This window comes from Burkholderia sp. Bp8963 (assembly GCF_003854275.1).
Classification (GTDB): Bacteria; Pseudomonadota; Gammaproteobacteria; order Burkholderiales; family Burkholderiaceae; genus Burkholderia.
This window is the reverse complement of the sequence record NZ_QTQP01000026.1, coordinates 1-57,671: the sequence shown is the minus strand read 5'-3', so window position 1 is coordinate 57,671 and position 57,671 is coordinate 1. Positions and strand designations below refer to the sequence as shown.

General features: G+C 67.7%; 46 protein-coding genes, 1 tRNA gene and 2 pseudogenes (1 of these 49 running past the window's edge). 32 read left to right on the top strand and 17 right to left on the bottom strand.

All coding sequences use genetic code 11. The features are described 5' to 3' along the window. The 3 genes in view from DID96_RS21725 to DID96_RS21715 are tightly spaced (at most 60 nt apart) and all read left to right on the top strand, a layout consistent with a single transcriptional unit that may run on beyond the window. Positions 1-118, top strand: the 3' end of a protein-coding gene (locus tag DID96_RS21725) for a porin (RefSeq protein WP_124601325.1). 941 nt of this gene lie to the left of the window's left edge; 118 of the gene's 1,059 nt are visible here — the last part of the coding sequence; its start codon lies off the left edge, out of view; it ends in the stop codon at positions 116-118. A 60-nt stretch (positions 119-178) separates the two neighbouring features. Then, on the top strand, positions 179-538 hold the full coding sequence (locus DID96_RS21720; RefSeq protein WP_260463970.1) for a BON domain-containing protein: 360 nt from the start codon (positions 179-181) through the stop codon (positions 536-538). A gap of 49 nt (positions 539-587) precedes the next feature. Then, a complete protein-coding gene (locus DID96_RS21715; RefSeq protein ID WP_124601323.1) occupies positions 588-1,922 on the top strand; it encodes a serine hydrolase in 1,335 nt (444 codons plus the stop codon). A 125-nt stretch (positions 1,923-2,047) separates the two neighbouring features. Here DID96_RS21715 and DID96_RS21710 read toward each other — a convergent pair whose 3' ends face one another. Next, positions 2,048-3,427, bottom strand: coding sequence for an FAD-containing oxidoreductase (locus DID96_RS21710; RefSeq protein WP_124601322.1), 1,380 nt, complete (start codon positions 3,425-3,427; stop codon positions 2,048-2,050). Positions 3,428-3,812: 385 nt separating this feature from the next. Here DID96_RS21710 and DID96_RS21705 point away from each other — a divergent pair, with 385 nt between their 5' ends. The 5 genes from DID96_RS21705 (at position 3,813) to DID96_RS21685 (ending at position 9,975) form a co-directional block, all read left to right on the top strand. Continuing rightward, positions 3,813-4,451: a LysE family translocator gene (locus tag DID96_RS21705; RefSeq protein WP_124601321.1), complete on the top strand. Its 639-nt coding sequence runs from the start codon at positions 3,813-3,815 to the stop codon at positions 4,449-4,451. 305 nt (positions 4,452-4,756) lie between these two features. Further along, the gene (locus DID96_RS21700; protein ID WP_124601320.1) at positions 4,757-5,635 is read left to right on the top strand and encodes a DUF3348 domain-containing protein; all 879 of its coding nucleotides are present in this window, start codon (positions 4,757-4,759) and stop codon (positions 5,633-5,635) included. Between the two features lie 10 nt (positions 5,636-5,645). After that, positions 5,646-8,693, top strand: coding sequence for a DUF802 domain-containing protein (locus tag DID96_RS21695; protein WP_124601319.1), 3,048 nt, complete (start codon positions 5,646-5,648; stop codon positions 8,691-8,693). Positions 8,694-8,696: 3 nt separating this feature from the next. Then, a complete protein-coding gene (locus tag DID96_RS21690) occupies positions 8,697-9,347 on the top strand; it encodes an OmpA family protein (protein WP_124601318.1) in 651 nt (216 codons plus the stop codon). Continuing rightward, positions 9,337-9,975, top strand: a complete 639-nt coding sequence (locus tag DID96_RS21685; RefSeq protein WP_409333798.1) for a DUF2894 domain-containing protein — start codon at positions 9,337-9,339, stop codon at positions 9,973-9,975. The genes DID96_RS21690 and DID96_RS21685 overlap by 11 nt, the downstream gene beginning before the upstream one ends. Before the next feature lie 64 nt (positions 9,976-10,039). Here DID96_RS21685 and DID96_RS21680 read toward each other — a convergent pair whose 3' ends face one another. The 3 genes from DID96_RS21680 to DID96_RS21670 all read right to left on the bottom strand — a co-directional run bounded on the left by DID96_RS21680 (position 10,040) and on the right by DID96_RS21670 (position 12,575). Further along, positions 10,040-10,612, bottom strand: coding sequence for an NADPH-dependent FMN reductase (locus tag DID96_RS21680; protein WP_124601316.1), 573 nt, complete (start codon positions 10,610-10,612; stop codon positions 10,040-10,042). A 95-nt stretch (positions 10,613-10,707) separates the two neighbouring features. Beyond that, positions 10,708-11,313, bottom strand: coding sequence for a histone acetyltransferase (locus DID96_RS21675; protein ID WP_124601315.1), 606 nt, complete (start codon positions 11,311-11,313; stop codon positions 10,708-10,710). 653 nt (positions 11,314-11,966) lie between these two features. Then, positions 11,967-12,575 (bottom strand): hypothetical protein, encoded by a 609-nt coding sequence (locus DID96_RS21670; RefSeq protein WP_185732324.1) that lies wholly within the window; start codon positions 12,573-12,575, stop codon positions 11,967-11,969. A gap of 519 nt (positions 12,576-13,094) precedes the next feature. On the opposite strand from DID96_RS21670, the pseudogene DID96_RS21665 reads away from it, so the two are divergent. Continuing rightward, a pseudogene (locus DID96_RS21665) lies at positions 13,095-13,382 on the top strand (phospholipid methyltransferase); the annotation flags it as partial. Position 13,383: 1 nt separating this feature from the next. On the opposite strand, the gene DID96_RS21660 reads toward DID96_RS21665, so the two are convergent. Continuing rightward, entirely contained in the window at positions 13,384-14,667 is a 1,284-nt protein-coding gene (locus DID96_RS21660; RefSeq protein ID WP_124601313.1) for an isoprenylcysteine carboxylmethyltransferase family protein, read from the bottom strand. Between the two features lie 102 nt (positions 14,668-14,769). After that, the gene (locus DID96_RS39570; protein ID WP_409333797.1) at positions 14,770-15,945 is read right to left on the bottom strand and encodes a collagen-like triple helix repeat-containing protein; all 1,176 of its coding nucleotides are present in this window, start codon (positions 15,943-15,945) and stop codon (positions 14,770-14,772) included. Between DID96_RS39570 and DID96_RS39565 the strand changes: the two genes are divergently transcribed. Together DID96_RS39565 and DID96_RS21650 are read left to right on the top strand one after the other, a co-directional pair. Then, positions 15,929-16,963 carry a highly repetitive protein gene (locus tag DID96_RS39565; protein ID WP_409333796.1) on the top strand — a complete coding sequence of 345 codons (1,035 nt, stop codon included), beginning with the start codon at positions 15,929-15,931 and terminating at the stop codon, positions 16,961-16,963. The genes DID96_RS39570 and DID96_RS39565 overlap by 17 nt on opposite strands. A gap of 247 nt (positions 16,964-17,210) precedes the next feature. Continuing rightward, the gene (locus tag DID96_RS21650) at positions 17,211-17,609 is read left to right on the top strand and encodes a carboxymuconolactone decarboxylase family protein (protein WP_124601311.1); all 399 of its coding nucleotides are present in this window, start codon (positions 17,211-17,213) and stop codon (positions 17,607-17,609) included. A 146-nt stretch (positions 17,610-17,755) separates the two neighbouring features. Here the strand turns inward: DID96_RS21650 and DID96_RS21645 are convergent, their stop codons facing one another. Beyond that, a complete protein-coding gene (locus DID96_RS21645) occupies positions 17,756-18,787 on the bottom strand; it encodes an alpha/beta fold hydrolase (RefSeq protein WP_124601310.1) in 1,032 nt (343 codons plus the stop codon). 30 nt (positions 18,788-18,817) lie between these two features. Then, positions 18,818-20,392 carry an NAD(P)/FAD-dependent oxidoreductase gene (locus DID96_RS21640; protein WP_124601309.1) on the bottom strand — a complete coding sequence of 525 codons (1,575 nt, stop codon included), beginning with the start codon at positions 20,390-20,392 and terminating at the stop codon, positions 18,818-18,820. 105 nt (positions 20,393-20,497) lie between these two features. Here DID96_RS21640 and DID96_RS21635 point away from each other — a divergent pair, with 105 nt between their 5' ends. From DID96_RS21635 to DID96_RS21610, 6 genes are all read left to right on the top strand, one after another. Continuing rightward, positions 20,498-21,139 (top strand): TetR/AcrR family transcriptional regulator, encoded by a 642-nt coding sequence (locus DID96_RS21635; RefSeq protein WP_185732323.1) that lies wholly within the window; start codon positions 20,498-20,500, stop codon positions 21,137-21,139. Positions 21,140-21,568: 429 nt separating this feature from the next. Then, positions 21,569-22,024 (top strand): hypothetical protein, encoded by a 456-nt coding sequence (locus DID96_RS21630; protein WP_124601307.1) that lies wholly within the window; start codon positions 21,569-21,571, stop codon positions 22,022-22,024. A 103-nt stretch (positions 22,025-22,127) separates the two neighbouring features. After that, positions 22,128-23,975, top strand: a complete 1,848-nt coding sequence (locus DID96_RS21625; protein WP_124601306.1) for a GMC family oxidoreductase — start codon at positions 22,128-22,130, stop codon at positions 23,973-23,975. Beyond that, positions 23,972-25,201 carry a ferritin-like protein gene (locus DID96_RS21620; RefSeq protein ID WP_124601305.1) on the top strand — a complete coding sequence of 410 codons (1,230 nt, stop codon included), beginning with the start codon at positions 23,972-23,974 and terminating at the stop codon, positions 25,199-25,201. The genes DID96_RS21625 and DID96_RS21620 overlap by 4 nt, the downstream gene beginning before the upstream one ends. A gap of 31 nt (positions 25,202-25,232) precedes the next feature. Beyond that, a complete protein-coding gene (locus DID96_RS21615) occupies positions 25,233-26,105 on the top strand; it encodes a hypothetical protein (protein WP_124601304.1) in 873 nt (290 codons plus the stop codon). A gap of 34 nt (positions 26,106-26,139) precedes the next feature. Beyond that, positions 26,140-27,741, top strand: coding sequence for a GMC oxidoreductase (locus tag DID96_RS21610; protein ID WP_124601303.1), 1,602 nt, complete (start codon positions 26,140-26,142; stop codon positions 27,739-27,741). Positions 27,742-27,794: 53 nt separating this feature from the next. On the opposite strand, the gene DID96_RS21605 is transcribed toward DID96_RS21610, so the two are convergent. Further along, positions 27,795-28,757 (bottom strand): LysR family transcriptional regulator, encoded by a 963-nt coding sequence (locus DID96_RS21605; RefSeq protein WP_124601302.1) that lies wholly within the window; start codon positions 28,755-28,757, stop codon positions 27,795-27,797. Between the two features lie 126 nt (positions 28,758-28,883). Between DID96_RS21605 and DID96_RS21600 the strand changes: the two genes are divergently transcribed. Both DID96_RS21600 and DID96_RS21595 read left to right on the top strand, forming a co-directional pair. Further along, positions 28,884-29,528, top strand: a complete 645-nt coding sequence (locus DID96_RS21600) for a glutathione S-transferase family protein (RefSeq protein WP_124601301.1) — start codon at positions 28,884-28,886, stop codon at positions 29,526-29,528. Positions 29,529-29,565: 37 nt separating this feature from the next. Then, positions 29,566-30,555, top strand: a complete 990-nt coding sequence (locus tag DID96_RS21595) for a pyridoxamine 5'-phosphate oxidase family protein (RefSeq protein ID WP_124601300.1) — start codon at positions 29,566-29,568, stop codon at positions 30,553-30,555. A 6-nt stretch (positions 30,556-30,561) separates the two neighbouring features. Here the strand turns inward: DID96_RS21595 and DID96_RS21590 are convergent, their stop codons facing one another. After that, the gene (locus tag DID96_RS21590; protein ID WP_124601299.1) at positions 30,562-31,431 is read right to left on the bottom strand and encodes a LysR family transcriptional regulator; all 870 of its coding nucleotides are present in this window, start codon (positions 31,429-31,431) and stop codon (positions 30,562-30,564) included. Positions 31,432-31,600: 169 nt separating this feature from the next. Here DID96_RS21590 and DID96_RS21585 point away from each other — a divergent pair, with 169 nt between their 5' ends. Beyond that, positions 31,601-32,779 carry a Bcr/CflA family efflux MFS transporter gene (locus tag DID96_RS21585; protein WP_124601366.1) on the top strand — a complete coding sequence of 393 codons (1,179 nt, stop codon included), beginning with the start codon at positions 31,601-31,603 and terminating at the stop codon, positions 32,777-32,779. Positions 32,780-32,902: 123 nt separating this feature from the next. After that, a complete protein-coding gene (locus DID96_RS21580) occupies positions 32,903-33,106 on the top strand; it encodes a DUF2970 domain-containing protein (protein ID WP_059905263.1) in 204 nt (67 codons plus the stop codon). A 30-nt stretch (positions 33,107-33,136) separates the two neighbouring features. Here DID96_RS21580 and DID96_RS21575 read toward each other — a convergent pair whose 3' ends face one another. Further along, positions 33,137-35,074: a sigma-54-dependent Fis family transcriptional regulator gene (locus DID96_RS21575; protein WP_185732322.1), complete on the bottom strand. Its 1,938-nt coding sequence runs from the start codon at positions 35,072-35,074 to the stop codon at positions 33,137-33,139. A 280-nt stretch (positions 35,075-35,354) separates the two neighbouring features. Here DID96_RS21575 and DID96_RS21570 point away from each other — a divergent pair, with 280 nt between their 5' ends. The 7 genes from DID96_RS21570 (at position 35,355) to DID96_RS21540 (ending at position 46,400) form a co-directional block, all read left to right on the top strand. Next, positions 35,355-36,761 carry an aldehyde dehydrogenase family protein gene (locus tag DID96_RS21570; RefSeq protein WP_124601297.1) on the top strand — a complete coding sequence of 469 codons (1,407 nt, stop codon included), beginning with the start codon at positions 35,355-35,357 and terminating at the stop codon, positions 36,759-36,761. A 70-nt stretch (positions 36,762-36,831) separates the two neighbouring features. Next, positions 36,832-37,731 (top strand): transporter, encoded by a 900-nt coding sequence (locus DID96_RS21565; RefSeq protein WP_124601296.1) that lies wholly within the window; start codon positions 36,832-36,834, stop codon positions 37,729-37,731. 73 nt (positions 37,732-37,804) lie between these two features. Then, the gene (locus DID96_RS21560) at positions 37,805-39,988 is read left to right on the top strand and encodes a PQQ-dependent dehydrogenase, methanol/ethanol family (protein ID WP_409333795.1); all 2,184 of its coding nucleotides are present in this window, start codon (positions 37,805-37,807) and stop codon (positions 39,986-39,988) included. A 222-nt stretch (positions 39,989-40,210) separates the two neighbouring features. Then, a complete protein-coding gene (locus DID96_RS21555; RefSeq protein ID WP_185732320.1) occupies positions 40,211-41,941 on the top strand; it encodes an AMP-binding protein in 1,731 nt (576 codons plus the stop codon). A gap of 255 nt (positions 41,942-42,196) precedes the next feature. Beyond that, a complete protein-coding gene (locus DID96_RS21550) occupies positions 42,197-44,449 on the top strand; it encodes a TonB-dependent siderophore receptor (RefSeq protein WP_124601295.1) in 2,253 nt (750 codons plus the stop codon). Between the two features lie 91 nt (positions 44,450-44,540). After that, complete coding sequence (pnuC, locus tag DID96_RS21545) at positions 44,541-45,164, top strand: nicotinamide riboside transporter PnuC (protein ID WP_124601294.1); 624 nt, start codon at positions 44,541-44,543, stop codon at positions 45,162-45,164. Between the two features lie 24 nt (positions 45,165-45,188). Next, positions 45,189-46,400: a phosphotransferase enzyme family protein gene (locus DID96_RS21540; RefSeq protein ID WP_124601293.1), complete on the top strand. Its 1,212-nt coding sequence runs from the start codon at positions 45,189-45,191 to the stop codon at positions 46,398-46,400. 2 nt (positions 46,401-46,402) lie between these two features. Here DID96_RS21540 and DID96_RS21535 read toward each other — a convergent pair whose 3' ends face one another. Next, positions 46,403-47,698 (bottom strand): O-acetylhomoserine aminocarboxypropyltransferase/cysteine synthase family protein, encoded by a 1,296-nt coding sequence (locus DID96_RS21535; RefSeq protein ID WP_124601292.1) that lies wholly within the window; start codon positions 47,696-47,698, stop codon positions 46,403-46,405. Between the two features lie 149 nt (positions 47,699-47,847). Between DID96_RS21535 and DID96_RS21530 the strand changes: the two are divergent. After that, a pseudogene (locus DID96_RS21530) lies at positions 47,848-48,368 on the top strand (O-methyltransferase). A gap of 70 nt (positions 48,369-48,438) precedes the next feature. Here DID96_RS21530 and DID96_RS21525 read toward each other — a convergent pair. The 3 genes from DID96_RS21525 to DID96_RS21515 form a co-directional block, all read right to left on the bottom strand. Then, complete coding sequence (locus tag DID96_RS21525) at positions 48,439-49,662, bottom strand: RtcB family protein (RefSeq protein WP_124601291.1); 1,224 nt, start codon at positions 49,660-49,662, stop codon at positions 48,439-48,441. Between the two features lie 56 nt (positions 49,663-49,718). After that, complete coding sequence (locus tag DID96_RS21520) at positions 49,719-50,861, bottom strand: slipin family protein (protein WP_124601290.1); 1,143 nt, start codon at positions 50,859-50,861, stop codon at positions 49,719-49,721. A gap of 259 nt (positions 50,862-51,120) precedes the next feature. Continuing rightward, positions 51,121-51,194 (bottom strand) — tRNA-Cys (locus DID96_RS21515). A 337-nt stretch (positions 51,195-51,531) separates the two neighbouring features. Here DID96_RS21515 and rtcR point away from each other — a divergent pair. Further along, complete coding sequence (gene rtcR, locus DID96_RS21510; protein ID WP_124601289.1) at positions 51,532-53,151, top strand: RNA repair transcriptional activator RtcR; 1,620 nt, start codon at positions 51,532-51,534, stop codon at positions 53,149-53,151. 105 nt (positions 53,152-53,256) lie between these two features. On the opposite strand, the gene DID96_RS21505 is transcribed toward rtcR, so the two are convergent. Then, on the bottom strand, positions 53,257-53,883 hold the full coding sequence (locus DID96_RS21505; RefSeq protein ID WP_124601288.1) for a LysE family translocator: 627 nt from the start codon (positions 53,881-53,883) through the stop codon (positions 53,257-53,259). A 106-nt stretch (positions 53,884-53,989) separates the two neighbouring features. Further along, entirely contained in the window at positions 53,990-54,910 is a 921-nt protein-coding gene (locus DID96_RS21500; RefSeq protein WP_124601287.1) for a LysR substrate-binding domain-containing protein, read from the bottom strand. 108 nt (positions 54,911-55,018) lie between these two features. Here DID96_RS21500 and DID96_RS21495 point away from each other — a divergent pair, with 108 nt between their 5' ends. After that, positions 55,019-56,101 (top strand): tartrate dehydrogenase, encoded by a 1,083-nt coding sequence (locus DID96_RS21495; RefSeq protein ID WP_124601286.1) that lies wholly within the window; start codon positions 55,019-55,021, stop codon positions 56,099-56,101. Between the two features lie 94 nt (positions 56,102-56,195). Further along, positions 56,196-57,506, top strand: a complete 1,311-nt coding sequence (locus DID96_RS21490; RefSeq protein ID WP_124601285.1) for an MFS transporter — start codon at positions 56,196-56,198, stop codon at positions 57,504-57,506. Positions 57,507-57,671: the final 165 nt, after the last annotated feature.

Genomic DNA, 57,671 nt, shown 5'->3' with positions numbered 1-57,671 from the left:
TCGCAACGCGGTCGCAGGCGCGTACATGCGCGACCCGGCGACGCTTGCCGCACTCGGGATGCGGCCCGGCGCAAGCGCGACGACGGGCGTGTCGCTCGGCCTGATGACGCGCTTCTGAGCGGCGCCGTTTCCATCATTCATCGATCTGGAGTCCGATTCGATCATGCGTAGGCGATTCATGCTTCTTTCCTTTGCGCTGGCCGGCGTGCTGGCCGGCCTGGGCGCACCCGCGCTCGCGCAGCCTGGCGAGCCCGGCCTGTCGGCGGCGTCGATAACACAGGCGGCGCCGCCGAACGTCACGCCGAAGCAGCGCAAGGCGGCCGACCGCAAGCTGATGCGTCGCGTCAGTGCGGCGCTCGCTCGTACCCGCGACCTGAACGCAACACGCATCCTCGTGCGCGTGCGAGACGGCAACGTGACGCTTGCCGGCTCGGTTGCCGACACGAGCCAGGCGACGCTCGCCGCTACGGTGGCGGGCCGCGTCGACGGTGTCGTCGCGGTGACGAACCAGTTGCGTGTCGACGATCAGCCCTTGTGACCGAGGGCCGCGCACGGCGCGGCCCGTTTTCTTGCGAGACAACACCTTCATGCAGATCCAACCCACGATGCATCGGGCGACGGCCGGACGCCGGTTCGCCGTTTGCCTGCTGTTTGCCTGCGGGCTTGCGCTCGGTGCGGCCCCGGCCCGCGCGGCGGCCGATTCCGCCGGCGCCGATGTGATGCAGGGCTTTCCGCCGCCTGCCGAGCGCATCGTCAGCAAGGCGAATGCGTTCACGGCGGCGAACCTGCGCTGGGCGCTGCGCAACACGCGGCGACTCGCGCCCACGGACGGCATCCGGCATGCGGCGGCGCCGCTGCCGCTGCCCACCGAGCCGATGCCGAACCTCGATACGCTGCCGGTCACGATCGGCGGCGCGACGCTGACGCTCGACGATTATCTGCGCCGCACCGCCACCGACGGGTTCATCGTCGTGCATCGCGGCCGGGTCGTCTACGAGCGGTATTTCGACGGCCTGCGGCCCGACCAGCCGCATGCGTGGGCATCGATGACGAAGTCCGTGACGGGCCTCGTCGCCGCGCGGCTGATCGAAGCGGGCGCGGTGGACGCCGACGCGCCACTGTCGCACGCGTTGCCGGAGCTGGCCGGTACGCCGTTCGGCACGGCCACGCTGCAGCAGAATCTCGACATGGAAGTGCCGATGACCTATGCGCCGGGCCTGCCGCCGGACCTCGGGTTGTTCGGCGCGATCGGCCTGCTGCCGCGCCGCGCCGACGCGCCGGACAGCATCGTCGCGTTCCTGAAGACGGTGCAGCCGGCACGTGACGCCGCACCGGGCGACGTGTGGTTCTACCAGAACGGTTCGCCCGAGGCCGTCGCATGGGCGATGCAGCGTGCGACCGGGCAGTCGTGGAGCGAACTCGTCGAGAAGTGGCTATGGCGGGATTTCGCGGAGGACGATGCGTACGTCGCGGTCGACCGCAACGGGATGGCGATGGCGAGCGGCGGGCTGTACACGACGCTGCGCGACGCAGCGCGATTTGCGGAACGGGTCCGCACGGGCCTCGGCGGCGCGCCGGGCGCGCTCCCCGCGTCGGCGATCCGCGCGGCGCTGCGTCCCGCGCACAACGCGGCGCTGTTTGCGAAGGGCAATGTCGTACCGGGGAAGGACGGTTACGCGTATCGCGACTACTGGTATCAGCTCAACGACGGCGACGGCTCGTTTGCCGCGGCGGGGCGCTTCGGGCAATCGATTCTCGTCGATCCGAAGCGCGCGCTGACGATCGTCAAGTTCTCATCGTCGCCCGATTTCGTGCCGCGCGCACGTGACGGGCAAAGCGAGGCGGCGCGCCCGCGCGCCGCGCTCGAACGCGGCGATGCGCTGAGCGAGGTGGCACGGGCGCTGGTCGCGCAGCTGCGCTGATACGCTGATACGCGGTGCGTGCGGCGTGCCGGAGCGCATGCGGCCATTTCCCGATGCGGGAACGGCCGGCAGCAAGCATGACGCGCGCGCGAATGGCTGAGCGACGAGGTGCCCGGTCGCCGCGTTCAGGCAACCGGATGCATCTCCTGAAGCATCGTCGGCACCAGTTCCGACACGGTGGGATGAATATGCATCGCGCGGCTGATCGTCGTATACGGCGCCTTTGCATACATCACGTCGAGCAGCGAATGCACGACCTCATCGCCGGTCACACCCAGAATCGACGCGCCGAGAATCTCCTTCGTATCCGCATCGACGATCACCTTCATGAACCCCTGGCTCTCGCCTTTCTCCACCGCGCGTCCGACGCGCGTCATCGGGCGCGTGCCGACCATCAGCCTGCGCCCCGACTGCATCGCCTCGGTTTGCGTCATGCCGCAGCGGCCGAGCGGCGGGTCGGTAAATAGCGCATACGCGACGATGCGATCGGACACCTTGCGCGGATCGTTGTCGAGCAGGTTGGCCGCGACGATCTCGTAGTCGTTGTATGACGTATGCGTGAACGCGCCGCGGCCGTTGCAGTCGCCCAGCGCCCAGATGCCGGGGACGTTCGTGCGCAACTGCTCGTCCACCGGGATGTAGCCATGCGCATCGATCGCAACGCCGGTCTTGTCGAGTCCGAGATCGTCGGTATTCGGCACGCGCCCGACCGCGAGCAGCAGGTGGGAGCCCGCGACTTCACGCGCGCCGGTCGTGCAATCGAGCCCGACGACGATGCGCTCGCCGTCGCGCCGCGCGCTCAGGCAGTTCGCATCGAGCTGCACATCGATCCCTTCGTTCTCCAGGATTTCGCGCACGGCCTGCGACACGTCCTCGTCCTCGCGCCGGATCAGGCGCGGGCCCTTCTCGACGATCGTCACGCGCGACCCGAAGCGCCGGTACATCTGGCCGAACTCGAGCCCGATGTAGCTGCCGCCGACGACGATCAGATGCTCGGGCAGGAAGTCCACGTCCATCATCGTCGAGTTGGTGAGGAAGGGCATCTCGTCGATGCCGGGCATCGGCGGTACCAGCGCGCGTCCGCCGACGTTGATGAAGATCCGGTTCGCCTCCAGCAGTTCGTCGCCGACGCGCACGCTGCGCGCACTCTCGAAGCGCGCATGGCCCTGGAAGATCGTGCCGTTCGCGAGCCCGCGCATCCATTGTTCGACGCCGCGGCTGGAGCGGCCGGAGATCTGGTCCATGCGCGCCTTCACCTGCTTCATGTCGACCGTGACCGGCCCGCCGATCGTCACGCCGTACTCGCCGGCGCGTCGCGCCAGATGAGCCGCATACGCGCTGGCAACCAGCGTCTTGGTCGGAATGCAGCCGGTGTTCACGCAGGTGCCGCCGAAGCGGCCCCGTTCGATGACGGCGACCGTCATGCCGGCGCCGGACAGCCGCGCGGCGAGCGCCGGGCCGGCTTGCCCGGTGCCGATGATGATCGCGTCGAAGCGTTGGGTCATGGCCATCTCCTTCGCGGCGGGCGCGTCGCGAGCAACGCGCGGCGCCACGCGGCGTGCCCGCCTGCCGGGCCGCGTTCGCGGTGCGCCAACTGGCTATGGTAGACCTGTTGGCCGCCGATCACGGCCGCTTCGTGCACGGCGCGCGTTCGGCCTGTCCGGACGCGTCAGTCCTTGCGCCGCCACGGGCCGGATCGAAGCGGCACGCGGGTGTGCGCAGCCGGCCAGCGGCAGCCCAAACCCGTTATCAGCGTGAACCGGCACCGGCATGCCGCCGCGGCCGGCGGCTTTCGGTCCGCCTCGAAGCGTGCCAGAATCGCCGTTCGGATCGTTCAGACAACACGCACTGGCTCCGGCGGAACGGGGCCGCTATCTGGAGGAGATTCCAATGACCGCTTCCGCTGCCGTGTTCGGCATCCTGGTCGCGCTGTGGCTCGGCGCGATGATTCCCGGGCCGAGCTTCGTGCTCGTCGCGCGCAATTCGATCGGCCTGTCGCGCCGCGACGGTCTCGCGACCGCGCTCGGCATGGGCGCGGGCGGGATCTTCTTCGGCGGCATCGCGCTGGCTGGCCTCTATACGCTGCTGCAGGCGGTCGAGTGGCTGTACATCGGCCTGAAAGTCGCGGGCGGTGCGTACCTGATCTACATGGCGTCGAAGATCTGGCGCGGCGCGAACCACCCGATCGCGGTCGACGATCCGCTGGCCGCGCGCGGCGGCAGCGCGCGCAAATCGTTCTGGACGGGGCTCACGACCCAGCTGAGCAACCCGAAGACGGCGATCTGGTACGGCAGCATCTTCGCCGCGCTGCTGCCGCAGCATCCGCCGCTCTGGTGCTATCTCGTGCTGCCGCCGCTCGTGTTCGCCGTCGAGTTCGGCTGGTACACGATCGTCGCGCTGTGCTTTTCCAGCCGCCGGCCGCGCGAGCTGTACCTGCGCGCGAAGAAGTGGGTCGACCGGATCGCGGCCGGCGCGATCACGGCGCTCGGCGTGCGGTTGATCCTGACCGCCCCGAAAGTCGGGATCTGACCCCTTCGTCCCCTGACCGCCGTTCGCCGCGCAGGCGGCGGCCGTGGCCGTGGCCGTGGGCGTTGAACCCGGCAGGCAGTCCGGCGACGCCCGCCGGGCTGCCTTCTACTCCGTCCGCACGGCGGCTGCCGCCTGCGTGTCCGGTATCCCCGGTGCCTCGTCGGCCGCATGCGATCGCGCTGCCGGCCTTGTGCGGCGGGCGTTCGCGCCGCCGCCGCCCGTTTCGCAACCCGTTCGCCGACCGTAAACTGACGGCCGACCGCTCGCCGACGTGTAAACTGCTGCCTTTTTTGACGGTAGCAGTCATGGTGCAAGCTCCCCCGCGCACGGCATTGAGCGGCCCGACGCTCGTTCGCCTGCTCGCGCGCCTGGCGGATGCCGACGTGCCCGAATCCCGGCAGACGCTCGCGGACCGGCTGAGCCAGTGGCTCGGCTGGACGGACGCGATCACGCTGTCGTCGGCGCTGAACGCGAGCCCGCCCGCCGTCACCGGCAGCGCGCGCGCGTCCGGCGGCGACGCGGAGCGCGAGTGTGCCCGCGTGCGCCACGAACTCGCGCAGGCGATCGTCGGCGGCAGCCGGCCCCCCGCCGGCCGGCGCACGGGCGCGCTGCCCGTGCCGCCGGCCGCCGCCACCGCGGCGAGTGCCGCGACTGCTGATTACGCGGATTTCCGTCAGCGCTACCTGGCCCGGCAGCAGGAGATGGAAACCGCAATCGGGCAGCTGCGCGGCCGCGTGCGCGTCGCGCTCGCCGCGCGCACGCCCGGGATGGCGCGGCTCGCAACGCTCGACGCGATCATGGAGCGGGTGCTCGGCGCGCGCGAACGCAGCCTGCTGGCGACCGTGCCCGCGCTGCTCGGCGCGCACTTCGAGCGTCTGCGCGACGCGGAGCGGCGGGCGCTCGCCGAAGCCAAAGCGGGAGTCGAAGCCGAAGCAGGCACCAAAGCCGAAGCGAGGATGTGGGCCGAAGCGCGAGCCGCGGGAAATGCAGGAAGCGCGGGTAGCGCAGGAAGCGCAGGAAGCGCAGAAAACGCGGGACGCGCAAAAGACGCAGGAATCGCGGCCGTCACGCCCGGCGCGTGGCTGGACGTGTTCCGCAAGGATATGCAAAGCGTCCTGCTCGCCGAACTGGAAATCCGGTTTCAAACGGTCGAAGGGCTGCTCGCGGCGCTTCGCACCAGCTAATCAATACGTTATGTCCAGAATTCGTTTTGATCTCGTTGTATTCGTGGCCGGTCTGATCGCGGTGTGCTGGATCGGCGCCGGCTATGTCGTGTCGAATCCGCTCGCGTCGGCCGTCACGCTGTTGATCGGCGCCTGCTATCTCGGCGGCGCGTTCGAACTGTGGCGCTACCGGCAGGCGACCGCGACGCTCGCGCGTGCGGTCGACGGCCTGTCCGAGCCGCCGCCGAAGCTCGATGCGTGGCTCGACACGCTCCATCCGGGCCTGCGCAGCGCGGTGCGCGCGCGCATCGAGGGCGCGCGCGCGGCGCTGCCGGGCCCGGCGCTCACGCCGTACCTGGTCGGCCTGCTCGTGCTGCTCGGCATGCTCGGCACGCTGCTCGGGATGGTCGTGACGCTGAAGGGCACCGGCGCGGCGCTGGAGAGCGCGACCGACCTCGACGCGATCCGCGCATCGCTGGTTACGCCGGTCAAGGGGCTCGGGTTCGCGTTCGGCACGTCGATCGCCGGCGTCGCGACGTCCGCGATGCTCGGGCTGCTGTCAGCGCTGATCCGCCGCGAGCGGGCCGACACAGTGCAGCAGCTCGACGCGAAGATTGCGACGACGCTGCGTGTCCATTCGTCCGCGCATCAGCGCGACGAATCGTTCCGGCTGCTGCAGCAGCAGGCCGACGCGATGCCGGTGCTGGTCGACCGGCTGCAGACGATGATGACGACGCTCGAAGCGCGCAGCGTCGCACTGCACGCGCAGCAGCTCGAAAACCAGCAGGCGTTCTTCGAGCGGACCGAGCACGCGTATGCACGGCTCGCGTCGAGCGTCGGGCAGTCGCTGCAGGACAGTGCCGCCGCAAGCGCGCGGGTGGCCGGCGCGGCGCTGCAGCCGGTGATGGAGGCGACGATGGCAGGGCTCGAACGCGAAATGGCCGTGATGCGCGACACCGTCACGCATGCGGTCGAGCGGCAGCTCGACGGCCTGTCGAGCGGCTTCGAGGCGACCACCGCGAACGTGACGGGCATCTGGAACCGCGCGCTGGCCGATCACCAGCGCACGAGCGACGCGTCGGCCGAGCATCTGCGCGGCGCGCTCGGACAATTCACGGACACGTTCGCGCAGCGTTCGACCGACCTGCTGGATCGTGTCGCGACGCGCTTCGAAGCGACCGAGCAGCGTGTGGCGGAAGCATGGAATCACGCGCTTGCGCGGCAGGAGCAGGTCGGCGAGGCGCTGGCCGGCCACAATGCGCGCGCGCTGGAGGCGGCTGTCGCGACGTTCGAGCGGCATTCGGCATCGCTGCTGAATACGGTGAGCGAGTCGCAATCGGGTCTGCAGACGGAACTGGCGTCGCGCGACGAAGCGCGGCTGGCCGCATGGACCGCATCGCTCGCCGCGATGTCGGCCGCACTGCGCGACGAGTGGGCGCAGACGAGTGCAAGCAATACGAGCCGTCAACAGGCGATTTGCGACGCGCTTGCGCAAACCACGCGCGACATCACCGCGCAGGCCGCGACGTTCGAACAGCATTCGGCATCGCTGCTGCGCACGATGAGCGAATCGCATGCGGGGTTGCAGACGGAACTCGCGTCGCGCGACGAGCAGCGTCTGGCCGCGTGGACTGCATCGCTTGCTGCGATGTCGGCTGCGCTGCGCGACGAGTGGGCGCAGACGAGCGCAAGCAATACGAGCCGCCAGCAGGACATCTGCGACGCGCTCGCGCAAACCACGCGCGACATCACCGCGCAGGCTGCGACATTCGAACAGCGTTCGGCCGCGCTGCTGAGCACGATGAGCGAATCGCATGCGGGGCTGCAGACTGAACTCGCGTCGCGCGACGAACAGCGTCTGGCCGCGTGGACTGCATCGCTTGCTGCGATGTCGGCCGCGCTGCGCGACGAGTGGGCGCAGACGAGCGCAAGCAACACGAGCCGCCAGCAGGACATCTGCGACGCGCTCGCGCAAACCACGCGCGACCTCACCGCGCAGGCCGCGACGTTCGAACAGCGTTCGGCCGCGCTGCTGAGCACGATGAGCGAATCGCATGCGGGGCTGCAGACGGAACTCGCGTCGCGCGACGAACAGCGTCTGGCCGCATGGACCGCATCGCTCGCGTCGATCGCGGCGAAGCTTGACGAGCAATGGGCGCAGGCGAGCGTGCATGCGGCGAGCCGCCAGCAGGACATCTGCGACGCGCTCGCGCAGACCACGCGCGACCTGACCGCGCAGGCCGCGACGTTCGAACAGCATTCGGCCGCGCTGCTGCACACGATCGGCGAATCGCACGCGAACCTGCAGACGGAACTGACCGCGCGCGACGAACAGCGGCTCTCCGCATGGACCGACGCGCTCGCATCGATGGCGGCCGCGCTGCGCGACGAATGGGCACAGACGAGCGCGCACGCGGCGACCCGCCAGCAGCACATCTGCGACACGCTGGCGCGCACCGCGAACGACATCACGGCCCAGGCGCAGGCGCACGCGAGCGACACGATCAACGAAATCTCGCGGCTCGTGCAGGCCGCGTCGGAGGCGCCGAAGGCCGCGGCCGAGGTCGTCGCCGAACTGCGTCAGCGCCTGTCGGACAGCATGGTCCGCGACACCGCGATGCTCGAGGAGCGCAGCCGCCTGCTCGCGACGCTCGAAACGCTGCTCGACGCCGTCAACCACGCATCGACCGAGCAGCGCAGCGCGGTCGATGCGCTGGTCGGCACGTCGGCCGAGCTGCTGGAGCGCGTCGGTGCGCGCTTCAACGACACGGTCGATGCGGAAACCCGCAAGCTCGATACCGTGGCCGCGCAGGTGACGGCGGGCGCGGTCGAGGTCGCGAGCCTCGGCGACGCGTTCGGGATGGCCGTGCACGCGTTCGGCGAGTCGAACGACAAGCTGCTGAGCCACCTGCAGCGGATCGAAGCCGCGCTCGAGAAATCGCTCGTGCGCAGCGACGAGCAGCTCGAGTACTACGTCGCGCAGGCGCGCGAAGTGATCGACCTGAGCATGATGTCGCAGAAGCAGATCGTCGAAGACCTGCAGCAGCTCGCCGGCCGGCGCGCGTCCGTCGGAGCGTAACGCATGCACGACGAAATCGACGGCGGCGCGGAATCGTCCGCGGCGGTCTGGCCCGCGTTTGCCGACCTGATGTCGGTGCTGCTCGGTGCGTTCGTGCTGATCCTGGTCGGCGTGATCGGCATGCAGCTACAGGTGACGTCGAAGCTCGAGGAAGCGATCCGGCAGCGCCAGCAGGAAGCGCAGCAGCGCAAGCTGCTCGAACAGGCGCTCGCGGGGCCGCTCGCGGCCGGGCGCGTGACGCTCGTGAACGGACGCATCGGCATCGCCGGCAACGTGCTGTTCGCGCTGAACTCGGATCAGCTTCAGCCTGAAGGCGACGCGCTGCTGAAGACGCTGGCCGGCCCGCTGGCCGCGTATCTGAAGACCCGCGACGAGATCCTGATGATCAGCGGGTTTTCCGACGATCAGCAGGTGCGCGCGGGCAACCGTCTGTTCGCGGATAACTGGGAGCTGTCGGCCAAGCGCGCGCTGACGGTGACACGCGCGTTGATCGACGCCGGCGTGCCCGCGTCGTCGGTGTTCGCGGCCGCGTTCGGTTCGCAGCAGCCGGTCAGTTCGAACACCGACGAAGCCGGCCGTGCGAAGAACCGGCGCGTCGAGATCGCGCCGGTGCCGCGCCAGTCCGCATCGAATGGTGGCCACCGTGTGCAGTGAAGCGGCATCGGCGCGTGCGCTGCTCGACGCGTGGCGCGCGCGCGGCGACGATCGGCTCGATCCCGTGCGTTTTCATCTGATGGACGCGCTGGCGCGGCGCGCGGCCGGCCACGACGGCGACGCGCGCCGCCTGCTGGACGCGCGGCTCGCGACACTGCTGGCCGGCTACGCGGACGACGTCGCGCGGGCGGTGTTGAACGACGGCGAGGCTTCGACTGACGCAGCGACCGACAAAGCGACCGACAAAGCGCCGGCCAAGCCGGCGCGCGGTGCGCTGGCGGGGCTCGCCGAGCGCCTTGCGCGCGACGCGCAGGCGGACCGCGCCGGGATCGATCCGGGCATGATCGAGTATTTCAGGGCGACGTGGTCGAAGGTCCGCACCGAGAAGCAGTACCGGCAGGCGCTCGATCAGGTGCCGCGCAATGCGGGCCCGCTCAATTCGAACAGCCTCGTGCACCGGTCGCTGTCGCTGATGCGCGACCTGTCGCCCGGGTATCTGCAGCAATTCCTGTCGTACGTGGACGCGCTCGCGTGGCTCGAAGACCTCACCGGCAGCGGTGCGCAGCCGGAGAAGGAAGCGCCGCGCGCGAAGGGCGCGAAGAAGCCGGCGAGGGGCAAGGCGCGATAGCGCGCGCGGCGCGGGTGCGATCGCGTACATCGACCGCATACATCGACCGCGGCGCGTCTCGACGTCAATCCTGCTCGCGTGTCGGGGCAATCGCGCAGCGCAATGCATCCAGTGCAGCGGCCAGCGCGCGGGCGAACGGCGGATGCGCGGCGATGCCTTTGGAATCGAACTGGCTGCCGAGGATCGGGATCGCGATCGACGCGGCTTCGACGATGCGCGCGGACATCACCGACAGCGTTTCCTTCAGCGCCGCGTCGGCGTGCATCGCGCGCGGCGATGCGTTGAGCACCGCAACCGGCTTGTGCACGAACGCCTCGCAGCCGACGACCCAGTCGAGCGCATTCTTCATCACGCCCGTCACGCCGTGCGCATACTCGGGACTCGCGATCAGCACGCCGTCAGCGGCGTTCAGTTGGTCGATGAAATCGCGCACGGGTTCGGGCGTTGGGTGTTCGGCATCGGGGTTGAACAGCGGGAATTGCCCGAGACGCTGAAAGCGCGCGATGCGCATGCCGGCCGGCGCGATCGAAACGGCCGCGTCCAGCAGCGCGGCGTTGGTCGAGCGGGATCGCAGGCTGCCGCAGAGCGCAAGGATGTTGAGGTGCGAATGCGTGTCGGTGCGGGGTTCGGTCGGCATTGACGGGCGCCCGGGGCGATGGCGGGCACGGATGAGCAGTGTACGGTGCGATGGATTATCGCATCGGTAGCCGTGGGGCCGCCTGTCGTTCTGCTTCAAGGCGCGCAACCCCGATCGCCGGTCGTCGACGGCCCGCCCATCATCCCCGCGACCGCGGCGAAATCCGCGAGCGTCCACCCGCGGCCGAGCAGCAGGCGCCGCGTATGCAGCGCATCGTGCACGTCGGCCGGGACCTGCACGCCGAGATAGCGCAGCGTGCGGTCTTCGACGTCGACGAACCCGTGCCGGTAGTCCTGCGCGAGCCTCGTCCACAGCCGCGCGGCGCCGGCCGACTGGCGCGCGCCGCTGATCAGGCACAGGCCCGCGTCGAGGCCCCAGCGATACAGCGTGGTCGCGAGCCCTCTGCGTTGATGGGACGAACGGCATTTGGAATGCGGCGCGCGCTGGTAGCGATCGGCGCGGCGCGGGAGTTCGGGCAGCCGGTTGAACACCGTGTAGCCGGCGAGCTGCCGCGTCGCCGGATCTTCGACATACAGGAAGTATTCGCCGTCCGCTTCGCGATGGCGGACGATCAGGCCCGACGCGCCGAGCGAAACGGAAGGCAGGCCATGCAGGCGATGGCCCGGTTGATGGAGACGAGCGTGGAGCGTGTCCAGCTCATCGTCGATGCCGGTCTGGCAATGCTTTACGTCGATGCGCATGGCAAAAGGAGATCGTGTCGAGCGAGTCGAATGAATGGGTCATGGGGAATGCAATGGATGACGCGGCCCCCTGGCTCGGCAAGCGAGCCGGGGCCGCGTATCAGCTGGGGATGTGCTGGAAACCGGCGGCGATCGCGGCTAAGCCCGCGATGCAGAGCGCAAACGGGATCAGGGCTTTACCCTTCACGTCTCTAACCTCATGAAAGCGCCACGCCGGCAGACGGCGCAGCTCAGACGATGAAATGCGGGCGGGCGCCCGCGCGTGCGGCCGTCCTTGCGTGTGACGGCACCAGCATCGGCGTCGCGTGGCATGGCTTCCGCAATGTGCGGGCCGCTGTGCATGCGGACGGCCCAGACCATAGCAAGGCCGTCGCCCCGGATGCAATCGGACTAGTCCGAAAAAGGCCGCATATCGTTCATTTCGCCAGGGCTTTCACGTGAAAAGCCGTTAACAATCAACGAGTTAGCTATCCGGTTTGTTTCGGGATGAGATTTCGGGCTTACTGGGGGCTTTGGGTGAAACCTGACATGTTGGAAGTTCTGAGCATAGAAGAAGCCTTCGGCTCGACCATGACAACAAAGCCCTGAAGTCAATTCAGGGCTTGAGCGGCGACAAGATCCAGAAATCGACTGGGGGCGTCTGCCTATTCAATTTACGGTTTTGCCTTGATGACGGCCAAGGCCGTCTGTGATTGGCTGACCCACATCGCAGTCAGGTTGCAGCGGTGGTGAACCAACGACATGATCGTCGAGTAGTCCTGCAAGAGATTGCGATTAAAGATCGGTTCGTGATGAGCGATGCGGTTGCGCAACTTCCGAATGTCCTCGAGCTGACCATAGATCAGCTGCCGATGTGTGGCCACCGAAACGCTCGGATCGAGATTAGGAAATACGCGGCGCAAGTGCGGATCCCACAGACGAGTATCGTTACGCACCGTGAACATTTTCTGCCAGAAGACGAACTTCAGTTCCGGGATCACCTTCCCCACCGTCCTCACACCCTGACGAGCGGAGGTGAGATCATTCCGGGGGTTGTATCCGATCCGCGGACGCGGCAAGCTGCCTTCGAATACAGGCGACCAGGGCCAATTCGCTCCGTAGACCGCTTCGAGCGCTTCCGAGACTGCATTGCGCACCGCCACCTCGCAGACGTGCAGCACGGGGAGCAGCGCCCCGGATACTGCCGCGTTCCAAGCGTATAGTTTCAGCGACGCCATGTCCTGATCGTCTGCCGGACACGCGGCTGTGTTGAACGTCGCCATGCGAGCGCTTGATAGCGAGGCTGTGACGGCGTCGATTACATCCTTGTTTGACATCACTGTGGGAAAAAGATAGCATGGGTCTCACTAGCTGCGGGACTCGTGGGCGAAAGCCTCCCCCTGCGGACAGACGATAGTACTGGAAGAACCCGCCTTGAGCGGGTTTTTTCATTTTCGGGCCCCATTTCTTGAGCCCGCCCGCCTTGGTTCTCCCGGAATGGCCGCATAAGGACCAGCACTTGATGCGCGTCACGCTCCGAATTTCACATTGTGAATTTTCGGCTTCGGGACCGAGTCAAAAGACACGGCCCATAATCGATTCCATTTGGCCAACTTTCCCGGTTCAGCAAGGTATGCGGCTGGCTCCTCAGCCAGCGCAGCTTTTCCGGCCCGAGATCCTGTCACACCAATTTCTTTTGCCGCCTCAGCGATCGACTTCTCTCCCGCGAGCAGCGCCTGAACGCGCAGCGGTAGCACGCCGAAGTCGAAGTAACTCTCTGCTCGGCTAGTGATCTCGGCTAGATGGATGCGGCGCGACTCGGCATGACTGGCGGTTTCTTTGGCGGGGAGCGGGCGCAGGCGATCGTGAGCGGGCTGCCGCTCGTTGCGATGCCGGTCGAACAGGCGGTCGCGATCGTTCACGGCGCATTCGCCGGCCATCTGGCTGCCGGCGGCGTGTTCTATCAATTCACCTATGCGCCGCGTTGCCCGATCCCGGCGCGCGATCTCGACGCGATCGGCGTTCGTGCCGCGCGCGTCGGCATCGTGTGGATGAATGTTCCGCCGGCGATCGTGTACCGCTTCGAGCGCTTCAGGTCGCCTGTCGCAAACCGGCCAGGCCCTTGAGCTTCGCGAACAATCCATGCTGCGCGATCCACGCCGCATACGCGCGATAGTCGGGATCGCGCATCAGGTGGCGCTCCTCGGTCTTCGCACGCAGGAAGTAGATCAGGTTGACTGCAACGAGCGCCGTGCAGTGCGCGAGCGCGACCTGCCAGCCGAGCGGCTCGACGAACGGCACCGAGACCATCCAGTACGACAGGTTCTTCGCGATGTAGGCCGGATGTTTCGTGAAGCGATACGGGCCCGACGTGATGATCCCGCGGTTGGTCAGGTTCGAGAAGCGCAGCCCGAACGCGATCGTCGACATCGCGTAGCACAGCAGCAGCGCGATGATCGTCACGCCCCAGACGACGCGGATCGCCGGCACTGAAATCAGCCAGTTGTCCCAGAACATCGAGCCTTCGTAGTGGATGTAGTTGCTCGAGATCAGTGACCAGAACGGTTGGTAGCAGAGCAGCGCGGCGACCCAGCCGAGCGTCGTCGGCTCGGCGGTGCGCACGTGGCTGTCGAGGATGCGGAACGTGCACAGATAGCCGACGGTGCCGAACATCAGGTCCATCGTGAACGACAGGTCGTACATGAACACGAACAGCGCGAGCGACATCGGCGCGTGCATCGCGTTCGCGAGCGACGCGGTCAGATGGTCGGCGTCCTTCGACAGATAGACGGTCATCAGCGGCAGGAAGAACGCCTTCACCATCCAGCCGGCGAGCAGCTCGCGCACGGGCTGCCAGCTCGCGGGCTGCTCGCCGCGGAACAGGAAGCGCCCCCACAGCAGGTACGCGTCGTCGGTTTCGCGCTGATGGCGGTCCATCCATGCGAAGTAGAACGGCGCGCCGACGATCACGTATGGCGCGAGCGAGCGCAGCAGCGACCAGAACGGCAGGTAGAACGTGCCGTGATATTCGGGCAGGAGCCAATACAGCATGCCGATGCCCGCATAGATCGATGCGAGCGCGCCGAGCCGCACCGCGACGCGCGCGATGCCGAGCGGCCGCACGGCCTGCCGCGACAGGCCGGCGCTCGGGCGCAGGTAGACGCGCGAGATCAGGAGTTCGTGCAGCGCGATCGTGCCGATGATCGACAGGCTGGCGATGACCGCGCGCGTGGCGCCGTCGAGGCCCGGCTGGTCGCGCGTGATCCACAGCGCGAAGAGGCCCACGGTGATGCCGAGCAGGCCGGCCCGGAACGGAGTGGCGGAGCGGGGCGGCCGATCCTGGACGGTGGCGACGCCTTCGAGCGTGGAGTTCATTCGATCCTCGTATGGATGATGCTGGCGCCGCCGCGCGGGCGGCGCCAGCGGGCGGCCGGGCATGGGTTTGTTATGTGCCGGCCACCTGGCGCTGCGGGTCGATTACTTCTTGACGGTGCCGCCGAGCAGGCCGCCGACCAGGTTCGTCACCGGCGCGAGCAGGTTCGTGGCCCCTGCGGTGCCGCCGGTCGAGCTGCCGGTCAGGGCGCCCGCGACGGTGCTGCTGCCGGACGGTGTCGTCACCGTGCCGGCCGCGCCGCTCGGGCTTGCCGTCGTGCCTGCGCCGGTCGTGCCGGCGGGCGACGTCAGCGAACCGGCGAGCGTGCCGAGCGGGCCGTTCGTCAGCGCGCCGGCCAGGTTGCCCGTCACGTTGCCGCCCGGCGTCGTGACCGAGCCGGTGAGGCTCGCGCCGAGCGGCGTCAGCGAATTGACGAGGTTCGTCACGGGCGCGAGCAGGCCGCCGGCGCTGGTGCTGCCCGTACCGCTGGTGCCGCCGATCGAACCGAGCAGGTTGGTCACCGGTGCGAGCGGGCCAGTGCTGCTGGTGCCGCCCGTGCCACCCGTGCCGCTGCTGGTCCCGCCCAGCGAACCCAGCGAGCCGAGCAGGCCTGTGATCGGCGCGAGCGGACCGCCGCTGCTGGTGCCGCTCGTGCCGCTTGTACCACTCGTGCCGCTGCTGGAATTGCCCGTATTGCCGCCGAGCAGGCCGCCGACGCTCGTCACCGTGTTGCCGAGCTGCGTGACGACGTTGCCGGCGGCGGTGCCTGCCGGGTTGCCCGTGGAGCTGCCGACCGTCGAGCCGGCCGTGCCGAGACCGTTGCCGATCGTGGTCAGCAGGTTGCCGACCGGCGTGCCGAGGCCCGTGGCCGTGCCAGTGGTCTGCGTGGTGCCGGGCGTCTGGGCGCCGCCCGTCAGCGTGTTCGTGATCGGGTTGATCAGGGTCCCGACCTGCGTGCCCAGGTTCTGGATCGGCGTGTTGCTCAGCGTGGTGTTCAGGCCCGACGCCGCGGTGTTGATCACGTTGCCGACCGTGTTGACGAGGCCGCCGACCGTCGTCGTCACCGGAGCGAGCGGCGACAGCGGGCCGCTGCTGCCGAGGCTCGTGACGGCGTTGCCGAGGTTGTTGACGGCGCCGCCTGCGCCGCTCAGGAGGCCGGTGGTCGAGGTGAGCGTCGGGCCGAGCGGATTCGGCGATACGCCGATCGAGCCGAGGCCGGCCGCGACGCCATTGCCGAGCGACTGCACGCCGTTGCCGAGGCTCGTGACCGCATTGCCCAAGCTGGTCGCCGCCGGGTTGTTCGACACGCCGGCTGCCTGCGCGCCGCCGGTCGCGACGGCCGTGCCGAGCGACGTGACGAGATTGCCGGTCTGCTGGAGGATGCTGCCGAGCGGGGTGGCGCCCGAGGTGCCAGAAGAGGTGCCGGAGGACGTACCCGAGGACGTGCCGGACGACGTACCCGAGGAAGTACCCGAGGACGTACCCGACGACGTACCCGACGACGTACCCGACGACGTACCCGACGACGTACCCGACGACGTACCCGAGGACGTACCCGAGGACGTACCCGAGGACGTACCCGAGGACGTACCCGAGGAAGTACCCGAGGAAGTACCCGAGGAAGTGCCCGAGGAAGTGCCCGAGGAAGTGCCCGACGAAGTGCCCGACGAAGTGCCCGACGACGTACCCGACGACGTACCCGACGACGTGCCCGAGGTGCCCGAGGTACCCGAAGTACCCGAGGTACCCGAAGTACCCGAAGTACCCGAAGTACCCGAAGTACCCGAAGTACCCGAAGTACCCGAAGTACCCGAAGTACCCGAAGTACCCGAAGACCCCGAAGACCCCGAAGACCCCGAAGACCCCGAAGACCCTGAACTACCGCCCCCCGACGTTCCGGAGCTTCCCGAACTGCCGGAAGTCCCGGACGACCCCGAGGTACCCGATGTGCTGACCGCTCCCGACGTCCCCGACGTGCTCGGCTTGAGGCTGCTGGGCGTGGTCGGACCGTCGACCGAGCCGCAGCCGGAGAGCGCGAGTAATGACGAGATGGCAAGGGAGAGCGTTGTTTTTGTGAAGGAGATTTGCATGTTGGCCTCGACGATTGGAATTTGTCCGGGCCAACACTGCAATTTCCGCGCCATGGAGGATTATGTGCAATTGCTTCGCAATTCCATGCGGGAAGCGCGAAGTTCGATACCTATTGTTCAGAGTAAAGGCGCTTTTGCGGAACGGGCCCATCATGTGCGGCGCAATGTTCCCGCAAGAAGGCGTAACGTCCGACGAAACGTTACGTAGCACCGGCGTCTGGTGTCGCGATTGCCGGCAACCCGGTGCACCGGTGGTCCCGCGCCGGCGCGTTCCGGCTTGACGCCCAACCGAGAACGGCGTCTTTGACGAACCGGCCTGACGCCGCGAACATGGCGTGCATGCGCCCGCTCGCGGGCGGACCCGAGCGGACCGGCAACCGGCAAGACAACCCGCAAGACAACCCGCAACACCACCGCAGCGACATCCCGAATCGACACAGGACCAGGACACCGACATGAGCGAACAGGACAGGGAACACGGCAAGGCGCGTCGCATCGACGTGATGGGCGAGGCGTTCGTCGAACGCGCGATGCGCGATCTCGACGGCTTTTCGCGGCCGTTGCAGGACTGGCTGAACGAACACGCGTGGGGCAGCACGTGGCAGCGGGACGGGATCGACTTGAAGACACGCAGCCTCTGCACGTGCGCGATGCTGGCCGCGCTCGGCCGCGGCACCGAGCTGAAGGGGCACGTGCGCGGCGCGCTCAACAACGGCGCGAGTCTCGTCGAGATTCGCGAGGTGCTGCTGCACAGCGCGCTGTACGCGGGTGCGCCGGCTGCGGTCGAGGCGTTCCGCAGCGCGCGCGAGGTGATTGCCGAGCTGGGCCTGAGTCTGCCCGACGACGAAGCCTGAAGCCGGCTTGAAACCGGCTGCGGCGCCCGACGGGCCGCAGCCGGCGTGGGCCGCGCGGAGCGAGTTCAGCGCCCGGCGTGAGCAACTGGTGTGGCCGGCGCGGAGGCAACTCGGGGCGCAGCCGGCGTGCGCCGCTCAGCGCGACCTCAGCGCCCGACGTGCGCGACCGGCGTAACCGGCGCAGCCGGCATGTCCGGCAAGTCCGGCAAGTCCGGTGCTTCGGCCTCGACCGGCGCCGCCGCGACGTCGGCCAGCCACTCGGTCGTGACGTCCGGAATCGTCACCGGCAGCATATGGCCGCCGTCGACCACCCGCAGCCGCACGCGCGGCGACTTCTGCGCGAGCGCCTCGCCGTGATTGCGCCAGTTCAGGATGCGGTCGCTGCGCCCGTACAGCACGTCGACCGGCAGCGCGAGCGACGCGTAGCGGCGCTCCATCGCGGGCAGGTCTTCGGGCACCGCGATCAGGTCCGACGACGTCGCGTAGAAACTGCTCGGCCGCAGCCCGAGCAGCCCGCCGCCCTTGACCGGAAAATCGTGCGGCACCGCTTCCGGCGCGAACACCGCGGTGACGGCCTTGCGGCCGGTCAGGATCGTCAGCGGAATCGCGAAGGTCCACGACACGAAGTGGCGTACGAGCCGAGACGGGATCAGCAGCGGCCGGAACGGCCCCGGCGGCGCGGCTTCCGGGTGCGTGAGCGGCGCGATCAGCGCGAGGCGGCTCACGTGCTCCCGATGGTTGAGGCCGACCGCGAGCGCGATCGCGCCGCCGAGCGAATGGCCGACGAGCACCGGCTTGTCGAGCTGCAGCGCGTCGATGAAGCCGGCGACCATGCGCGCCTGCGCGAAGATGTTCGCCTGTGAGCGTGCGCCGCGCACCGAGCGGCCGGCGCCCGGCCGGTCGAGCAGGATCACGCGATGCCGTTGCGCGAGCTGCTGCAGCGGCAGGTACGCGAAATTGCGCATTTGCCCCGCGAGCCCGTGGACGAACACGATCGGCGGGCCGCTGCCGTACTCGACGTAATGGATGCGGTCGCCGCCGACATCGACGAAGCGGCCTTCGGGCGGGAACGCGCGCGTCACGCGCCGCGCGATGTACCCGGTAAAGAGGGCGAGCGCCGCGAGCACCGCGACGACGCCGAGCAGCACGTGCTGGATCAGATGGTATGCATGGCTCATGTCGGCCTCATCGAGTTTTAAGTGCAAGTTTCAAGCGCGAGTTTCAAGCGCGGGTTGCGGGATCTGCGCGGCGGCCGCATCGGGCTTCGCACGCCGCTCGAATTGCATCGCCGTATCGGCGAGCGGGCTGAACTTCAGCGACGCAAGATCCAGCACGTAGTTCTGGTGGAATTTCCACGGCTTCTTCTGTCCCTGCTTCGGCAGAATCCCGGCCGCACGTTGAATGTAGCCCGAGTTGAGGTTCACCGCCGGCACGTTGCCGAGGTCGCCGGGCGCGAGGCGCGGCACGCAGGTGTCGTAATCGTGTGCGCGCATGTGGTTGAGCAGGCGGCACACGTAGCGCGCGATCAGCTCGGCCTTCAGCGTCCACGACGCGTTCGTGTAGCCGAACGACGACGCGAGGTTCGGCACGTCGCTGTACATCATCCCCTTGTACGACACCGTTTCCGACAGGTCGACCGCGCGGCCGTCGACGGTGACGTTCGCGCCGCCGAGCATCTTCACCTTCAGCCCGGTTGCGGTGACGATCACGTCCGCGTCGAGCCGCTGGCCGCTCTTCAAACGCAGGCCGGTCGGCGTGAAGCGCTCGATCTCGTCGGTGACGATCGATGCGCGGCCCGCGCGGATCGCCTTGAACAGGTCGCCGTTCGGCACGAGGCACAGGCGCTGGTCCCACGGTTTGTAGCGCGGCGTCAGGTGCTTCGCGACGTCGAAGCCGGGGCCGAGCTGCTTGCCGGCCGCGCGGATGATGAACTTCTTCGTCGCGTCCGGCTTGCGGCGCGCGAGATTGTAGAAATACATCGTCAGCAGCACGTTCTTGATCCGCACGAGCCGGTGCGCGAGCCGCGACGGCAGCACGCTGCGCAGCGCGTTCGCGATCTTGTCGCGCGCGGGCAGCGACACGATGTAGGTCGGCGAGCGCTGCAGCATCGTCACGTGCTTTGCCGCGCCCGCCATCGACGGCACGAGCGTCACCGCGGTCGCGCCGCTGCCGATCACGACGACGCGCCGGTTCGCGTACGACAGGTCCTTCGGCCAGTGCTGCGGATGCACGACGCTGCCCGCGAACGTGTCCATGCCGGGCCAGTCTGGCTGGTAGCCCGCGTCGTAGTCGTAGTAGCCGCTGCACATGTAGAGGAAGCGGCAGGTCAGCACGAGCGGCTCGGTCGTGCTGCCGGTCGTACCGCTGTTCGTACATTCGACGCGCACCGTCCAGCGCGCGCGGGCCGAATCCCAGTCCGCACCAACGACCTTGTGGCCGTAGCGGATCGTCTTGTCGATTCCGTAGATGCGTGCGGTGTCGCGGATGTAGTCGAGGATCGTCTGGCCATCCGAGATCGCGTTGTCGCTGTGCCACGGACGGAAGCTGTAGCCGAGCGTGAACATGTCGGAATCCGAACGAATGCCCGGATAGCGGAACAGATCCCAGGTGCCGCCGATCGCATCGCGTGCTTCAAGGATCGCGACGCTCGCGAACGGGCAGCGCTGCTTCAGGTGATAGGCCGCGCCGATGCCGGACAGGCCGGCGCCGACGATCAACACGTCGAGCTCGGCGCCGTCGCGGCGTGCACCGGTTGCGGCGACCTTGCCGGAAAACCCCTTCATCCGTCGTTCCTCCCGTGTCCGCTTGCGCTGCGCCGGCGGCGCGTCTAATTTTGGTGTTAGCCGTCACCACTTTAGTTTTCGGGTGTCCTGATGTCAAATAGCGGAATGGAGAAAGCACTCGAAACGGAAAAACGGGGCCGCTCGTACGGTGGCGTGGCGCCCGAGGTGCGTGCGGCGGAGCGGCGCGATGCGCTGATCCGCGCGGCGACGCGCGTGTTCGGCACGGTCGGATTCCGGAAGGCGACCGTGCGGTCGATCTGTCAGGAAGCGAAGCTCAACGACCGCTATTTCTATGCAGCGTTCGACAGCACCGACGATTTGCTGCGCTGCACCTACCTGCATCATGCGGAGCAGTTGCGCGACGCGGTCGCGCACGCGGTGGCCGCGCGCGGCGGGGATCTGGATGCGCGCGTCGACGCGGGGCTCGCTGCGTTCTTCGGATTCCTGCGCGACCCGTGCGCGGCGCGCGTGCTGCTGCTCGAAGTGATGGGCGTGAGTGCCGAGACCGACGCGACATACCAGCGCATGCTCGTCGAGTTCGGCAAGCTGATCATGGCGATCGGCGCGCCGGGCGACACGGTCACGGCGGCCGAGCGCGCCGGGCAGCGGCTGATCGGGATTGCGCTCGTCGGCGCGATGACGAACGTCGGCGCGGCGTGGCTGCTGACCGGCTACCGCGATCCGGAAGCGCATGTGATCGCGAGCTGCAGGAAGGTGCTGCTCGGCACGCTGCGGTCGGTCGCGTAGCCGCAGAGGCGGCCCGGATGACCGGAAACGACGCCGTTCGCGCCCATAGCGTTTTTCAACGACAAGCCGGATTTGAATTAAAAAAACAATCGGCAGCCGTCCTTTGCTTTTCCGGAATTCGTCGAATATATTTTCCTCACACGGTTTGGGGTTAATCGAATGATTTAGATGCCGTAAGAAACGAGGGCATTCCGGGGACCAATTTTCTTTCTTGCCTGGCGCGCGCTGGTGCGCCACGTCATGAAGTCAGTCGAGCGTTGCCTGGCCTGTCCGACAGGGCGGGAGGCGGCGGTACGTCCGCGTTCCGGCGGCACGCGGGCGTCTTGCGTCCGCGGCCGGTTCAGGATTCATGGATGAACCGCCGATTTATTCCAATTCGGGGCGAATTGAAAAATGAATAATGAAAATGCCGAGCAGGACAATCGCGAAATGCAGCGCCATTCGGCGTTCATGAAGAACAGCTCGAAAATTCTCGAATTCACGCAGTTCACGCTGCGCGGTACCGGCATCGGCGAAACCTTGTGCGATTTCTTCGTCGCGAAAGTCGGCGGCGAGATCTTCGACGAGTGGATGGCGGAGATGACTGCGGTGCCTGACGCCGGCCCCGACAAGGACAAGGCCGTGCACGTCTTGCTGCACGGTGCTTACGGCGCGCTGACACGCAACTTGCTGAGTGCCTGGTACACCGGCGTGTGGTCCGAGCTGCCCACCGCCTGGCGGGCGGAGTATCTGCCCGCCGGTCAGCCGGACGAGGACAGCGTGATCTCCGCGCGCACCTATCAGGAGGCGCTCGTCTGGCCGCTGGTCGGCGCCCATCCGCCGGGCGCGAAACAGCAGGGCTGGGCCGCCTGGTCCATCCCGCCTTCGGCGCCGCCGCTGCGCTGAGCCGGGCGGCCGCGCGCCGTCCGTCGAGTCTCGCCTGTCTTGCCTGTCTCGCTTGTCTCGCTTGTCCCGCCGGGCTGCGCCCGGCTCAACCGGGGAATCCAGCATGAAGATCGAAGCAGCGCAGAGCGCGCTTGCGCGCCATTACGACGTGGTGATCGTCGGCGCGGGCATCATGGGGGCCATCGTCGCGCGCCGGCTGGCCGAGCACAAACGCCGCGTGCTGCTGCTCGAGGCCGGCACCGGCTCCGGCCTGAACTTCACGAACTACTCGCAGTTCCTCGAAACCTATTACGCGACACTCGCGAAGGTGCCGCAGGCGCCGTATTCGAACAACCCGAACGCGCCGCAGCCGAACGAGCTGCAGATCGAAGTCGTCCCCGAGCACGACAACACGGACGGCGGCTATTTCGTGCAGCGCGGCCCGCTGCCGTACCGCAGCACCTACACGCGCTACGCGGGCGGCACGACGCTGCACTGGCTCGGCACGTCGCTGCGGATGCTGCCCGAGGACTTCCGGATGCACAGCCTGTATCGCGTCGCGCAGGACTGGCCGCTGTCGTACGACACCTTCTCGCGCTACTACGAGCAGGCCGAACGCGAGCTCGGCGTGTCCGCGAACGTCGACGAACAGGCTTATCACGGGCAGCACTTTCCGCAGGGCTACGTGTATCCGATGCACGGCCTGCCGCCGAGCCTCGTCGATCAGATGTTCGCCGAAGGGCTCAAGGGGCGCACCTTCGATCCCGGCGACGGCGCGCATCCGCTCGACGTGATCGGCACGCCGGCTGGCCGCAATGGCATACCGAACGACGCCTACGACGGCGGCAACGGCTATGCGCCGGTCGGCTCGGTGAGTTCGCGCGCGATCGGGCATCGCTGCATGGGCAATACGAGCTGCGTGCCGATCTGTCCGGTGCAGGCGAAGTACAACGCGATGAAGACGCTCGTTGCGAGCCCGGGCGACTACGTGACGCTCGTCACGCAGTGCGTGGCGAGCGAGCTGCTGATCGACCGCGACAACGGCCGCATCACCGGCGTGACGGTCAAGAGCTATGTCAAGCCGGGCGAGCCGAATTACCAGACCTTCGTTGCGCGCGGCGACATCGTCGTACTGTGCGCGGCGCCCGTGGAAAACGCGAAGCTGCTGCTCGCGTCGCATGCGGCGAACAGCAGCGGGCTCGTCGGCGTCGGGCTGATGGACCATCCCGAGCTGCTGACCTGGGGGCTCGCGCCGCGACAGGTGTGGCCGTTCCGCGGGCCGATCGCGACGTCGGGCATCGAGGGGATGCGCTGGGGCGCGTTCCGCGATCACACCGCGTCGTTCCGCATCGAGATCGGCAACGAAGGCTGGGGCTGGCCGACGGCCGCACCGGCGAGCGATGTGGCGGAGTTCGTCAAGGGCAATCAGTGGGGACGCGGGCTGCAACGCGCACTCGTCGAGCGCGTGACGTGCCAGGTGCGCTTCGGGATTCTCGTCGAACAATTGCCGGAAGCCGGCAACCGGCTGGAGATCGACAAGCGGTATCTCGACGTCCTCGGCAATTACCGGCCCGTGATCCATTACGACGTGAGCGACTACACCCGCGCCGGTTTCGCGCTGGCGCGCCAGGTTTCGGATCGCATCTTCAAGATGTGCGGCATCGACGACCGTACGAAAAAGTTCGACGATCAGCCGCATTTCTCGTACCGGGGGCACACGTTCAACTACCAGGGCGCCGGGCATTACATGGGCGGGCACCGGATGGGCAGCCATCGGCACGACTCGGTCGTGAACGCCGACCTGCGCGCGTGGGATCACGACAACCTCTATGTGGTGGGCTGCGGCAGCATGACCACCAGCGGCACGTCCAACCCCACGCTGACGGGCGCGTCGCTCAGCTTCCTTGCCGCAGACCGGATCGAAGCGGCGCTGGGCCGCCAACCGCACGTCAACGCAGGAGCTACCGCATGAACCTCACGGAACAAGTCCGCCTGCTGCATGCGTACCAGGCGGCGCAGGCCGGCGAACCCGGCATCGACGAGACCGGTCTGCTCGAGCACCTGCCGCATCCGGGCCTCGGCGAGACGATCCCGACGCTCGGCCGGACGTTTCGCGAACTGGCCGACGCGATCGGCTCGACCGACATCGACACCGACCGCAAGGATCTGCTGAACGACCTGCAGCAGGCGCTGATCCTCGAGCACGCGACGATCCCGCCGTACCTGACCGCGCTTTACACGCTCGCGCCGAAAAGCAGCTGGCGCGCGCTCGAGGTGCTGCGCTCGATCGTCGTCGAGGAGATGCTGCACCTGACGCTCGTCGCGAACGTGATGAACGCGCTCGGCGGCGCGCCGCAGACGAGCGCGCCGAACTTCATGCCCGACTATCCGGCGCCGCTGCCGTTCGACATCGACGGGATCAAGGTCAACCTGTTGGGCTTCTCGCGCGAGGCGGTCGAGCAGGGCTGCGCGATCGAGCGGCCGCGCGAGATTCGTTACGGCGTGCTGTTCCGCGCGCACCCGGCGCCGGGCGACATGACGATCGGCGAGTTCTACGTGCGGATCGAAGCGAAGCTGCGCGCGTTCGTCGACCGTTACGGCGAGGCGCGCACGTTCATCGGCGAGCCTGCGCGGCAGGTCGGCGCGGGGTTCTACTACGACGGCGCGGGCGCGACGTTCCCGGTCATCGACAGCGTGTCGGCGCTGCTCGCGCTGCGCACCATCCGCGATCAGGGCGAAGGCGTCAGCGACACGATCTGGACCGGCAACCGCGAGCAGTACAAGAGCTTTCCGGAAGTCGCGCACTTCTTCCGTTTCAACGAATTGCTGGCCGGCCGCGAGTACAAGTGGAACGACACGGTCGAGACCGGCCCGCGCGGCAAGCCGTTCGAGGTCGACTGGGCGGCGGCGATCCCGATCCGGCCGAACAGCAAGCTCGACGATTATCGCGACGCGCCGGAGATCCTCGCGCATGCGCAGGCGTTCAACGTCGCGTACTGGGATTTCCTGCGGACGATCGAGCAGGCGTTCAACGGTACGCCCGCGCTGCTGCAACAGGGGATCGGCACCATGTTCACGCTGAAGGACCGGTTCCTGCGCCTCGTGAACAACCCGCTGCCCGGGCGTGCGACGCGGCTGCATGCCGCCCCGACGTTCGAATACGCACCGCCGGCCGCGCCCGACGCGGCCCTTTCCTGATCGCTGTCCGTCACCTCGTGAGGAGACTTTCATGTCGACCCAGCTGCCTTCCGTACCCGCGCCCCTGTCGATGCCGTTTTACTACGCATCGCTGATCAATTGCGTCGTGCATTTTCTCGTCGATGCGAAACGGGTGGCGCCGTTCCTGCAGGACACGCCGCTGAGGCCGGCGCTGTTCGGCGGCCGCGCGTCGGTCGCGTTCAACTTCCAGGCCTATGCCGGGCAATTCTCGGGCGGGGTTGGCCAGCCGGCCGAAAAGTGGCCGTCGAACTGCATCGGCGTCACGCAGGAGGTGGAGCTGAACATCGTCGCGTTTCCGGCCGCGCAGGCCGCGTCGCTGCCCGAGCTGAGCTTCGAGCAGTGGGTGATGGGCGACGACCAGAGCAAGCTGATGGGCAATCACCGCGTGTATGTGCCGTGCGACAGCGACGCCGCGATCCAGGCGGGCGTCGAGCTGTTCGGCGAGCCGAAATTCAAGACCACGTTCGGCGTGAACCTGCCGTCGTTCAACCCGGTGCGCAAGGCGGGCGTGCCGTTCTACGAGCCGGAATGGGTCGAGACCTGGAGCTTCAAGGTCAACGATCCGCAGATGCCGGCCGAGGACATCTTCACCTGCGTCGCCGACCTGAACGGCCTCACGGCGACCCCCGGCAACCTGTCGTCGATCACTGAGTACGGCCAGCACGACGGGCGCGCGATCGCGTGCCGCTGGAACATCCTGCAGCCGTTCAGGACCTACTGGCTGCGGCCCGAGGACGCGCACCGCGTGAGCGTGCGCTACGGGCTGAGCCGGCACCCGATGCAGCAGGCGATGAAGGCGCTGCTCGACGGCGCGCATGCGCACGCGGTGCAGACCTTCGTGTCGGCGCCGGCGGCGATCCAGAGCCGCGCGGTGTTCCTGTGAGCGCGCCGCGCGCGTGTAGCGAAGGAGAACGACCGTGAGCCTCGAATCCTTTCTGGCGATCGACAGGCCGGGCACTGCGCAGCCCGTGCTGTCCAATCTCGCGCAATATTTTCTCGGCAACTGGGAGGACCTGAAGCGGCCCTACGACTACATCGTGATCGGCGGCGGCGCGTACGGCACGACATTCGCGGAACGCATCCTGCGCGCGGGCAACGGACGCGTGCTCGTGCTGGAGAAGGGCTCGATCTTTTTCCCCGACCACGCGCAGAACCTGCCGCCCGCGTATGTCGACGCGGTGTACGGGCCGGCCGTGTCGCCGTGGATCTGCGACAGCAATTTCACGCTCGCGCCGCAGCAGCCGTATGTCGGCGGGCGCGCGCTGTTCTGGAACGCGTGGGTGCCGCAGCCGCGGTCGTTCGAGTTTCCGCATTGGCCCGCGTCGGTCGTCGCGTCGCTCGACGCCGAGTGGTATCCGCTCGGCGAGCGCATCGGCCGGCGCTTCAGCCTCGCATGTGCGGGCAACGACAACCGGACGCTCGACGGAATCGCGAAGGCGCGGCTGTTCGAAGGCAACGCGAGCATCGCGTGCGCGGTGCCGCTCACGATGCCGTCGGATCTCGACAGCGCGATGGCGACCGGCGCGGACGTCGCGCCCGGCCAGTTCGCGAAGTACGCGCCGGTCAAGACGCTGGTCGCGCTCGCGCAGGCGTATCCCGACCGCCTGAAGGTCGTGCCGCTCACGACGGTCGCGCGCATGCAGGCGGACGGCGGCCGCATCGCGCGGCTCGAGCTCGTGTCGACCGACCAGCACCGGACCACGAGCCTCGACGTCGGCGCGGCGCGCATCGTGCTCGCGAACAATACGATCGAGGCGGCCGCACTGTGCCTGACCGCGCTGCCCGAGCATCCGCTGCTCGGCAAGAACCTGTGTGTGCACAATCGCTCCGCGCTGACGTTCCGGATCCCGGCCGGACGTTTTCCGGCACTCGCGGACCAGCTGCAGGTGTGCGCGTACTACCAGCTCGGCCAGGTCGATGACGAGCGGTTCTTCCACAACCACATCTCGGTCGTGTTCAATCCGCATCCGGCCGAGGACGAGGATCTGCTGTATCGCGTGCTGCCCGACGCGTCGTCCGCGCAGTCGCTCGCGATGTACCGGGAGCCCGGCTACGTATACGTGCTCGTGCAGGCGCTCGGCGAGATGCTCGGCGAGCGCAGCCCGAAGAGCTGGAACCGCGTGAGCGTGCGCAACGGCCAGACCCTGATCACGCTGCGCGAGCAGCCGCAGGACGCGGATGCGCGGCGCAAGATGAACCAGTCGGTGAAGGACATCGTGCGCGTGCTGTCGGCCGGTGCGCCGGTGCAGTACATGCATGCACCGCTCGATAAACCGCTCGACATCACGTGGCGGGCCGACCTGCCGGACATCGATTCGTCACTGGTGTTCCATGAGGCCGGCACGCTGTGGATGGGCGATTCGCCGAACGATTCGGTGACCGATACGTCGGGCAAGCTGCACGGGATCGGCAATCTGTACGGCACGGGGAGCATGCTGTTCCCGTCGCCGGGGTCGTGGAACCCGACCTATACGGGGATGGCGATGACGTCGGTGCTCGCGAAGCGGTTGGGCGGGTAGGGAGACCGAACGCGCGGGCGGGGCGGGTTGGGGGCTGCGCTGCCGGCACCCGGTCAAGTCTTGGAACGAAGGTCTTTCGATCCGGCCGACCGCGGCCGCGTCCCCCGTGGCGGCGTGTCGCCGATCCGCTTGCGCGTCGCGTCGATGAACGCCCGCACTTTCGGCGACGGCAGCCGCGTCGACGGAAACACCGCGTGAATCCCGGACGGCGGCGAGCGCCACGCTGGCAGCAGGCGCACGAGCCGCCCGGCGGCGACGTCGTCCGCAGTCGAGAAATCGGTCAGCAGCCCGAAGCCGCCGCCCGCGAGCGCGATCGCGCGGCACGCGGTCGCGGTGTTCGACACGACGTGCGCGGTGCAGCGCACCGACGCCTTGCCGCCGCGCGTGTTCTCGAGCTCGAGCGTCTGCGGACGCGCCAGCGACGACAGCATCACGAACGGCAGTGCCGCGAGCGCGTCCGGGGTGCGCGGCATGCCCCAGCGCGCGACGAACGCAGGGCTCGCAACCGGCCACTTCTCGTATGCGCCGAGCTGCACCGCGCGGTAGTTCGAATCCGTGAGCCGGCCGATCCGCACGGCGACGTCGATGTTGTCCGCGACGAGATCGACGAGCCGGTCGTTCGCGATCAGCTCGACGTCGAGCGCCGGATGCGCGTCGCGCAGCGCGACGATCGCCGGCGCGACCACCTGTTCGCCGTAGTCGATCGGCGCGCTCACGCGCAGCGTGCCGCGCAGCGGCCCCGCGTCCGACGACACCGCTTCGAGTGCATGCTCGGTCGCGCGCATGATGTCGCGGCATGCGTCGTAGAACGCGCGCCCCGCGTCGGTCACCGCAAGCCGCCGCGTCGTGCGCACGATCAGGTTCGCGCCGACTTCGGATTCGAGCCGCTGCATGTGCGTGCTGACCACCGTTTTCGCGAGGCCGAGCCGCTCGGCCGCGGCCGTCAGCGAGCCCGCTTCGACCACCGCCACGTAGATCGCCAGCCGGTTCAGGTTCACGTCGCGCAGATCCGCCATCGTCGATTGTCCTGTCGGAAAGGATAATGTTTCCGCGATTATCGCTCTTCTGAAGACCGGCGGCGCGCGTTACGCTGGGGTCGTTCGTCGCCGATTCCCGGCGGCGCGTGATCCCGGAGTGTCACCATGTCCGCCGCCGGCAAGCCCGTTTCTCCCATCCGCGTCCATTCGTTTCCGCTGTCGGGGCATGCGCATCGCGTGCGCCTGTTCCTGTCGCTGCTCGGCGTGCCGTTCGAGATCGTCGACGTCGATCTCGGCGCGGGCGAGCAACGCAAGCCGGCCTTCCTCGCATTGAACCCGTTCGGGCAGGTGCCGGTGATCGACGACGGCGGCATGGTGCTGGCCGATTCGAACGCGATCCTCGTGTATCTCGCGAAACGCTATGGCGACGCGCACTGGCTGCCCGACGATCCGGTGGGCGCGGCGGCCGTGCAGCGCTGGCTGTCGCTCGCGGCCGGGCCGATCGCGGCAGGCCCGTGCGCGGCGCGGCTCGTGACCGTGTTCGGCGCGCCGCTCGATCACGACGCGGCGAAGCGCGCTGCGGTCAGGCTGTTCGACGTGATCGACGCGGAGCTTGCGGGCAAGCGGTTCGCCGCCGGTGCGCAGCCGACCATCGCCGACATCGCCGCATACACGTACATCGCGCATGCGCCGGAAGGCGGCGTGTCGCTCGAACCGTATCCGCATCTGCGTGCGTGGCTTGCACGAGTCGAGGCGTTGCCGGGGTTCGTCGCGATGCCGACGACGCGCGCGGGCCTGCTCGCGGCCTGACGCACGGGTCGCGCCGATTCAATCAGGGGAGCAAATGATGAGCACGCCAACTGTTGCGATCCCGGCCTGGGAGCTGGACATTTCGCCGTTCCATGCGGGCGAGCTGGAAGTGCAGCGGCGCGCGGGCGTCGCCGATGCAGCGGGGGCTATCGGCCGGCGCGGCATCCGGCGCTTCATCCCCGACCAGCATCGGACGTTCTATTCGCAACTGCCGTTTTTCGTGCTCGGCGGCGTCGATGCGGGCGGCCAGCCGTGGGCGACGCTGCGGGTCGGCGCGCCGGGTTTCGTGTCATCGCCCGATTCGCGCACGTTGCGGATCGCCGGCGACACGTTGCCCGGCGATCCGCTCGACGGCGCGTGGCGGACCGGCGCGCCGCTCGGCGGGCTCGGCATCCAGTTCGACACGCGGCGGCGCAATCGCGTGAATGGCGTCGTGCACGCGGTCGACGGCAACGCGCTGACGATTGCGGTCGAGCAGAGCTTCGGCAATTGCGCGAAGTACATCCAGGGCCGCACGCCCGTGTTCGATCCGCATGAGGCTGCCGACGCGCCGCAGCTCGAACGGTCCGATCGACTGAGCGCTGACGATCGCGCCCTGCTCGAGCATGCGGATACGTTTTTCGTCGCGAGCGCGAATACGTCGGTGGAAGCGGGCGCGGCGGGTGGCGCCGACGTGTCGCATCGCGGCGGGCTGCCGGGCTTCGTGCACGTCGACGACGCGTGGACGCTGACGACGCCGGATTACAGCGGCAACCGGCTCTTCAATACACTCGGCAATCTCCGGCACGATCCGCGCGCGGGCCTGCTGTTCGTCGATTTCGAGCGTGGCGATCTGCTGTATGTCGCCGCGCTTGCCGAGATCGTCTGGGACGGGCCGCTGGTCGAGTCGTTCGACGGCGCGCAGCGGGTCGTGCGGTATCGCGTGCAGGAGGTGCGGCGCAGCTCGGCGGTCATGCCGTTCCGGTGGTCGGCGGTCGAATGGGCGCCGCAGTTCGCGGACCGGGTGGCACGCAGGCACGTCGGCTAGCACGCGTCAGACCGCAAACGCGTCGGCAATCGCGTCGACCACCACGCGCACGCGGGCCGTGCGGGCCAGATCCTGGTGCAGCACCAGCCACGCTTCATACGGCCTGGCCCTGCGTCGTCCGGGCCAGATCCGCGTCAGTTCGGGGTCGCGCTGAGCGACGTAGCTCGGCAATTCGCCGAGCGCGAGGCCCGCGCGCACGAAGGTCGCCAGCATCAGGCTGGAATCGAGTTCCGCGACCACGCGTCCGTCTGCCCGCGATTCGCCGGCCAGCGTGTCGTCCTGCTGCTGCGTGACGCCCGGCTGGTACAGCGCGATGTCATGGCCCGCGAATCCGCTGCCGGGTTGCGGCTCGCCGCGCCGCGCAAGATAGCGCCGGGCCGCATAGAGCCCGACCTCCCAGCTGCCGAGCTGGCGCACGATCAGTTCGGACTGCTCGGGCCGCAGCGTGCGCACGGCGACGTCGGCCTCGCGGCGGGCCAGGTCGAGCATGCGCGTGGTGGTGCTCAGGATCACCCGCACGTCCGGGTGGCGGACCTGCAGGCGCTCGATGGCCGGCACGACGAAATCCACCGCGAGCGCGTCGGTCGTCGTCACGCGCACGTCGCCGGCGATCCGTTCGTCGGCCCCCTCGCTGCGCCGCTCGAACGACACCGCGAGGCGTTCCATTCCCTCGGCCGTCTGCAGCACCTGCCGGCCGCTGTCCGTCAGCACGAGGCCGCCGGTGGTCCGCAGGAACAGCCGGCTGCCGAGGTCGCGCTCCAGGCCGCCGAGCCGTCGTCCGACGGTCGTCTGGTCGAGGTCCAGTTGCTGCGCGGCCCCGCGCAGCGTGCCGGCGCGCTGGATCGCCAGAAAGATGCGTACGTCGTCCCAGTTCATGTGTTCGTGTCCAGGGTTGCAAATTTGCAGCATGAGCATGCGAATCCGTGCATTTTCACATGGCCGGTGGCTGCCTAACATCACGCCTTTCCCTTTCTTCGAACAAGCGCACGGCCGGCGCTGCCGGCGTGCGTGGAGCCGCCTGATGCCCCAGCTGATGTCACACCCGATGCCACGTTTGTCCTTCATCGTTACCGTCGCGATGCTCAGCGCGTTCGGCCTGATCGCGTCCGACGTCTACCTGCCGGCGATGCCCGCGATGGCGGCCGCGTTCGGCCTGGCCGACTGGCAGATGCCGCAGACGGTTTCCGTCTATCTGCTGGTGCTGGCCGCCGCGCAGCTTGCGTACGGGCCGCTGTCGGACCGCCACGGCCGCAAGCCGGTGCTGCTCGCCGGCATCGCGCTCTACATCGCGGGCTCGCTCGGCTGCGCGTCGGCGGCCGGTTTCGCCGGTTTCCTCGCGTGGCGAATGCTGGAAGCGGCCGGCGCGGCGGCGGGCCTCGTCATCGGCCGCGCGATCATCGCGGACACCTGCGACAAGCGCGCGTCGGCGAAGGTGTACGCGGTGGTCTATCCGCTGGTGTCGTTGTCGCCGGCGCTCGCGCCCGCGGTTGGCGGCCAGCTAGCCGCGTCGTTCGGCTGGCGTGCCGACTTCGTGTTCGTTGCGGCGTTCGCGGTCGCGGCGCTGCTGATGGTGCTGGTCCTTCTGCCGGAAACCCTTCCCCGCGGCGCACGGGTTCGCACGTCGCCGTTTGCCGGATTTACGCAGGTGCTGCGCGACCGCGCATTCCTTCGCTACACGCTGATCGTCTGCGCGATCTATTGCGCGTGGTTCGTGTACCTGACGCAGTCGCCGTTCCTGTTCGCGCGGCAGGGCCTGAGCGAGCGGCAGTGCGGCTGGCTCTACGTGCCGCTGACTGCCGGCATCATCGTGGCCAACCTGCTGGCGCGGCGCTGGCTCGATCGCTGGCCATACGACCGGATCGTCGCGGCCGGCATCGCGTGCTTCGCGCTCGGCGGCGTCGCGTTCGTCGTCGTCGCTGCTTGCGGGTTCGTCGGGGTGGCCGCCGTGATCCTGCCGATGTCGCTCGTCAGCCTGGCGAACGGGTCGTCGCTTTCGCTGGCCGTGTCCGGCGCGATCGCCGGCGAGCACGGCCATGCGGCGACGGCGTCGGGGCTCGTCGGCTTCTGCCAGATCGGCAGCGCGGCGCTGGTGGCGACAGGCGTGAGCGCGCTGTTCGGCACCGGCGGCACCGTTCTGGCGGTGTCGGTGCTGCTGCTCTCAGGGCTGGCCTGTGCCGCGTGCCTGCCGCGTTGGCAGCGGCCGGGCGCCGCCGGGCCGGCCTGAGCGGCTTCGCGCTTCCCGGCGCGCGACGAAGTGCTGCCCGAAAAGCGTTCGCAACTGCTTCTTTTTTCCGATGCCGATCGGATCGACCATCACGTCATCCGAAATGAGCAAAGGAGCGAAGCCATGAAACTGCTCGGCATGATCCGCCTGGTCCTGTGGAGTTTCTTCGGCGTGCGCAACAGCAAGGCGCATGCCGCGGATCTCGCGAACGTCAACTTCACGCTGCTGCCGTTCGTCGCGATCATTCTCGCCGCGCTCGTCGGCGCAGTGATCTACGGCGTCGTGCATCTGGTCGCGGATCCGACGTCGACGATGCAGGGGTTCTGAGCGGCACCTGCGATCCTGCGTCACGCGATTTCACAGCGCATGGATCTTGCGGTGTAGCGTCGCTCGCGAAATACCCAGCGAGCGTGCTGTCGCGGAAACATTGCCGTTGTGGAATTCGAGCGCCTGACGGATGGCGTCCGCTTCGCGCGCGGCGAGCGTTCCGGGGTGGCTGGCGGGTCGATCGGCCGTCATCCTCGGCGTGCCGACCGGATCGAGCAGTTCGCCCGGAAGGTGTTCGACGCGGATCTCGCAGTCCGCGTCCGCCAGTGCGGCCGCGGCGCGCAGCACGCTGCGCAGCTGACGGATGTTGCCGGGCCACGAGTAGGTGAGCAGCGTGCGCAGTGCGATGCGGTCGAGCCTGTATGCGCCGCTTCCGTCAGGCATGCTGGCGGATTCGCGTGCGAGCAGCCAGTCGATCAGTGGCAGCAGATCCGAACGTTCGCGCAGTGGCGGCAGCGTAACGCTCACGCCCGTCAGCCGATAATAAAGATCCTCGCGGAATTTTCCCTGCGCGACGAGTTCGCGCAGCGGCTGATGCGTCGCGCAGATCAGCGAGAACTCGACGGGCAGTTCACGGTGGCCGCCGAGCCGTGTGACCTTGCGTTCCTGCAACACACGCAGCAGCCGGCCCTGCAGTTCGAGCGGCAGATCGCCGATCTCGTCGAGAAAAAGCGTGCCGCCGTTGGCTTGCTCGATCTTGCCGGCCGTTCCGCCGCGCTTGGCACCCGTGAAGGCGCCGTATTCATGGCCGAACAGCTCGGACTCGATGAGACTGGCCGGCAACGCAAAGCAGTTGATCGCGACAAGCGGCCCGCCATGTCGCGGCCCTGATGCGTGCAGGCGCTGTACGAGCACTTCCTTGCCCGTGCCGGTTTCGCCATAGACGATCACCGGAATGTCGCGTGACAGCGCGCGTCGCGCCTTCTCAAAGCACTCTTCGACCCGGGTATCCTCGTTGAGGTACGGCTGGTCCCGTTCGGGGGCAACGGCAGTGCCGCTCGTCGCGTGCGTCGTGCGGCGCGCCGTGACTTCGGCGTGCCGGCCGTTCATGCGACCGTGCACGCTCGCGTACGCGAAGACGCGCATCCCGCAGTCCAGCCGCACCGGAACCGTCGACGGCGGCGACATCGCGATCGACAGCAGACGCGCCAACGGCACGTCGAGGACCGACGACACAGACCGGTCGCCGAGGCGGCCATCGCCCAGTCCGAGGGTCGAACGCGCGCATCGGTTCGCGCCGATGATGCGCCCGTCGTTCGACACCGCGAGCAGCGCGGCATAGGGCGTGTCGACCATGTCGGGCCGGTAGTGGAACCGGATGACGACGCTGTCCGGCAGGTGGTCGAGCATCTGGTTTTCGATTGCGCGCGCGGCGCTCGCGAGCAACGCGAGCGGATCGGCTTGCGACGGCGTGTGGTTGTAGCTCACGTCGAGCGCGCCGACCAGCGCGCCGAACGGATCGATCAGCGGCACGGCGGCACAGGCGAACCGGCCCGCTTCGTCGAGGAAATGCTCACGGCCGCGTACAAGCATCGGGCGCCTTTCGGTGAGTGCGCAGCCCGGCCCGTTCGTGCCGACACGTTGTTCGCTCAGATCGCAGCCTGGGCGCAGCACACGCGCGAGCGCCTGCATCGATGCATGCTCGCCACCGACCGTATGGACGACGACACCTTCTGCGTTCAGGCACGCGATGATCCAGCGATCGCCGGCGAACGTGTGACGGAGTTGCTCGATTTCCGGCAGCGCATACCTGACCAGATCGACATTCGCTTCTTCGAGTTGGCGTGGCGACACCGCATGGGCGGCGTCGTGCAGGCGGCGGTCGGATGTGGACATCCCGTGGCTGCGCGAGCGTTGCCATGAGCGCACGAGATAAGGCGAGATCGTTTCGTCGCCAACGACGCCCGTTTCGAAGAAATGCTCGCGAACAGCGGTGATCCGCTCATCCAGTGCAATGTCGGCTCGCACGATGATTGCCTCCTCCAGGTGTCTCATTTTGAGTCAGCGTACCGGCGCGCCTGACTCAGTCTTCGGCAGCGACACGCGCGTCCGGCGTGGCATCTGCGTATGTCTGTCTCGATATCTCGTCGTCGTTCTCCGCGGATTCTATAGCAGCGACGGCGCTCGGCACAACGGAACGACGGGGTGGCACTCTTTTTGCGAAGACGTGCTGAGCGATGGCGGAAGTCCTGGCAGATCACTGTCGAGCACGCATTGAGCCGCCACGCCTGACGAACGGAGACAGGGTATGACGAAAGACGCAAGACTGTTGATCGACGGAAAGCTGGTGGACGCCGACCGGCACCTCGAGGTGATTGATCCCGCGACGGGGCGGGCGTTCGCCACGGTTCCGCGCGGCGACCACGAACAGGTCGCCGCCGCGGTCGCCGCGGCAAAGCGGGCGCAGCCTGGATGGGCAGCGTTGCCCATGATCGAACGCTCCGCATTGCTGGAGCGCGTCGGCGATCTGCTGCGCGACGACGCGGAGGCGTTCGCGCGAGCGCTGGTGTCGGAGCAAGGCAAGCCATTGCAGGAGGCGCGTCAGGAGGCCCAGCTCGCCGAGCATTTCGTGCGCTACCTGGCGCGGCTCGAGCTGCCGGTCGAAACCGTGCAGGACGATGCGAGCTACCGGATCGACGTTCATCGCAAGCCGCTTGGTGTCGTCGCGGCGATCACCGCATGGAACTTCCCGCTGCTGATCGCGGCGTACAAGCTCGCGCCGGCGCTGCTGACGGGCAATACCGTCGTCCTCAAGCCGGCGCCCACCACGCCGATCACCGCGCTGATGCTGGGCGCGAGACTCGCCGATCTCCTGCCGGCGGGCGTGGTCAACGTGGTGACCGACGCGAACGATCTCGGGCCGGTGCTGACCGCCCACCCCGACGTCGCGAAGATCTCGTTCACCGGTTCGACTGTGACCGGCAAGAAGGTGATGGAGAGCGCCGGGCCGAAGCTCAAGCGGGTCACGCTGGAACTCGGCGGCAACGACGCCGCGATCGTGCTGGACGATGTGGACGTCGAAGCGACGGCGGCGAAGCTGTTCGCGAGCGCATTCTACAACTGCGGACAGGTGTGCCTGGCGCTGAAACGCGTCTACGCACCGGCGGCACTTTACGACCGGCTTTGCGAAGCGATCGCGGAACACGCGCGCAACGCGGTCGTCGGGAACGGCTTGGATGCATCGACCACACACGGTCCCGTCCAGAACGCCATGCAGTTCGAGAAGGCCAGGCGCTTTCTGGCCGTCGCGCGCGAGGGCGGCGCGATCGTCGCCGGCGGCGGCACGCGGGAGGGCGGCGGATATTTCGTGTTGCCGACGATCGTGCGGGATCTGGACGATGCCAACCCGCTTGTCGCCGAAGAACAGTTCTCGCCGATCCTGCCGATTCTCCGTTACGAGCATCTCGACGACGCGCTTGCGCGAGCGAACGCGACGCCATATGGCCTCGGCGGATCGGTGTGGTCCGGCGACGAGGCGAGGGCGATCGGCGTCGCGAAGCAGCTTCAGGTCGGCACCGCGTGGGTCAACCATCACCTCCACTTCGGGCCGCACATTCCGCTCGTGGGCGCGAAGGAGTCGGGGCTGGGCGTGGAGTTCACGTCCGAAGGGCTCGCCGAATACACGCAGACGAGTGTGCTGAGCATCGCGCACTGACGACGACACAGGCGTTGCGAGACATCCGTACCGCCTCCGGGCGGACGATAACAAACATATTGGAGACACGATGAAGTTGAAATGCTTCCCCCGCACGGTCGGGGGCCGCGTCGCCGCGGGCGCCGTTTGCGCCGCGTTGGCGGCCACTTCGCTTCCGGCCGCGGCCATCGACGTGGATGCCGGCGACTACACCGCGTTGCCGGCCGGAACGAATCTCGGCATGCTCTACTACCAGCATGCGGAGGACAACCGGATCATGTCGAACGGCACGCAGGTCTCAGGCGGCAAGCTGACGTCGGACATCGGCATCTTGCGTGGCGTCCATTTCATGAACATCGGCGAATTCATCGTCGACCCGCAGTTCCTGCTGCCGTTCGGCAACGTGCGCGGCAGCAGGAATCTCGAAGGACTCGGCAGTTCGGGCGGCACCGCCGACCTGATTCTTGCCGCGACCGTCTGGCTCGTGAACAATCCGGACAAGAAGACGTACTTCGGCATCACGCCGTTCCTGTATGTCCCGACCGGGAGCTATGACCACAATCGCGCGCTGAATCTCGGAGAGAACCGCTGGAAGGGCGCGCTTCAGGCCGGCTTCATCACACCGCTGGTCGGCAATCTGCTGCTCGACCTCGTCGCGGATGTGACGTTCTATGGCAACAATACGAACTACGGACCGGCCGGCTCGACGCTGCGGCAGGATCCGCTCTTTCAGGGCCAGGCGTGGCTGCGCTACAACGTCACGAGCATGTTCGACGTGCGCGCCGGCTTTTCGCAATCCTTCGGCGGCCGGACGACGATCGACGGCGTATCGCAGGACAACCGCACCAGCACCAACAAGTTCTCGGTGGGATTCGCATGGTTTCCCGCGCCGACGTGGCAGGTTCTCGGGACGTATGGGCAGGACATCTCGGTGCAGAACGGGCCCAAGGAAGCGGACCGCTTCAACCTGCGGCTGCTGAAGGTGTTCTGAGCGCACGTGCGTTCACGAATGGTTCGCATCGCGCGCGGCATCGCGCGCGGTGAAAAACAAAATGGAGGAAGACTTGAACACATCCCGTATTCGTACCGTCAAGTGTGAAACGGCATCGGCAGCCAACGCAGGTTCCCGGTCGCCGCGCGCGCGCCGCCTGGTGGCGCAACGCGCGGCCGCATCGGCGGCGCTGGCGCTCGCGATCCTGTCATCGCCGACGATGGCCGCGACGAGCGCGGCGCCGCGGCCGCAGCGCGCAACCGTGGCCAACGTCGACGAAGCGTCGGCGCGCGCGAATGAGGCGGACACGCGCGAATGGCCGCTGCATGGCCTCGATTTCGCCGGCACGCGCTACAGCAAGCTGGACCAGATCAACACGTCGAACGTTGCCGATCTCGGGCTCGCATGGTCGTACGAGCTGGATTCGACCCGCGGCGTGGAGGCGACGCCACTTGTCGTCGACGGCGTGATGTACACGACGGCGCCGTGGAGCGTTGTCCACGCGGTCGACGCCAGGACCGGCAAGGCGCTGTGGACGTACGATCCGAAAGTGCCGCGTCGCTACGGCGTTCGCGGCTGCTGCGACGTCGTTAACCGCGGCGTCGCGCTGTATCGTGGCAAGGTGTTCGTCGGCGCGTTCGACGGCCGGCTGATCGCGCTCGACGCGAAAACGGGCAAGGCACTCTGGTCGCAGGACACGATAAAGGGGCAGCGCGGCACCTATACGATCACGGGCGCGCCGATCGTCGTGAAGGGCAAGGTCATCATCGGCAATGGCGGCGGCGAATACGGCGGGCGCGGGTTCGTCACGGCCTACGACGTCGACTCCGGCAAGCGGGTCTGGCGCTGGTATGCGGTGCCGGGCGATCCGTCGAAGCCGTTCGAGGACGCGTCGATGAAGATGGCGGCGAGGACCTGGGATCCGAAGATGGGATCGGCGAACGGCGGCAACGTCTGGAACGCGATGAGCTACGACCCGGATCTGAACCTGCTGTATCTCGGCGTCGGCAACGGCAGCCCGTGGAGCGCCAGGATGCGCGATCCGAAGCTCGGGAACAACCTGTTCCTCGATTCGATCGTTGCGCTGAACCCCGATACCGGAAAATACGTCTGGCACTATCAGGAAACGCCGGGCGAGAATTCGGACTACGACGCAACTGCGAGCCTCGTCCTGGCTGACCTGAACATCGAAGGCAAGCTGCGCAAGGTGATCATGCAGGCCCCGAAGAACGGCTTCTTCTTCGTGGTTGACCGGACCAACGGCAAGTTCATTTCGGCGAAGAACTACGTCGATGTGAACTGGGCGACCGGATACGACGTGCAAGGACATCCGATCAAGACCCCGATGGCACAACCGAGCACCGCTCCGCTCGAGGTGGTGCCGAGCCCGTTCGGCGCACGCAATTGGCAGGAAATGGCGTACAGCCCGAAGACCGGCCTCGTCTACATGCCGGTGCAGAACGTGCCGGCGACACTGTCCGACAACCTGAACTGGGAGCGCGACTCGAAAAACAACAACGAGCCGATGTCCGGCACCGGGTGGAATACCGGTGAGCAGATCAACGCCGCACAGCCGAAGGGCAGCGCGTGGGGCCGCTTCATCGCGTGGGATCCGGTGAAGCAGAAGGAGGCCTGGAGGCAGGATTACGCGTCACCGTGGAACGGAGGTGCGGTCGTCACGGCGGGCAATCTGGTGTTCCACGGGACCGCCGATGCGCGGCTCGTTGCGTATGACGCGACGACCGGCAAGAAGAAGTGGGAGGCGCCGGTTGGTACGGGCGTCGTCGCGCCGCCAGTCACGTACTCGATCGACGGTAAGCAATACGTGTCGATCGCGGTCGGCTGGGGCGGAGTATATGGGCTGATGCTGCGCGGCAGTGACAAGCGGTCGCCTGGCCGGATCTACACGTTTGCGCTCGGCGCTAAGACGGCAATGCCCGAAACCGTGCCGTATGCGATGACGGACCTGCTGTCGGGCGTGAAATACAAGGAAGCGGACGTGAAGCCCGGGATGCAACTCTATGTCAACAACTGCGTGTTCTGTCACGGCGTGCCCGGTGTCGACAAGGGGGGCGCGATTCCGAACCTCGCGTATGTCGGCTCGGGGATGATCGAGAGTCTCGACAAGATCGTGTTCAACGGACCGTTCGTCGAGCGCGGGATGCCGGACTTCACCGGCAAGCTGACGAAAGACGACGTTACGAGGATCCAGGCGTTCATTCAGGGGACGGCGGACGCCGTTCGCCAGAGCAAGTGACGCAGCGATGATGCAGGAGGCTGGCGGCAGCGCGCACATGCGTCGACTGCCGCGCAGGTCTTGCGCGGCTGAACGGTGCGTTGTCGTCCGGCGTGTGCCGCCGCGCCTTTTTGCGTCGCATGTCTGCGAGCATGCGGTAGTTCGCCGCTCGACGGCGATGCAATCAGTTCGATGGATATCGGTCCGTGTCGCGGGCCGACCGAAACGACCAGGAGACATTTCATGACCACCGTCATGCCGGGTGCCCCGGCGTGCTTCATCCCGCGCGACGGCCTGTCGATCGTGCAGGGCCGCACCGACGTGCCGCTGTCCGACGCGACGCTCGCCGCGCTGCTGCGCGATACCGCGCAGCGCTTTCCGGACCGGCCGGCCGTCGTATTCCGCGAACAGGGCATCCGTTGGGACTGGCGCATGTTCGTGCACGAAGTCGACGTGCTCGCGGCCGGCCTCGCCGCGCTTGGGATCGTCAAGGGCGACCGCGTCGGCATCTGGTCGCCGAACCGTGTCGAATGGCTGCTGACCCAGTTCGCGACCGCGCGCATCGGCGCGATTCTCGTCAACATCAACCCCGCGTACCGGCTCGCGGAACTCGAATACGCGCTGAACAAGGTCGGCTGCAAGGCGGTGATTGCCGCCGAGCGCTTCAAGTCGTCCGGCTACGTCGAGATGCTGCAGGCGCTCGCGCCGGAACTTGCGCATTGCGCGCCCGGCGAGCTGCATGCGGCGCGGCTGCCGCACCTGCGGATCGTGATCCGGATGGGCGACGGCGACACGCCGGGCATGCTGCGCTATCCGGACGTCGTCGCGAACGGCCGCCGCGTGCTCGACACCGCAGCGCTCGACGCGGTCACCCACACGCTGAATGCGGACGAGCCAATCAACGTCCAGTTCACGAGCGGCACGACCGGCAGCCCGAAGGGCGCGACGCTCACGCATCGCAACGTCGTCAACAACGCGCGCTTCATCGCGATGGCGATGCGCTTCAGCGAGCAGGACGCGCTGTGCATCCCGGTGCCGCTGTATCACTGCTTCGGGATGGTGCTCGCGGTGCTCGCGTGCGTGTCGACGGGCGCCGCGATGGTGTTCCCCGGCGAGGCGTTCGATCCGGTCGCGACGCTCGCGGCGGTATCCGAAGAACGCTGCACCGCGCTGCACGGCGTGCCGACGATGTTCATCGCGGAGCTCGACCATCCGGACTTCGCGAACTACGACCTGTCGACGCTGCGCACGGGCATCATGGCCGGCTCGCCGTGCCCGATCGAGACGATGAAGCGCGTCGTGTCGCAGATGCATCTGTCGGAGATCACGATCGCGTACGGGATGACGGAGACGAGCCCCGTATCGTTCCAGAGCTCGACCGACGATCCGCTCGAGAAGCGCACGACGACGGTCGGCCGCATCCAGCCGCATCTCGACGTGAAGATCGTCGATCCGGACGGCCACATCGTGCCGGTCGGAGCGACAGGCGAGCTGTGCACGAAAGGCTATTCGGTGATGCGCGGCTACTGGGACGACGACGCGAAGACGCGCGAAACGATCGTCGACGGCTGGATGCACACGGGCGATCTCGCGACGCTCGATGCGGACGGCTACTGCAACATCGTCGGCCGGCTGAAGGACATGGTGATTCGCGGCGGCGAGAACATCTATCCGCGCGAGATCGAGGAATTTCTGTTCCGCCACCCGAAGGTGCAATCGGTGCAGGTGTTCGGCGTGCCGGACCCGAAATACGGCGAGGAAGTGTGCGCGTGGATCGTGCTGCGCGCAGGCGAGCAGATGACCGACGACGACGTGCGCGCGTTCTGCCAGGGGCAGATCGCGCACTACAAGATCCCGCGCTATATCCGCTTCGTCGACGAGTTGCCGATGACGGTCACCGGCAAGGTGCAGAAGTTCGTGATGCGCGAGCAGATGATCGACACGCTGAGGCTCAAAGCCGTCGATACCGCGTGAGCGGAACTTGAAGGCGGCGGCGCGAGTGCTGCCGCCGTTCCGGCCGCTGTCGGGGGCGATTCCGCGCCCGACACCATCGATTGGGGCATGGCGATCCCCAGTGTCGCCTGATCGCGCGATTCAACCTTCCATTTCTCCCTTTTCCCCGTTCCCGCCCGATTCCGCTGCCGGCTTGCCGCCGCGCGGTAAAATGCGCGCCGCCCTGCGTTGCAGGCCCGGACGCTGAGCCCGGCCGCGCGTTTCAGATCCATCAAAATGACTGTGAAAACAAGAACTGCGTCGCCCGTACGTCGGCGGCGCGCGTATGTCCGTGTCGGCGTCCGCGTTGGCGTCGGCGTCGGCATCACGCTATTCGCCGCGCATGCGAGCGCGGCACCGGGCGATGCGCCCGTCGCTGCGCCGGATGCCGCATCGGCGTCCGGCGACGGCACATTGCAGGCGATTACCGTGAACGGCGCGCGCGGCAATGCGTGGCGCGCGCGCACGGCGTCGGTCGCGGGCTTCGACGACGCGCCGCTGCAGGACACGCCCGCGTCGGTCAGCGTCGTGACCCGCGCACAACTCGACGACCAGCAGGCGAAGCGGCTCAGCGATGTCGTGAAGAACGACGCGTCGGTCAGCAACGCATATGCGCCGGTCGGCTATTTCGAAGGCTTCTCGATCCGCGGCTTCCCGGTCGATCTCGCGAGTGCGATCCAGATCGACGGGCTGACCGTGTCCGGCGAACAGAATGTGCCGCTCGAAAACAAGGAGCGCGTCGAGATCCTGAAGGGGCTCGCGGGGATCGACAGCGGCGTCGTCGCGCCTGGCGGCGTGATCAACTTCGTCACCAAACGCTCCGCGAACGTCGCGAGCGTGTCGACGGGCGTCGACAGCCGCGGCTCGACGTCCGCGGCGGTCGATCTCGGCCGGCGCTTCGGCCCGGACAACCAGTTCGGCATCCGGATCAACGCGGCGAAGGAGAACATGCATTCGTATATCGACGGGACGAATGGCCGCCGCACGTTCGGTTCGATCGCCGCCGACTGGGACATCAGCCCGCGTGCGAGCCTGCAGCTCAACGCGGAATTTCAGCAGTGGATCCAGCGTTCCGCGCCGGGATACCAGTTGCTTGGCGGCACCGTCGTGCCGTCCGTGAAGACGACGTCGAAGGCGCTCGGCACGCAGCCCTGGGCGAAGCCCGTGACGACCGACGCGCTGAACCTCAACGCGCGCTTCGACTACCAGTTCAACGACGACTGGAAGGCCTACGTGGCCGCGGGCCGCAGCCGCACGATGATCGACGACAACAGCGCGTTCGCATACGGCTGTTCGTATGCGCCGAGCTGCGCGGCCGGCGCGACGTCGCCGTTCTTCTTCGGCGCGAACGGCGACTTCGACGTATACGACTTCCGCAGCCCCGGCGAATACCGGCGCAACGACGACGTGCGTGCCGTGGCGACGGGCAAGTTCACGACGGGGCCCGTGCGGCACGAGTTGACGTTCGGCACGAGCGTGCAGCGGCGCGTCGTGCACATGGCCGATGCCGTGTACGACTACGTCGGCAGCGAGAATATCTACGGCCCGGACCAGACGTTCGCGCCGTCGCCGAACCAGCCGGGGCAGTCGTACCCGCGGCTCGACGCGTGGCAGTACTCGGTATTCGGCGTCGACCGGATCAGCTTCGGCGATCACTGGCAGGTGCTCGCGGGCGGCAAGGAAGTGCTGCTGCGCCAGCGGAGCTGGGACAGTCTCGACGGCCCGCAGGCCCGCACCGACAAGTCGGTGTTCCTGCCGCAGGTCGCGCTGGTCTACAAGCCGGTGAATGTGCTGTCGCTCTATGCGTCGTACAGCAAGGCGCTGTCGCTCGGCGACCAGGCGCCGGTGCGCGCGACGAATGCGTATGCGTTCCTGCCGCCGGTCGAATCGCATCAGGTCGAAGTCGGCGCGAAGTACGACTGGCTCGACCGGCTGAGCATCACGGCCGCGGTGTTCTCGATCAGCAAGCCGTTCCAGTTTGCGCAACCCGACGCGTCCGGCACGAGCTATACGTTCGTGCAGCGCGGCACGCAGCGGCACCAGGGCATCGAGCTCGGCGCGGCGGGGCGGGTCACGCAGCGCCTGTCGCTGACCGCGACGGTCGCGGCGATTCGTGCGCGCGCGTACGATTCGGGGTCGGCTGCTTACGAGGGGCACCAGATCATCAACGTGCCCGCGCTGCGTGCGTCGCTGTATGCGGACTATGCGGTGCCGGGCGTCGCGGGGCTCGACCTGCTCGGCGGCGTCGACTACAGCGCGAGCCGCAATGCGAACGAGGAGGGCACCGCGCGCGTGCCGGCCTGGTTCGTGTTCAATCTCGGCGCGCGCTATGCGACGAAGATCGGCGGACACCGCACGGTGCTGCGCGTGTCGGTCGACAATCTGTTCAACAAGTTCTACTGGCGCGATGCGGGCGAGCAGCAGGGCGACGCGTACCTGTTCCCCGGTGCGCCGCGCACCGCGCGCGTGTCGCTGACCTATGATTTCTGACCGGGTGCCGCGCTCCGGGCGCCGGCATCCGTGATCGCCGGACGGCCGCGGGTGGAGACGCGCCGTCCGGCCGACTATATTGGAGAGAACGATGTCCGCACTTGAAATCGCCGGCGTGATCGTCAGCGCGCTCGCGATCTGGCTGACCGCGAAGCGACGCATGCTGTGCTGGCCCGTCGGGCTCGCGTCGGTCGCGCTGTACGGCTGGATCTTCTTCGACGCGAAGCTGTATTCCGACATGCTGCTGCAGGGCGCGTTCGCGGTGCTGCAGGTGTATGGCTGGCGCCGCTGGCTCGCGCAGCGCACGCACGATGCCGAACGTGGCGACGCATCGCACGGCGCGGTCGTGCCGGTCACCGGGCTCAAGCCGGCGATGGTGGTGCCCGACCTGATCGCGGCGGTCGTCGGCAGTGCGCTGCTCGGCGGCATGATGGCGCGCTGGACCGATGCGGCGCTGCCGTTCGTCGATGCGTCGCTGACCGCATTCAGCCTCGTCGCGCAATACTGGACCGCGCGGCGCTACATCGCGTCGTGGGGGCTGTGGATCGTCGTCAACGTCGTGTATGTCGGGATGTTCGTGATCAAGGAGCTGTACCTGACCGCGGGCCTCTATGCGCTATTCATCGGGCTGGCCGTCGTCGGCTGGCGCGACTGGCGCAGGACGGCCGATGCGCTGCGCGTGCCCTCGCTCGCGTCGCGCGACGCCGGGCTCTGATTCGTTTCAGCAGAAGGAGCGTTGATGTCGTTTCCCCTCGAGCCGGCCGCGCCAGCGCCTGATGACGACGCCGGCCTGCACGATGTCGCGCCGCCGCAGTTCGGTGTCGACGGCGAGCAGGCGGAACGCGACTGGCCGCTGATGACGCGCGACGAAGTCGCGGCGGTGCTCGCGGGCATCGATGGCGCGGGACCGCCCGCGCAACTCGCGTGGCACAGCCCGCGGCCGTTCTCGGCGGCCGTGCTGGTGCGCACCGCGCGTGACCGCGCGCTGTTCGTGAAGCGCCATCACGCCAGCATCCGCGACGTCGCGGGCCTCGCGGAAGAGCATCGCTTCATCGCGCATCTGCGCGAGCGCGGCTGCCCGGTGCCCGACGTGCTCGCCGATCGCAACGGCGCGACCGCCGTCACACGCGGCGACTGTACCTACGAAGTGCATGCGGTCGCGCCGGGCGTCGACGCGTATCGCGGCGTGATGTCGTGGAAGCCGTTCACGCATGCGTCGCATGCGCATGCGGCCGGCCGCGCGCTGGCCTGCGTGCATCGTGCGTCGGCCGGTTTCGATGCGCCGGCGCGGCCCGTGCGGCTGCTGCTGTCGAGTTTCAGGGTGCTGTCGTCGGACGATCTGGCGGGTGCGCTCGAACGCTGGGTCGATGCGCAACCGCGGCTCGTGCGCGCGCTCGCGACGCGCGACTGGCGCGATGACGTCGCGGACGCGATCGGCCCGTACCATGCACGCCTCGCGCCGCTGCTGCCTGCGTTGCCGCCGCTGTGGACGCATGGCGACTGGCATGCGTCGAACCTGTTGTGGACCGATGCGGGGCCCGGCGCACAGGTCCAGACCGTGCTCGACTTCGGTTTGTCGGACCGCACCTGTGCGGTGATGGACCTTGCGCTCGCGATCGAGCGCAATGCGATCGACTGGATGGCGCCGGCCAATGCGCGCCGCGTCGAGTACGAGCAGATCGCCGCGTTGCTCGACGGCTACGAGTCGCTCGAACCGCTCGACGACGATGCGTATGCGGCATTGATCGCGCTGCTGCCGATCGTGCATACGGAGTTCGCGTTGTCCGAGGTCGCTTATTTCGACGGGATCGTCGGTTCGCCCGAGAACGTCGACGTCGCATACGACGGCTATCTGGTCGGGCACGCGCGCTGGTTCGGCGAGGCGGATGGCCGGCAGCTACTCGACTGGCTGGCGCGCCGACGAATCGAGCAGCTGCCGGCGCGGCCCTAGCATCAAACCTGCGCGAGCGCCTGATCGAGATCGGCGATCAGATCGTCGATATGCTCGATCCCGATCGACAGCCGCACCGTCTCTTCCTTCACGCCAGCCTTCGCGAGTTCCGCCGGCGACAGCTGGCGATGCGTCGTCGATGCCGGATGCGTCGCGAGCGACTTCGTGTCGCCGATGTTGACGAGCCGCGTGAACAGCTTCAGCGCGTCCTGGAACTTCGCGCCGCCCGCAAGGCCGCCGCGCACGCCAAACGTCAGCAGGCCCGGCGCGCGGCCGGACAGATAGCGCGCGACGAGCGGATGGTCCGGATGATCGGGCAGCCCCGCGTAATTCACCCATTCGACCTTTTCATGGCGCGCGAGATGCTGCGCGATCTTCAGCGCGTTGTCGCTGATGCGCTCGACGCGCAGCGCGAGCGTCTCGATCCCCTGCAGGATCTGGAACGCGTTGAACGGCGAGATCGCCGCGCCCATGTTGCGCAGCGGCACCACGCGCGCGCGGCCGATGTACGCGGCCGCGCCGAACGCTTCCGTGTAGACGACGCCGTGATAGCTGACGTCCGGCTCGTTGAGCCGCTTGAAGCGGTCCGCGTGCTCGGCCCACGGAAACTTGCCCGAATCGACGATCGCGCCGCCGAGGCTCGTGCCGTGCCCGCCGAGATATTTCGTCAACGAATGCACGACGATGTCGGCACCGTGCTCGAACGGCCGCAGCAGGTACGGCGACGGCACCGTGTTGTCGACGATCAGCGGAATCCCATGACGATGCGCGACGTCGGCAAGCGCGGCGATGTCGGTGACGTTGCCGAGCGGATTGCCGACCGATTCCGCGAAGATCGCTTTCGTGCGCGCGTCGATCAGCGGCTCGAACGACGCGGGGTCGCGCGGATCGGCGAAGCGCGTCGTGATCCCGTATTGCGGCAGCGTGTGGGCGAACAGGTTGTAGGTGCCGCCGTACAGCGTGCTCGCCGAGATGATGTTGTCACCGGCTTCGGCGATCGTCTGGATCGCGTAGGTGACGGCCGACTGGCCCGACGCGAGCGCCAATGCGCCGATGCCGCCCTCGAGCGCGGCAATGCGCTGCTCGAGCACGTCGGTCGTCGGGTTCATGATCCGCGTGTAGATGTTGCCCTGCACCTTCAGGTCGAACAGGTCGGCGCCATGCTGCGTGTCGTCGAACGCATAAGCAACCGTCTGGTAGATCGGTACCGCGACTGCGCGCGTCGTCGGGTCGGGCCGATAGCCGCCGTGGACGGCGAGGGTTTCGAGACGCCAGTTTGAATCAGCGCGGTCGGTCATGCTGTGCTCCGTGTGTTGTTGTGATGATCTCGGGGTACGGCCGTCCGGCGATTATAGAGATAGCCGCGCGAAGACTTTAGATCGATTGGTTGGTTGCTTATGGTTGCGTGCACCATAGAATGCGGTTTTCCACGGACGACGAGGGCGACATGGATCAGCAACAGTGGACGCGGGTGGACGAATATCTGACCGGGACGCTCGTGCCGTCCGATGATGCGCTCGATGCCGCGCTCGCGGCGAGCGACGCGGCAGGCTGGTGACGCTCGAGCTGGACCCCGAGCATGCGAAGGTCGCGACGCAGAACATTGCGCGGGCCGGGTTCGCTGACGTCGTGTCGGTCGTCGTCGGCAACGCGAAGGACGGCCTCGCGCATTTGATCGATTCGGGTGCCGAACCGTTCGACTTCGTCTTCATCGATGCGGACAAGGAGAACAATCCGGCTTACCTGGACGCGGCGCTGAAGCTGTCGCGGCCGGGCACCGTGATCGTCGTCGACAACGTCGTGCGGCGCGGCGGGGTGGCGGATCCGGACAACCATGATTCCGATGTTGTCGGCGTGCGCGAGGGATTTCGATTCATCGCCGCGGAGCCGCGTCTCGCGACAACGGCCGTGCAGACCGTCGGTTCGAAAGGGTGGGACGGGTTTTCGATTTCGGTTGTGGGGGAGTGAGCGGAGTCGCACGGATACGCGCGCTGGCATCGATGCCGGATGCCAGCGCGTCAGCGCTATAGTGACGGCGCTAACCCTTCACGCACACCACCTGACGCAGCGTGTGCACGACTTCGACGAGGCTGCGCTGGGCCGCCATCACCGCGTCGATGTCCTTGTAGGCCATCGGGATTTCGTCGACGACACCCGCGTCCTTCCGGCATTCGACGCCTTGCGTCGCCTTCACCTGGTCGTCGACCGTGAAGCGGCGCTTCGCCTCGGTCCGGCTCATCGCGCGTCCCGCGCCGTGGCTGCACGAACAGAAGCTCTCCGGATTGCCGAGCCCGCGCACGATGAAGCTCTTCGCGCCCATCGAGCCCGGAATGATCCCGAGCTGCCCCTTCTGCGCGGACACCGCGCCCTTGCGGGTCACGAGCACGTCCTCGCCGAAGTGGCGTTCCTTCTGCACGTAGTTGTGGTGGCAGTTCACCGCGTGCTCGTCGACGTCGAACGGCTTGCCGATCGCGCCGCGCGCGGCCTGGATCACCGCATCCATCATCACCAGCCGGTTGCGGCGCGCGTAGTCCTGCGCCCAGCCGACCGCCTCCACGTAGTCGTCGAAATGCCGGCTGCCCTCGTTGAAATACGCGAGGTTGCGATCCGGCAGGTTCGCGATGTGCTGCCGCATGTCGGCCTGCGCGAGCTCGATGAACAGGCTGCCGATCGCGTTGCCGACGCCGCGCGAACCGCTGTGCAGCATGAACCACACGGCGTCGTTCTCGTCGACACACACTTCGATGAAGTGGTTGCCGGTGCCGAGCGTGCCGAGGTGCACGTAGTGGTTCGTCTTCTCCAGCTTCGGATACTTGGCGACGATCCGCTGGAACCCCGGCAGCAGCGACTTCCACATCTCGTCGACCTGCTGCGGCGCGCGGTTGCCCCATGCGCCCGGATCACGCCGGCCCGGCGTGCGGCCGTGCGGCACCGCGCGTTCGATCGCGCTGCGCAGCCCCGCGAGCGAGTCCGGCAGGTCCGACGCCGTCAGCGTTGTGCGCGCGGCCATCATCCCGCAGCCGATGTCGACGCCGACCGCGGCCGGAATGATCGCGCCCTTCGTCGGAATCACGCTGCCGATCGTCGAGCCCTTGCCGAGGTGCACGTCTGGCATCACCGCGACGTGCCGGAAGATGAACGGCATCTGCGCGGTGTTGCGCAGCTGCACGCGTGCATCCTCTTCGACGGCGACGCCCTGGGTCCACATCTTCACCGGCTTGCCGTGCGCCAGTTCCATCACTTGATAATCCAGTCCACTCATTGCTTCACCTGCTTTCGTTATGGTTGGCGCGGCGCCCGTGCGCCGCGCCGCCGCGTTCATTGCGCGGCCTTGATGCTGACGAGCCCATTCAGCACCTGGTCGAGACCGCCGAACACCGAGATGCGGTCGATCCGTTCCGCGACGCGCTCGAGCGTTTCGAGCTCTTTCAGCCGCAGCGCGGTCGGATTCTCTTCCATCACCTTCGCGGTGTTCAGCAGCGAACGGGTTGCCGCGGTTTCCTCGCGGCGGCGGATCACGTTCGCCTGCGCGGCCTTCTCGGCCTCGACGACCTGCGCGAGGATCGTCTTCATGTCGCCCGGCAGCACGATATCCTTCACGCCGACGCTGCGCACGTCGACGCCCGACTCGGCCAGGCGCGCACGCACCTGCGCGATCACGACCTCGTCGATCGCCTGCTTGTCCTCGAGCAGCTCGTCCAGCGTGCGCGTGCCGACGGCGGCGCGCAGCGCGAACTGCAGCTCGCGGTACAGGTGCTCGACCGGCTTCTGCAACTGGCCGTACGCGCGCAGCACGTCCGCATAGCACCACGTCGCCGACAGATTCAGCCGCAGCGCGACCTTGTCGCGCGTCAGGATCTCCTGCCCGCCGACTTCGAGCGCCTGCAGCCGCAGGTCGACGAGCTCGACCGTCACGTCGCGGTTGAAGCGCCAGAATGCGGCGAGGCCGGCCTCCAGCAAACGCTCGATCTTGCCGTCGATCTTCAGCACACCGACATGGTAGGCCGGCACCTGCGCCAGCAGCACGCCGGTGAGCCCCGCGATGCCGCGCGCCCGCAGCGTCGTTTGCGCGAGCCGCTTCGTCAGCCCGGCCGGCAGCGCGCCGCCCTGCGCGAGATCGATCCGCTCGAAGCGGTGCTCGATCAGGCCGCGCCAGTACAGCCGGCGCGTGCCGGGCGCGAGGATCTCGACGAGCACGTCGTTCTCGTAGCGCAGGCCCGCTTCGTCGTCGGCGAGATCCATCGCGACGAAGTAGCGCGCGAGCACGTCCTGCGCGTCATGACGCAGGTAATCGGCGAGTGCGTCGTCGGCGAGCGGCGCGTCGAGACGCGCGGTCTGCACCGACAGGCGCTTGAACGGATCGAAGGCCCGGAACACGCCCGGTTCGAGCACTTTCACGAAATCGCCCTCGCTCAACAGCAGCGCGCGCTCGTTCTTTTTTACGACATGACGCATCCACATATTCTTGTCCTTTTCATTATGGTCCGCCGGCGGACATGCGTCGCGCGGATCGGGGCGCGACGCGAGCGGGCGGGCAGGGCGGACGCGCCGCACGGGTGCGCGCGGCGACGCGTGCAGCGTGGCGTCGTCGTGCGCGTTTGCGCGGGCCGTCCGGCCGCCCGGCCGTTCGCGCGGAGCCGCGACCGGTCCGACGCGCGGCGGGCCTCGCGGCCCGCGCCGGCGGGTACTGCTTTGCGTAACGAGACTGTCCTTGCGGACAGCGTTCGAGCGGGATTCGAACCCGCTACCGGTCGGTTTGTGGCCGACTGCTCTACCCGAATGAGCTATCGAACAGGTGGACGCCCCGGGAATCGAACCCGGACGAGGCGCTCCACGCGCGCCCAGTTGCCTTCGTCTGTCCATGGCGGCATGCGCGGCCGCGACGAACGGGGTTCGGCGGCGGCGCACCAGCAAGGCTTGCGAACCTTGGCTCGCGGGCCAGCGGGACATCCGGCGCTTTCTATTTAGCGAGGAGCGTGCCAGTGGCCCGTCCACGCGCCGAAAAATTTCTCAACCCATTGATATTGAACGGAAACGTTTATTCGAGGATGGGGTGCGGCCGGTCCGGCGCGTGTCGGTAAATGGCCAAATTCTGATACGATCGGATCATCGTTTATAAATCTGGATAAACATGCGCAAGACCGTCGCGATCGGCTTCCTCGGCATCGTGCTCGACCAGGGCGGCCGCGCGCCGCGCCGCTGGCGCAAGTGGCGGCCGACGATTTCTTTGTGCGAGCAGCCGGAGCTGCCGATCGACCGGCTCGAACTGCTGCACCCGCCGACCTACGAGCGCCTCGCGAACCGCGTGAAGGAGGATCTCGCGCAGGTGTCGCCGCACACCGACGTACGGCTCACGCCGATCGCGATTCACGATCCGTGGGATTTCGAGGAGGTCTACGCGACGCTGCACGACTATGCGCGTGCGTATCCGTTCGATCTCGACCGTGAGGATTACCTGATCCACATCACGACCGGCACGCACGTCGCGCAGATCTGCTGGTTCCTGCTCGCGGAGGCACGCTACCTGCCCGCGCGGCTCGTGCAGACCGGGCCGCCGCAACGGACCGACGAGGGGCCGAGCGGGCCCGGCACGGTGTCGGTGATCGATCTCGACCTGTCGCGCTACAACCGGATCGCGCAGCGCTTCACGCGCGAGCGCGACGAGACGGTGTCGTTCCTGAAGGCGGGCATCGCGACGCGCAACGCGCGCTTCAATGCGCTGATCGTGCAGCTCGAACGCGTGGCCGTGCGCTCGCGCGCGCCGATGCTGCTCGTCGGGCCGACCGGCGCCGGCAAGTCGTTCCTCGCGAAGCGCGTGTACGAGCTGAAGCGCGGCCGTCATCGGCTGGCCGGGCCGTTCATCGAGATCAACTGCGCGACGCTGCGTGGCGATGCGGCGATGTCGACGCTGTTCGGCCACGTGAAGGGCGCGTTCACCGGCGCGCAGAGCGCGCGCGCGGGCCTGCTGCGCGCGGCGGACGGCGGGCTGCTGTTTCTCGACGAGATCGGCGAGCTCGGGCTCGACGAGCAGGCGATGCTGCTGAAGGCGATCGAGGAGAAGCGGTTCCTGCCGGTCGGCGCGGACGTCGAGGCGGCGAGCGACTTCGAACTGATCGCGGGCACGCACCGCGACCTGCGGCAGATGGTGGCGGCCGGCACGTTCCGCGAGGACTTGTATGCGCGGATCAACCTGTGGACCTATGAATTGCCGGGGCTCGCCGAGCGGCGCGAGGACATCGAGCCGAACCTCGATTTCGAACTCGACCGCTTCGGCCGCGAGCAGGGTGAACAGGTGCGGTTCAACGTCGAAGCGAGGCGGCGCTACCTCGCGTTCGCGGCGTCGCCACGTGCGGCCTGGGCCGGCAATTTCCGCGAGCTGTCGGCATCGGTCACGCGGATGGCGACGCTCGCCGATGCGGGGCGCATCACCGACGCGATCGCCGAACAAGAAGTCGGGCGGCTCGCGCGCACCTGGTCCGCAGCGGACAATGCGAGCACGTCAGGCGAGCTCGTCGATGCGGCGCTGGGCATGCGTGCGGCGGAACTCGACCTGTTCGACCGCGTGCAGCTCGAGCGCGTGCTGGATGTGTGCCGCGTGTCGGCGAGCTTGTCGGAGGCGGGGCGCACGCTGTTCGCGGTGTCGAGGCAGGGCAAGAAGCAGCCGAACGATGCGGACCGGCTGCGCAAGTATCTCGCGCGGTTCGGGCTGGACTGGGACGGGGTGCGGCAGGTGCTGGACGGCATGCGGTAAGCGACATCGCGTCGAGCCTTTCGGCATGCGAATCGTCGATCGTGTCCATCCGCTCGATAGGGATGTGCAAGCGCGCGATATGCTCCGCGCGCACTGCTTCGGCGTTTACCGCTGCTGCGTGGCGACCTTCAGCCCGAGCGAAATGAAGATCGTGCCGACGATCTTTCCTTGCCAGCGCGTGAGCCACGACAGGCGCTTCACGAGGCGGCCGAGCGGGCGTATCGACAGCGCGATCAGCGTCGTATAGAGCGAACTGAGCACGACGAAGATCAGCCCGAGCACCGCGAACTGCACGAATGTCGAGCCGCGTTCGGGGTGCACGAACTGCGGCATGAACGCGAGGAAGAACAGCGCGGTCTTCGGATTCAGCACTTCGGCGGGGATTGCCTGCAGATAGGCCATGAGCGGCGTGACGGGCGATACCTTCGGCAGCGACGGATCGCCCGGCCTGTCGAGCAGCGCGCGCACGCCGAGATAGATCAGGTAGGCGGCGCCGATCAGCTTGACGACGTTGAACGCGAGCGCCGACGTCATCAGCAGCGCGGACAGCCCGACGGCCGCGAACAGCGTATGGATGAAATCGCCGCTCGCGATGCCGAGGCCGGTCAGGATGCCGGTCTTGCGGCCGGCCTGCACGGTGCGGCTCAGCACGAGCAGCACGGCGGGGCCGGGGATCAGGAACAGGCCCAGCACGACAGCGATGAAGGTGGTCAACGTGGTCAGGTCGAACATGGCGGCTCCGTGGACGCGATGACGCGAACGCCTGATTGTATGCCGAACGATCCGCGGCTGCCGGAGCCTGGCCCTGACCTTGACCCGCTTGGCGGCCCACCGCCGCCTACGCCTGCGGCGACCGTCCGAGCTCCACCGCGAGAAAATCGACGAACGCGCGAATCCGCGCGGACATCTGATGCCGCTGCGCATAGACCGCGTAGATATCCGCGCTCGGCGTCTCGTGGTCGGGCAGCACGACGACGAGACGGCCGTCGGCCAGGTACTCGTTGATGTCCCATTCCGCGCGCATCAGGATGCCGTGCCCGTCGAGTGCCCACTTGACGGCGATCTCGCCGTCGTTGGTGGTCAGGTTGCCGTTGATGCGCACGGCTTCGGTCCTGCGCGCGGCGCCGCGGCCGCTCGTCAGCCGCCAGATGCCGTACCCTTCGTCGCCCTGGCGGATGCCGATGCAGTTGTGATGCGTCAGGTCGTGCGGCGTCGCCGGCATCCCGTGCTTCGCGAGGTACGCGGGCGCCGCGCACAGCAGCCGGCGGTTCGCCGCGAGCCGCCGCGCGACGACCCGCGTGTCGGGCGGCTCGCCGAAGCGGATGCAGACGTCGAATGCATCGTCGGTGAGTGGCGGCGGCATTACCGACAGCTGCAATTGCACCGCGACTTCCGGATAGCGTGCGACGAAGCGGGAGATCGCGGGGCCGACGTGGCTGCGCCCGAAGCCGAGCGTCGCGTTCACGCGCAGCAGCCCTTTCGGGTTCTGCTTCGCGCTGCCGAGCAGCTCGCCGAGCTCGTCCACCTGGTCGAGGATCCGGCGCGCGTATTCCAGATACACCTCGCCCTCGGGCGTCAGCATCATCCGCCGCGTCGTGCGGTTCACGAGCGTCACGCCCGCGCGCTGCTCCATCAGCGTGAGCCGCTTGCTGACGGCCGCCGCGGTGAGTCCGAGCTCGCGCGCGGCGGCGCTCAGGCTGCCCGACGCGGCGAGCGTCGAGAAGAAGCCGAGATCGGCCGGCTGGACCGTATCCACCATCGGTTCACTTGTGAATTCAGGTTAAAGATGCTTTGAGTTTAGCACCGGTTGTGGCGCTGCAAGTTGAGTAAAGTGCGTTCACGATCACGCTCATTCCAGGATGGACACATGAAGACGTACCGCATCGCAACGATACCCGGCGACGGCATTGGCAAGGAGGTCGTGCCGGCCGGACGGCAGGTGCTGGAAGCGCTCGCGCGCGGCAGCCGGAATTTCGCGTTCGAGTTCGAGAATTTCGACTGGGGCGCCGACTACTACCGCGAGCACGGCGCGATGATGCCCGCCGACGGCCTCGATGCGCTGCGCGGCAAGGACGCGATCCTGTTCGGCTCGGCCGGCGATCCGAACGTGCCCGACCACGTCACGCTGTGGGGTCTGCGCCTGAAGATCTGCCAGGGCCTCGACCAGTACGCGAACGTGCGCCCGACGCGCATCCTGCCCGGCATTGACGCGCCGCTGAAGCGCTGCAAGCCGGCGGATCTCGACTGGGTGATCGTCCGCGAGAACTCGGAAGGCGAGTATTCGGGCGTTGGCGGCCGCGTGCACCAGGGCCATCCGCTGGAGGCCGCGACCGATGTGTCGATCCTCACGCGCGCCGGCGTCGAACGCATCATGCGCTTCGCGTTCCGGCTTGCGCAGTCGCGGCCGCGCAAGCTGCTGACGGTGATCACGAAGAGCAACGCGCAGCGTCACGCGATGGTGATGTGGGACGAGATCGCGAAAGAGGTCGCGCAGGAATTCCCCGACGTGAAGTGGGACAAGGAACTCGTCGACGCGGCCACCGCGCGGATGGTCAACCGTCCTGCAACGCTCGACACGATCGTCGCGACGAACCTGCACGCGGACATCCTGAGCGATCTCGCGGCCGCGCTCGCGGGCAGCCTCGGCATCGCGCCGACCGGCAACATCGATCCGGAGCGCCGCTATCCGTCGATGTTCGAGCCGATCCACGGTTCTGCGTTCGACATCATGGGCCAGGGGCTCGCGAATCCGATCGGCACGTTCTGGTCGGTCGTGATGCTGCTCGAGCATCTCGGCGAAACGGAAGCGGCCGCGCGCGTGATGCACGCGATCGAAGCCGTCACGGCCGATCCGTTGCTGCACACGCGCGATCTCGGCGGCAGTGCAACGACCGCGCAGGTGACGGCGGCGGTGTGCGAGCGCGTCGCGAACGCGGTGGTAGCGGCCTGACGGATCGGTTTGCAGTGCGAAGCGTCGAGCGTTTCGATGCATCGATCGCAGCACTTGAAGACAGAGCACAGCTCGACCTCGAAGGAGGAGACACATGCAGGCCAACCTGGAATCCCGCGTTGCGCGGAAACTGATGTCGCGCATCATTCCGTTCGTGATGCTGCTGTACTTCGTCAGCTTTCTCGACCGGGTGAACGTCGGCTTCGCCGCAATGACGATGAACCACGCGATCGGCCTGTCGCCGACCGCGTTCGGGCTCGGTGGCGGATTGTTCTTCGTCGGCTACTTCCTGTTCGAAGTGCCGTCCAACCTGATCCTGCATCGCGTCGGCGCGCGGATCTGGATCGCGCGCGTGATGATCACGTGGGGCCTCGTGTCGGCCGTGTCCGCGTTCGCGGCCGGCCCGACGAGCTTCTACGTGCTGCGCTTCCTGCTCGGCGTCGCCGAGGCGGGCTTCTTTCCCGGCATCATCCTGTACCTGAGCCTGTGGTTCCCCGCGAAGCAGCGCGCGGTGGCCGCTGCGTGGTTCATGGCGGCCGCGCCGATCTCGACCGCGATCGGTTCGCCGCTGTCGGGCGCGATCATGCAGCTGCCGCCGATGTTCGGGCTCGCGGACTGGCAGATGCTGTACATCCTCCAGGCGCTGCCGGCGATCGTGCTCGGTTTCGTCGTGCTGAAGCGCCTGACCGATGCGCCGTCGCAAGCGGCATGGCTGCAGCCGGACGAGCGCGACTGGCTGATCGCGAAACTGAAGGCCGAAGCCGATGTGCGTCACGCGCATGCGGGGCACACAGCGGGCGCGTGGCAGGCGCTGCGCGACCCGCGCGTGCTGGCGCTCGCGCTGATCTACTTCGGCACGTCGGCGGGGCTGTACACGCTCGGCCTGTGGGCGCCGCTGATGGTCCGGCAGTTCGGCTTCAGCGCGTTGCAGACGGGCTTGCTCACCGGGATTCCGAGCGTCGCGGCTGTTGTCGCGATGATCGTCTGGGCGCGGCACTCGGATCGCACCGGCGAGCGCACGTGGCACGTCGTGATTCCGTGCGTGCTCGCGTGCGTCGGCTTCATCTTCGCGGGGCAGGCGAGCACCGCGCTGCTGACCGTGCTCGCGCTCGTCGTCGTCAACATCGGCATCAGCGCGGCGAAGGCGCCGCTGTGGGCGATGCCGAGCATGTTCCTGTCGGGGGCCGGCGCGGCCGCGGGGATCGCGATGATCAACTCGATCGGCAACCTCGGCGGGTTCGTCGGGCCGTTCGCGATCGGCTGGCTGAAGAACGTGACGGGCGGGTATGCGGCCGGGCTGTACGTCGTCGCGGGGACGCTCGCGCTGTCGGCAGTCGTGACGCTGCTGCTGAGCCGCAAGGCGTCGCAGCAGGAGATCGTGTCGGGGGTGCGGCATCATCAGTGATGCCGCCGCGCCCGCCCGCTTCGGCCTCGTCACTCGCCTACGACCCCCACACCTGCATCTCGTCGAGCGAGTAGCCCCACGGCGTCGCGCGCTTCGTGCCGTACATCCGCACGTAGCGGCCGCGGCCGTTGAGGTTCGGCAGCGTGACGTGGCCCCAGGCGACGC

Excerpts from the sequence above, each read along its gene's own strand:
- DID96_RS21625 (WP_124601306.1), top strand. The coding sequence starts at position 22,128 with ATGAAGATCGAAGCAGCGCAGAGCGCGCTTGCGCGCCATTACGACGTG.
- DID96_RS21660 (WP_124601313.1), bottom strand. The coding sequence starts at position 14,667 with ATGAACTCCACGCTCGAAGGCGTCGCCACCGTCCAGGATCGGCCGCCC.
- DID96_RS21695 (WP_124601319.1), top strand. The coding sequence starts at position 5,646 with ATGTCCAGAATTCGTTTTGATCTCGTTGTATTCGTGGCCGGTCTGATC.
- DID96_RS21670 (WP_185732324.1), bottom strand. The coding sequence starts at position 12,575 with ATGGCGACGTTCAACACAGCCGCGTGTCCGGCAGACGATCAGGACATG.
- DID96_RS21555 (WP_185732320.1), top strand. The coding sequence starts at position 40,211 with ATGACCACCGTCATGCCGGGTGCCCCGGCGTGCTTCATCCCGCGCGAC.
- DID96_RS21630 (WP_124601307.1), top strand. The coding sequence starts at position 21,569 with ATGCAGCGCCATTCGGCGTTCATGAAGAACAGCTCGAAAATTCTCGAA.
- DID96_RS21650 (WP_124601311.1), top strand. The coding sequence starts at position 17,211 with ATGAGCGAACAGGACAGGGAACACGGCAAGGCGCGTCGCATCGACGTG.
- DID96_RS21590 (WP_124601299.1), bottom strand. The coding sequence starts at position 31,431 with ATGAACTGGGACGACGTACGCATCTTTCTGGCGATCCAGCGCGCCGGC.
- DID96_RS21535 (WP_124601292.1), bottom strand. The coding sequence starts at position 47,698 with ATGACCGACCGCGCTGATTCAAACTGGCGTCTCGAAACCCTCGCCGTC.
- DID96_RS21605 (WP_124601302.1), bottom strand. The coding sequence starts at position 28,757 with ATGGCGGATCTGCGCGACGTGAACCTGAACCGGCTGGCGATCTACGTG.
- DID96_RS21495 (WP_124601286.1), top strand. The coding sequence starts at position 55,019 with ATGAAGACGTACCGCATCGCAACGATACCCGGCGACGGCATTGGCAAG.
- DID96_RS21620 (WP_124601305.1), top strand. The coding sequence starts at position 23,972 with ATGAACCTCACGGAACAAGTCCGCCTGCTGCATGCGTACCAGGCGGCG.
- DID96_RS21505 (WP_124601288.1), bottom strand. The coding sequence starts at position 53,883 with ATGTTCGACCTGACCACGTTGACCACCTTCATCGCTGTCGTGCTGGGC.
- DID96_RS21710 (WP_124601322.1), bottom strand. The coding sequence starts at position 3,427 with ATGACCCAACGCTTCGACGCGATCATCATCGGCACCGGGCAAGCCGGC.
- DID96_RS21490 (WP_124601285.1), top strand. The coding sequence starts at position 56,196 with ATGCAGGCCAACCTGGAATCCCGCGTTGCGCGGAAACTGATGTCGCGC.
- pnuC (WP_124601294.1), top strand. The coding sequence starts at position 44,541 with ATGTCCGCACTTGAAATCGCCGGCGTGATCGTCAGCGCGCTCGCGATC.
- DID96_RS21615 (WP_124601304.1), top strand. The coding sequence starts at position 25,233 with ATGTCGACCCAGCTGCCTTCCGTACCCGCGCCCCTGTCGATGCCGTTT.
- DID96_RS21645 (WP_124601310.1), bottom strand. The coding sequence starts at position 18,787 with ATGAGCCATGCATACCATCTGATCCAGCACGTGCTGCTCGGCGTCGTC.
- DID96_RS21585 (WP_124601366.1), top strand. The coding sequence starts at position 31,601 with ATGCCACGTTTGTCCTTCATCGTTACCGTCGCGATGCTCAGCGCGTTC.
- DID96_RS21705 (WP_124601321.1), top strand. The coding sequence starts at position 3,813 with ATGACCGCTTCCGCTGCCGTGTTCGGCATCCTGGTCGCGCTGTGGCTC.
- DID96_RS21580 (WP_059905263.1), top strand. The coding sequence starts at position 32,903 with ATGAAACTGCTCGGCATGATCCGCCTGGTCCTGTGGAGTTTCTTCGGC.
- DID96_RS21500 (WP_124601287.1), bottom strand. The coding sequence starts at position 54,910 with ATGGTGGATACGGTCCAGCCGGCCGATCTCGGCTTCTTCTCGACGCTC.
- DID96_RS21570 (WP_124601297.1), top strand. The coding sequence starts at position 35,355 with ATGACGAAAGACGCAAGACTGTTGATCGACGGAAAGCTGGTGGACGCC.
- DID96_RS21635 (WP_185732323.1), top strand. The coding sequence starts at position 20,498 with ATGGAGAAAGCACTCGAAACGGAAAAACGGGGCCGCTCGTACGGTGGC.
- DID96_RS21715 (WP_124601323.1), top strand. The coding sequence starts at position 588 with ATGCAGATCCAACCCACGATGCATCGGGCGACGGCCGGACGCCGGTTC.
- DID96_RS21550 (WP_124601295.1), top strand. The coding sequence starts at position 42,197 with ATGACTGTGAAAACAAGAACTGCGTCGCCCGTACGTCGGCGGCGCGCG.
- DID96_RS21720 (WP_260463970.1), top strand. The coding sequence starts at position 179 with ATGCTTCTTTCCTTTGCGCTGGCCGGCGTGCTGGCCGGCCTGGGCGCA.
- DID96_RS21540 (WP_124601293.1), top strand. The coding sequence starts at position 45,189 with ATGTCGTTTCCCCTCGAGCCGGCCGCGCCAGCGCCTGATGACGACGCC.
- DID96_RS21680 (WP_124601316.1), bottom strand. The coding sequence starts at position 10,612 with ATGCCGACCGAACCCCGCACCGACACGCATTCGCACCTCAACATCCTT.
- DID96_RS21600 (WP_124601301.1), top strand. The coding sequence starts at position 28,884 with ATGTCCGCCGCCGGCAAGCCCGTTTCTCCCATCCGCGTCCATTCGTTT.
- DID96_RS21690 (WP_124601318.1), top strand. The coding sequence starts at position 8,697 with ATGCACGACGAAATCGACGGCGGCGCGGAATCGTCCGCGGCGGTCTGG.
- DID96_RS21700 (WP_124601320.1), top strand. The coding sequence starts at position 4,757 with ATGGTGCAAGCTCCCCCGCGCACGGCATTGAGCGGCCCGACGCTCGTT.
- DID96_RS21520 (WP_124601290.1), bottom strand. The coding sequence starts at position 50,861 with ATGTGGATGCGTCATGTCGTAAAAAAGAACGAGCGCGCGCTGCTGTTG.
- DID96_RS21525 (WP_124601291.1), bottom strand. The coding sequence starts at position 49,662 with ATGAGTGGACTGGATTATCAAGTGATGGAACTGGCGCACGGCAAGCCG.
- rtcR (WP_124601289.1), top strand. The coding sequence starts at position 51,532 with ATGCGCAAGACCGTCGCGATCGGCTTCCTCGGCATCGTGCTCGACCAG.
- DID96_RS21565 (WP_124601296.1), top strand. The coding sequence starts at position 36,832 with ATGAAGTTGAAATGCTTCCCCCGCACGGTCGGGGGCCGCGTCGCCGCG.
- DID96_RS21595 (WP_124601300.1), top strand. The coding sequence starts at position 29,566 with ATGAGCACGCCAACTGTTGCGATCCCGGCCTGGGAGCTGGACATTTCG.
- DID96_RS21675 (WP_124601315.1), bottom strand. The coding sequence starts at position 11,313 with ATGCGCATCGACGTAAAGCATTGCCAGACCGGCATCGACGATGAGCTG.
- DID96_RS21640 (WP_124601309.1), bottom strand. The coding sequence starts at position 20,392 with ATGAAGGGGTTTTCCGGCAAGGTCGCCGCAACCGGTGCACGCCGCGAC.